This is a genomic window from Saccharopolyspora sp. NPDC003752, from assembly GCF_053605825.1.
The window spans coordinates 1-52,485 of sequence record NZ_JBSGJZ010000055.1 but is presented as its reverse complement, the minus strand read 5'-3'; the positions used below and the strand labels follow the sequence as shown (position 1 = coordinate 52,485).

The window sequence follows — 52,485 nt, the reverse complement described above, 5'->3', positions numbered from 1 at the left end:
GGCGGCGGTCTCGGACAGGCCGTAGCCCTCCAGCACCACGATGCCCGGCACCTTCCACTCGAACTCCCGCAGCACCTCCTCCGGCATCGCCGCGCCGCCGGAGATCCCGGCCCGCAGCGAGGAGAGGTCCCGGCCGGCGAGGTCCTCGCCGAGCAGCGCGAAGTACATCGTCGGCACGCCGGAGAAGATCGTGCAGCGGTGCCGCTCGATCGCGTCCAGGACGGCTCCGGTGTCGAACTTGGGGATGAGCACCGCCGAGCCGCCGAACCTGATCACCGGGCCGAGCACCGTGACCAGCCCGAACACGTGGAACAGCGGCAGCACCACGACGCTCACGTCGTCCTCGGAGACGCCGAACCGCTCGCCGCCGACGGTGCAGGCCATGAACAGCTCGAAGTGCGTCAGCTCGGCGCCCTTCGGCTGACCGGTCGTGCCGCTGGTGTAGAGCACGACCGCCGTGTCATCGGCTTCCACGGCGGTGATCTCGCCGGTGTCCTCGGCCGCGCACAGCTCCTCGAAGGGCTTCGTACCGCTGGGAGCCGCCGAGCCGACGACGTAGACCGGCACCTCGCCCGCGGCCTTGACGGCTTCGTCCGCGAAGGACTCGAAGGTGATCAGCAGCGTCGCTTCGCTGTCGGCGAGGTGGTAGGCGATCTCCGACGCCCGCAGCATCGGGTTCAGCGGCACCATCACGAGGCCGGCCTTGAGGATGCCGAGGTAGGCGAACAGGAACTCGGGCACGTTCGGCAGGTGCACGACGACCTTGTCGCCGCGGCGCAGCCCGGCCGCCTGCAGTCCGGCCGCGACGCGCCCGCTGAGCTCGTCGACCTCCCGGTACGTGATGGCCTGCGCGCCGAAGTGCAGGAGTGGCCGCTCGGGCCGCTCGGTCGCAGATTCGCGCAGCATCGTCGCCAGGTTGAATCCCATGCCCACTCCGTCGGTTCGGGGAACGGCGGTGTCGCCCGGACAAGTCGGTACCGACCAGTCGGTATGAGCGCAGCCTACGCAAGGGTGATCTGGCACACAAGATGCCGGTCAGGTGGCGCTGCGCTCCCGGGCATGGCGGACTCCGGTTTCCCCGCGGCGTGAGCGCGCCCGCGACGAGGGAGCTGAACGCGGCCGGCTACCCCGAACTGCGGCAGCTCGACGGCGTTCCGGCCGCCGAGCTGGAGAAGCTCCACGGCATGGGACCGAAGGCGCTGTCCCGGCCGCAGGAATCGCTCGAAGAGCTCGGCCTGTCGCTGTCCTGATCGTTTCCTGCACGCAACCGCGCTTCCGCAACGGTTTCCCGACATTCTGGTGTTCCCCGGGCGGCGGGCGGTCATCCTGACCGTGACGTGATCATGAGATGAGGGGACTGCCGTTGTCCACACGCGAGCTGCAGGACGAGTTGGTGCGGTTGCGGCGGCAGCTGCACGCCGAACCCGAGGTCGGGCTGGATCTGCCGCGCACCCGGGAAAAAGTGCTGGCCGCGCTGGACGGCCTGCCGCTGGAGATCACCACCGGTAACGGGCTGAGCTCCATCACCGCGGTGCTGCGCGGCGCGCACCCGGGCCCGACGGTGCTGCTGCGGGCCGACATGGACGCCCTGCCCGTGACCGAGCAGACCGGCGTGGACTACTCCTCCCGGATCGACGGCCGGATGCACGCCTGCGGGCACGACCTGCACACCGCGATGCTGGTCGGCGCCGCGCGGCTGCTGACCGAGCGGCGCGCGGAGCTGGCCGGCGACGTGGTGCTGATGTTCCAGCCCGGCGAGGAGGGCTGCGACGGCGCCGGGAAGATGATCGCCGAAGGCGTGCTGAAGGCCTCCGGATCGCACCCGGTCGCCGCGTACGGCATGCACGTCCAGGCCGCGCGCCACGACCTCGGGACCTTCACCACCCGGCGCGGCCCGCTCATGGCGGGCGGCGACCTGCTCCGGGTGACGGTGCGCGGAGCGGGCGGCCACGGCTCCACCCCGCACCGCGCCAAGGATCCGATCGCCCCGGCCTGCGAGATGGTCGGCGCGCTGCAGGCGCTGGTCGCGCGCACTGTGGATCCGTTCGAGACCGTGGTGCTGACGGTGGGCAGCTTCCACTCCGGGGACGCGGGCAACGTGATCCCCGGCGAAGCGGTCTTCGACGGCTCGCTGCGCTGGTTCTCCGCCCCTTCGCGGGACGCGGTCTGGGCGGGCATCGACGCCGTGTGCAACGGCATCGCGGCGGCCCACGGCGTCGAGGTCGACGTGGACCTCACCGAGTACGTGCGCGCCACGATCAACGACGACGCCGAGGCGGAGTTCGCCGCGCAGGTCGCGGCGGACGCCCACGGTGACCGGTTCTCCTGGCTGGACCGCCCGGTCACCGGCGGCGAGGACTTCTCCCGCGTGCTGGAACAGGTTCCGGGCGCGTTCATCTTCCTGGGCGCGTGCCCGCCGGACCGCGATCCCGCCACCGCGCCGGACAACCACTCCCCGTTCGCCGTCTTCGACGACAGCGTGCTCGCCGACGGCGCCGCGCTCTACGCCGAACTTGCGATCCGCCGCCTGGCCCGGAGCCAGCCGTGATCACCGAAACCGACCGCACAACGCCCCGGAAGTGGCGGACCATCGTCAGCACCGGCGCGGGCAACGCGCTGGAGTGGTTCGACTGGAACGCCTACGCCGTCTTCACCCCGTTCTTCGCCGCGCAGTTCTTCCCCGCCCACGACAGCACCAGCGCCGTGCTGTCCAGCCTGGCGATCTTCGCCGTCGGGTTCCTGATGCGGCCGCTGGGCGGGCTGCTGTTCGGCTGGTTCGGCGACCGGATCGGCCGCCGCTCCGCCATGGTCGGCTCCATCGCGCTGGCCTCCGGCGGCAGCCTGCTGATCGGCATCGCGCCGACGTACGAGACGATCGGCATCGGCGCGGCGCTGCTGCTGGTGGTCGCCCGGCTGTGCCAGGGGCTCGGGCACGGCGGCGAGATGCCCGCGGTGCAGACCTACATCGCGGAGATGGCGCCGCGCGGCCGGCGCGGGATCTGGTCCAGCCTCGTCTACACCTCGGGAACCTGCGGAATCCTGGCGAGCTCCGCGCTCGCCGCCGCATTGGCGGGCGCGCTGCCGCCGGGCGCGATGAGCGCTTGGGGCTGGCGGGTGCCTTTCCTGCTCGGCGGCGTCGTCGGGCTCTACACCCTCGTGATGCGGCTGCGGCTGGCCGAGACGCAGGTCTTCGACCGGCAGCGGACGACGAACCGGCCGCCGCTGTGGCGGAGCTTCTGGGAGCAGCGCACCGCGTGCCTGCGGGTGATCGGGCTGACCGTCGGCAGCACCGTGGTGTTCTACACCTGGGTGGTTTCCGCGCCCGCGCAGGCGATCAGCGTCCACCACCTGGACCCGTCCGCGGCGCTGTGGGTCGGCGCCCTGGCGAACGCGGTGTTCATCCTCGTCCTGCCGTGGTTCGGGGCGCTTTCGGACCGCATCGGCCGCAGGCCCGTGCTGCTGATGTCCTTCGTGGGCAGCGCCGTGGTCATCTACCCGCTGAGCTGGCTGATCCAGGACCAGATCTGGCAGTTCGCGGTCGCGATGATCGTCGCGCTGCTGGTCATCGCCCCGGGACCGGCGATCATGCCCACTGTGTACGCGGAGCTGTTCCCGACCCGGATGCGGACGGCGGGCGCCGGCTTCCCGTACGCCATCGCGACGGCGGCGTTCGGCGGCAGCGCGCCGTACCTGCAGACCTGGCTGGCCAGCAGCGGCCGCGGCGACGTGTTCCTCGGCTACGCGGTGATCCTGCTGCTGATCAGCACCGTGGTCGCGTACCGCATGCCGGAGACCAAGGACATCGCCCTCGACTGACGCCGTCGTTCCCGCGGCCGTGCGCCCGGGTGCTGCCGCGGAGGCCCGCACGGCCACCAAGCGGCATCGCCACGTCAAGGCACGAGCGAACGCCTATCCGTTCATGGCACGCGTCATATCTCTGAAAACTTCCTTATCGCTCCCTATCTGGACTACATTGGGGAACGATGAAGGAAGAAATGTACTCTGTGGAGCAGGTGGCCGATCGACTCGGGCTGCACGTGCGCACCGTTCGCGGCTACATCCGCTCGGGGCGGCTCAAGGCGGTGCGGATCGGCAAGCAGTACCGGATCGCTCGCGCCGACCTGGAGGCGCTGACCGGCCGCCCGCAGCCCCCATCGGGCCGGCCCGCCGGGGCGGTGGAGGTGTCGAGCATCGTGCAGATCGACGGCGTCGACCGCGCCGCGGCCGATCGCATCGGCACGCTCGTCCAGGCCGAGGCGAACGGCGCCCCGCACCCGCTGCGCATCCAGACCGTCCACGACGAGGAGCGCAGCCGCCTGAAGATCGTGATCCTCGGCGGCGCCGCCGCGACCGCCGAGCTGCTGAACCTGCTGCACGCCGTACTCGAAGGCGACAACGGGCTGCTCGCCGAGGAGTCCGACGATGCCTGAGCCACCAGCAGGTCTGGGCATGATCGCCGTCCCAGGCGGCGAAATCGTCCTGCGGGACGAGGGCACGAAGACGAACTGGCCGGTCGAGGTCGGCGACTTCCTGCTGGCGGCGCACCCGGTGACCCGCGAGCTGTACCGCGCCGTCACCGGCGACGCGCCGGCGAGCCCGGCGGGGCCGCGGACGCCGGTCACCGAGGTCTGCTGGCAGGATGCCGTCCGGTTCTGCAACCTGCTCTCGGCATCGGCGGGACTCCAGCCCTGCTACTCGATCGGCGACGACCCCGACGCGCGGGAGGTGACCTGCGACTGGTCCGCCGACGGCTTCCGGCTCCCGACCGAGGCCGAGTGGGAGCACGCCTGCCGGGCCGGGACCTCGGGGGTCCACTATGGAGAGTTGGACGAGATCGCCTGGTACCGCGGGAACTCCGGCGACGAGGTGCACGAGGTCGCGACCAGGGCGCCGAACGCGTGGGGCTTCCACGACATGATCGGCAACGTGTGGGAATGGTGCTGGGACGTCTACGATCCCGAGGTCTACGGCCCGTACCGGGTGTTCCGCGGCGGCGGCTGGTACGACCCGCCCCGGGGATGCCGCGCGTCGTGCCGCCGCAAGAGCCACCCGACCTTGCGCACCGACGACCTCGGGTTCCGGCTCGCCCGCTCGCGCTGACGCATCAGCGCTCCGCCATGCCCTCCAGGGCTTCCAGCACCGCCCCGGCGCGCTTGAGACCGCTCAGGAGGTGCTGTTCGACCTCGGCGACCTTCGGCGCCACCTCCCGGTGCAGCCCCTCGCCCCGGCGGCTCAGGTGCACCAGGACCTTGCGGCGGTCCGCCGGGTCCACCTCCCGGTACACCAGGGCCGTCGTGACCAGCCGGTCCACCAGCCGGGTCAGGGTCGGCCCGGTGATCATGGTGCGCTCACCGAGCTCGGCCATCGCCAGACTTCCCTCCGCCGCCAGGGTTTCCACCACCAGCCACTGGTCGAAGGTCAGTCCCTCCGGCCGGACGACCTGCTCGACGCTCGCGGTGACCGCGCGCGCGGCCCGGGCCAGCGTCCTGGTCAGCGGCGGGCTCGCCGCGACGTCACCTGCTGCCATGCTCCCCGATCCTCACTCTTGCGCTACCCCGCGGGAATCGTAAGACTTCCACCTGGAAGCGATCGAGACTCTCGCCATTTTCGGAGCCGCGAATGGCATTCGGCCCAGCGGTGCGCGAACGCGCCGCGAGGTGGCGCGTGGGCATGGTGATCCCGCTGCGCGGCCCGGCCGGCCTGTTCGGCCCGTCCTGCGAAGCGATCACCGAACTCGCGGTGCAGGAGCTCAACGACGCCGGCGGGATCCTCGGCCGCGAGGTGGCCGTGCACGTCGTGGACGGCGGCGCGCCGCCGCGCGAGGTCGCCGCGGAGGTCGGCAGGCTGGTCGCGGCCGGGGAGATCGACGCGGTCACCGGCTGGCACATCTCCTCGGTGCGGCACGCGATCGCGCCGGCCGTGGCCGACCGCGTGCCCTACGTCTACACCTCGCTCTACGAAGGCGGCGAGCGGCGCGCCGGCATCTTCTGCTCCGGCGAGACGCCGCGCTTCCAGATCGCTCCGGCGCTGCGGTGGCTGCGCGACAACGCCGGTGTGCGCCGCTGGTTCGTGGTCGGCGACGACTACGTCTGGCCGCGCGGCTCGACCGCCGCGGTCCGCGCCTTCGCGCGCGAACTGGACCTGCGGATCGTCGGCGAGACCTTCGTCGGCCTGGGCACCGGAGACATGCGGCAGGTGACCAGGCAACTGGCCGACTCCCCGTGCGACGGCGTGCTGATGCTGCTCGTCGGGCAGGACGCCGTGCGGTTCAACCGCGCCTTCGCCGCGCAGGGCCTGCACGAACGCCTGGTGCGGTTCAGCCCGCTGATGGAGGAGAGCATGCTGCTCGCCAGCGGCCTGGACGCGACCCGGAACCTGTTCGTCTCGGCGGGATACTTCCGGTCGCTGGCCACGGCGGACGCGATGGACCTGCTCGGCGCGTACACCCGGCTGCACGGCCCGTCGGCGCCGCCGCTGAACAACGCCGCCGAATCCTGCTACGAGGGCCTGCGCACGTTGGCGAAGCTGGCGCGACGAGCGGGCTCGGCACGCATGGCGGAGTTCAACGCGGCCATCGACGGCACCGCCTACCAGGGCCCGCGCGGCACGGTCGAGTTCCGCGGCCACCAGGCGGCCCAGCACGTCCACCTGGCGGTGGCCGACGGCTACGACTTCGACGTCATCACCCGCCTCTGACCACGAACCCGGATCTCGTTCGCGCGGCGGCGCGTCCGCGACGGCAACGAGCGAACGGACCGTTCACCTCGCCTATCGATGCGAACAGGCCGTTCACCTCACCCCCCATGGCACTGGTCCCGTGTGCGAACGGACCGTTCACCTCGATAGACGAGACCAACAGGCCGTTCACTCCAGCTGCTCGGCACTGGCGCTGGGGTCGCTCGGTTCCCTTGATCTCATAACGACTTTCGCGGCGGAGCCGCTCATCGCTTGACGCTCCACCCATGTCGTTTTATTTTCACATGGAAGTTTTCCAGTGGGAATCACCTCGCCGAGGAGGCAATCGATGCGACACGGGGACATCGCCGCCAGCCCGGACACCGTCGGCGTCGCGGTGGTCAACTACAAGATGCCGCGCCTGCACACCAAGGCGGAAGTGATCGCCAACGCGCGGAAGATCGCCGACATGGTCGCCGGCATGAAGACCGGCCTGCCGGGCATGGACCTGGTGGTGTTCCCGGAGTACTCGACGCAGGGCATCATGTACGACCCCGGCGAGATGTTCGCGACCGCGTCCACGGTCCCCGGCGAGGAGACCGAGATCTTCGCCGAAGCCTGCCGCCGCGCCGAGACCTGGGGCGTCTTCTCCATCACCGGCGAACGCCACGAGGACCACCCGGACAAGCCGCCGTACAACACGCTCGTGCTGATCAACGATCGCGGCGAGATCGTGCAGCGGTACCGCAAGATCCTGCCCTGGTGCCCGATCGAGGGCTGGTACCCGGGCGACACGACGCACGTCGTCGACGGCCCGAAGGGCATGAAGGTCTCCCTGATCATCTGCGACGACGGCAACTACCCCGAGATCTGGCGGGACTGCGCGATGAAGGGCGCCGAGCTCATCGTGCGCTGCCAGGGCTACATGTACCCGGCCAAGGACCAGCAGGTGCTGATGTCCAAGGCGATGGCGTGGGCGAACAACTGCTACGTCGCGGTCGCCAACGCCGCCGGCTTCGACGGCGTCTACTCCTACTTCGGGCACTCCGCGATCATCGGCTTCGACGGCCACACCCTCGGCGAGACCGGCGAGGAGGAGTACGGCATCCAGTACGCGCAGCTGTCGGTGTCGGCGATCCGCGACGCGCGCCGCCACGACCAGTCCCAGAACCACCTCTTCAAGCTGCTGCACCGCGGCTACACCGGCGTGCACGCCGCCGGCGACGGCGACAAGGGCGTGGCGGACTGCCCGTTCGACTTCTACCGGATGTGGGTCAACGACCCGGATCGGGCGCAGAAGAACGTCGAGACGTTCACCCGCGACGCCGTCGGCGTCAAGGACTGCCAGGTCGGCTCGCTGCCGACCGACCCGGCCTGATCGTTCACCGGGCGCCCGAGAGCGCCTCGCGGGGCACCGGCCGGTCCTGCCCGAGCGCGGCGAACAGCTCCGCCGACTTCTCCTTGTCCCAGAACAGGACCGCGCCGACACCCGGCATGTCCATCCCGCCGTTGGTCGGCACGGTCGCCGTGATCAGCCCCTCGCCCGCGGTGCTCGCCTGGAGACCGAGCTGCCCGAGGTCGTCCAGGTGGTCGCCGTCGGCGACGGTGACGGCATCGGCGAGCCCCCACGCCATGGGCACCGAGCGCAACGGGTTGAACAGCACCTCCCGGCTGGTCGCCTTGTGCACCAACGAAGTGAGGAACTCCCGCTGGTGCTCCGCGCGCTCCAGGTCGCCGCGCGCGAAGGCTCGGGTGCGGACGAATCCGAGCGCCTGCGCGCCGGTCAGCTGCTGGCAGCCGGCCGCCAGGGTCAGGTCGATCTTCGGGTCGTGGATCGGCTGCGGCAGGCACATCCGCACGCCGCCGACCGCGTCCACGACCCCGGCGAAACCGCCCAGGCCGATCTCCAGGTAGTGGTCGATGCGCAGCCCGGTGGCCTCCTCCACGGTCCGGGACAGCAGCGTCGGACCTCCGTAGGCGTAAGCCGCGTTGAGCTTGTTCGGGCCGTGGCCCTCGATCGGCACCAGGGAATCGCGCGGCAGGCTGACCAGCGTCGGCGCGCCCGCGCCGGCCGGGATGTGCAGCAGCATGACCGTGTCGGTGCGGGATCCGGCCGCGTCGGCCGTGCCGCCGGTGACCAGATCCTGTTCCTGCTGCTGGGAAAGACCGTCGCGGCTGTCCGAGCCGACCAGCAACCAGTTCGTACCCTGCGCCGACGCGGTGCGACCGGCGTAGTCGGTGAACGCGGGCACCCTGCCCAGCGAGAAGTCCAGGTACAGCGCAACGGCGACGACGAGCACGACCACGCCGGCCAGCGCCAGCGACACCAGTCGGGCGGTGCGCCGCAAGAAAAATCTCACGATCCGTGTTCACTCCGCGCGTTCAGATCACTCGCACGCGTCCCCGACAAACGACGTGCCTTGGTTCAGAGTGACCGTAACGTTATCGTACGGTGCCCCGACTTACCCATTCGAGTGATCGACGCTTCCGACAACCGGAGTAGTGATGTCCCAACGAGGCCGCCAGCGACCCCGTAGCGGCTCGGCTGAAGTCCACGCCAGGCACCGGCGCCGCGGCAGCCCCGGAACCGTCGTGGTCCACACCGGACACTCCGGACGGCGGAGACATAGCGGCGAAACCACTCTCGACGTGCGCCCGGACCGGAGCGTGCGCCGGGTGCACCATCCGGCGGAGCCGGTCTTCGTCGACAGCAGCGGTCGCCGTCGACGCACGTTCCGCCGGGTCGTCCTGGCGATCAGCCTCGTGCTCGTGTGCCTCGGGGTCTTCCTCGCCGCGGCGATGCTCGACTCGCGCGCCCCCGCCCCGCCGCTGCCGGCCACCGCAGGCGTCAACTCCTAGAGCTGGAACAACTTTTGCCGCGTCGCTCGCAAATCCCCCGAACTCCCCGGGCGCACTGGCTGCTGCTCGGCCTGGTGCTCCTCGTGCTGTGCGGTCTGCTCGGCCTCGACTCCGTGCTCAGCCGCGCGGGAGCGCCGAGCACGCCGAGCGGCAGCAGGGAGTTCGTGCCCGAATCCGCGTTCGCCGGCGGTTCCGTGATCGATCCGCGCGAACCGGTGGTTCAGCACCCGCCGGACCGACACCTGGCGCTGACCTTCGCCGACGGACCCGATCCACAGTGGACACCGGTGCTGCTGGACGTGCTGACCCGGCACCAGGTGCACGCCACCTTCTTCGTGACCGGCGCGCAGGCCGCCGAGAACCAGGGGCTGGTCCGCCGGATCGTCGACGCCGGGCACGAGATCGGCAACCGCACCCTCACCCGCACCGACCTCCGGCAGGCCGGCGACCTGCGGGTGCAGCTGGAACTGCAGGCCACCGACCTCGTGCTGGCGAGCGCCGCCGGCATCACGACGAACCTCGTCCAACCGCCGTACGCGACCACCGGATCGCTGGACTACGACGCGTGGAAGGCGTTCCTGCGCATCGGGAACCACGGGCGCCAGGTGGTGCTGGCCGACCTGGATTCGCAGGACTGGCGGCAACCCGACGCGGCGGCCGTGCTGGCGAACTCGACGCCCGGGAACGACCGCGGCTCGGTGCTGATGATGAGCGGCACCACCGGCCCGGCGACCGCCGAGGCGCTCGACCGCTTGCTGCCCGACTTGCAGCGCTCCGGCTGGCAGGTCGACTCGGTCGGCGGCACCTTCCGGATTCCCGGCACGATGAACGAAGCCGGGATCGTCGACCGCATCGCAGGCACCCTGCTCGCCACCACCATCTGGTCGTCCGCCTGGCTGTCGGACGCGCTGCGCGCGCTGCTGTTGGCGGCGACCGTGCTGGTCGCGCTGCGCGGCGTCTTCGTGCTGCTCATCGTGCCCATCCACGTGCGTCGTTCCCGCCGGTGGGAACCGCCGTGGCCGATCAGCCAGCGCGTCGGCGTGATCGTCCCGGCGTACAACGAAGAAGCCGGCATCGCGAACACGGTGCGATCGATCCTCGCCTCCGAGCATCCGGTGGAGGTGATCGTGGTCGACGACGGCTCCACCGACCGGACCGTCGAGGTGGTCGAGCGGCTGCAGGAGCGGTTCCCGCGCATCCGGTTGATCCGGCAGGAGAACTCGGGCAAGTCCGTGGCGCTCAACACCGGGCTGGCCGCGGCGAACTCCGAGCTGGTGGTCATGGTGGACGGCGACACGGTGCTCGAACCCGATGCGGTGGGAAAGCTGGTCGCGCACTTCACCGATCCGGCGATCGGCGCGGTGTCCGGCAACGTCAAGGTCGGCAACCGCCGCAGCCTGCTGGGCCGCTGGCAGCACATCGAGTACGTGATCGGCTTCAACCTCGACCGCCGCGTCTACGACGTGCTGCACTGCACGCCGACGGTGCCCGGCGCGCTCGGCGCCTTCCGCCGTTCGGCGATCCTCGACATCGGCGGCGTCAGCGACGACACCCTCGCCGAGGACACCGACCTGACCATGGCACTGGAGCGCGACGGGTGGCGAGTGGTCTACGAGGAGAACGCGATCTCGTGGACCGAGGCGCCGGCCACCTACGGCCAGTTGTGGAAGCAGCGCTACCGGTGGTGCTACGGGACGTTGCAGGCGATCTGGAAGCACCGGCGGGCGGTCATCGAGCGCGGCCCGGCCGGGCGGCTCGGGCGGCGCGGCCTGCCCTACCTGCTCGTCTTCCAGGTGTTGCTGCAGGTGATCTCCCCGGTGGTCGACGTGACCGCGTGCTTCGCCCTGTTCACCGAGGACGCCGGCACGGTAGCGCTGACCTGGCTGGGATTCCTGGTGCTGCAGGCGGTTCCCGGCGTCATCGCGTTCCGGCTGGACGGCGAGTCGCTGCGCCCGTTGCTGGTGCTGCCGCTGCAGCAGATCGTGTACCGGCAGCTGATGTACCTGGTGGTGGTGCAGTCGGTGATCACCGCCCTCGCCGGCGCCCGGCTGCCGTGGCAGAAGCTGGAGCGCCGCGGCCGGATCGTCCCGCTCACGCGGCGGTGATCCAAGCGCGCCCACCCGACGGGGACCGGCGGGTGGGGGTCCGCAATTTCCATTGAAATCGAACCTTCGATTTCAATGGAAATCGAAGACCAACGATATGGTATACCATAGACCAACGCTCCTTCTTCGACGGAGAGGTCCCGATGGTGCGCATCCTGACCCGGTCCGACGTTCGCTCGCTGATCTCGATGGACGAGGTGATCGATGCGGTGCAGAAGGCGCACGAGGACCTCGCCCTCGGCCGCGCCGACCAGCCCGAACGGCATCCCGCCCGCACGCCCGGCACCGACGCGCACCTGATCCCGATGACCGCGGCGCTCGCCGACGGCCAGGCCGGTGGCGTCAAGCTGCTCGCCGACGTGCCCGCGAACCCGGCCCGCGAGCTGCCCCGGCAGCAGTCGACGATCGTCCTGGTCAACCCCGAGAACGGGGTCTGCGAGGCATTCCTCGACGGCGGCGCGATCACCCAGTACCGGACCGCCGCCGCCTCCGCCGTCGCGACCCGCTGCCTGGCCCGCCCCGACGCGCGCGTGCTCGGCCTGATCGGGGCAGGCGCGCAGGCGCGCAGCCACCTCGCGGCGATCACGCGGGTCCGGCCGATCGACCGGGTGCTGGTGTGGAGCCGCACCGAGGCCAGCGCACGGGCCTTCCGGGATGCCGTGGCCGACAGCGGCGTGGGCATCGAGCTCGCCGGCAGCCCCGAGCAGGTCGTCCGCGGCTCGGACGTCCTCTGCACCCTCACCCCGGCGGCGACGCCCGTGGTCGCCGGTCGCTGGTTCGGCGAGGGCCTGCACGTCAACGCCGTCGGGGCGCCGCCGCGCCGGGACCACCGGGAGATCGACACCGACGGCATCGCGCGCGCCCGCGTCGTGGTGGACTCGCTGGACACTGCGCTCGCCGAATCGGGTGCCGTGTCGATCGCGCTCGACGAAGGCGCCATCACGGTCGACCACGTCCGCGACGAGCTCGGCGAGGTCCTCACCGGCGCGAAGCCCGGCCGCCGCGACGACGCTCAGATCACCCTGTTCAACTCGGTGGGCGTGCCGATCCAGGACCTCGCGACCGCCCGGATCCTCGTCGACCGGGCGCGCGACAAGGGCATCGGGATCGAGATCTCGCTGCCCGAGTAGGCGGAATACGATGGGCCGCGCGGGAGCCGGACCGCGGCCAGGAGGTGCCAGGTGTCGCTGGAAGCGCGACCTTCCGTCGGGTCGGCGCATCGTTCGTTGCGCGACTCGATCGCCGACGAGCTGCGGGAACGGATCATCTCCGGGGCCTACCCGCCCGACTTCCGGTTGGTGGAGCGCGATCTCGCGCAGCAGCTGGAGGTTTCGCGGATCCCGCTGCGCGAGGCGTTCCGGCAGCTGGAGTCGGAAGGACTGGTGCGCGCGCTGCCGCGGCGCGGCGTGGTGGTCGCCTCGATGACGGCGAAGGACGTCGAGAACCTGTTCGAGATCCGGGAGAGCCTGGAATCGCTGGCCGCTCGGCTCGCGGCGCAGCGCGCCGACCGGCAGGGCCTGCAGCGGCTGCGGGCGCACCTCGACGAGGCGCGGGCGACCACAGCCGCCGCGGACAAGGACGGCATCGCCCGCGCCAACGCGGCGTTCCACGCGACGATCATCGACCTCGCCGACAACGAGCTGCTGCACTCGATGATGGCGCCGCTGAACAGCAAGGTCCGCTGGCTGTTCCGGCTCACCAGCGCGACCGACCCGGAGATGCTCTGCCGGGAGCACACCGATCTGTTCGACGCGATCGCCGCGGGCAACGCCGAAGAAGCGGCCCGGATCGCCCTGGAGCACGTGGCGGCCAGCCGCCAGCCCACCTTCGACCAGCTGGCAAATCCACAGTAGAGGCTGTTTCCACACTCGTTTTGCGTGGCGGTGCGGGTGGCGGAACCTCAGACGCCGTCTGGACTGTGGGATCCCCGACTTACGTATGACCAATACGCGGCATCGGGGCTGTCCTCGCCAGACGACGTCTGAGAACCCGCAGCGGTGCAAGTTGCGAGGGTGGGCTAAGCGGCTGCGCCGCTTCAAAGACAAAGATCGAACCACCTTCCAGAACAGGCGCTATAACGACCAGAAGCACACACGAGGATGAGCGGCTCACAGCCAGGATCGGCCACGCTGCGGCTGCCGAACGGGTGCCGAACGGGTGCCGCTGCGCGATGATTGGGCGCGGGTGACTGCGATGACCGGAAAGGCCGAGGCGTGTGCCGGGGTGGACGTCGGTGGCACGTTCACCGACGTCGTCGTGCACTCCCCCGGCCACCGACCCCGGGCCGTCAAGGTGCCCACCACCCCGGCCGACCAGGCCGAAGGGGTGGAGCGCGGCATCGCCGAAGGCCTGCCCGGCGGGTCGCTCCGGCTGCTGCCGCACGGCAGCACCACCGCCACCAACGCCGTGCTGGAGCGCAAGGTCGCCCGCACCGCCTTCGTCACCACCGACGGCTTCACCGACGTCCTGCAGATCGGGCGGCAGAACCGGCCCGCCCTCTACGACCTGTCCGCGACCAAGCCGGAACCGCTGGTGCCGCACGAGCGGTCCGTCACCGTCGCCGAGCGGATGAGCCCGCGGGGCGAGGCGGTCGTCGAACTCACCGATGCCGAGATCGACCGGGTGGTGGCCGCAGTCCGCCGCCTCGAACCCGAGTCGATCGCCGTGTGCCTGCTGTTCTCCTACGCCTGCGACGACCACGAGCGCCGGCTGTGCGCGGCGCTGGCCGAGCTCGGCGTGCCGATCACCCGCTCCAGCTCGCTGCTGCCGGAGTTCCGCGAGTTCGAGCGGGCGTCGACCTGCGTGCTCAACGCCGCCGTCGAGCCGGTGATGCGCCGCTACCTGTCCAACCTGACCACCCGGCTGCCCGGCCCGACGATCACCGTGATGACCTCCAGCGGCGGCACGGCGGGCGTGGACTTCGCCGCGGCGGCACCCGTGCACACGCTGCTGTCCGGCCCGGCCGCGGGAGTGGTGGCCGCCGGAGCGGTCGCGCGCTCGGCCGGGTTCGAGGACGCGATCGCGTTCGACATGGGCGGCACCTCCACCGACGTGTGCCTGATCCGCGAGGGCCGCCCGGAGGTGTCGACGTCGTCGGAGATCGCCGGGCTGCCGTTCCGGACCCCGGCTGTCGGCATCCACACCGTCGGGGCCGGTGGCGGGTCGATCGCGTGGGTGGACACCGGCGGCGCGCTGCGGGTCGGCCCGCAGTCGGCCGGCGCCGACCCCGGCCCGGCCTGCTACCGCCTCGGTGGCGAGGAACCCACGGTGACGGACGCGCACTGCGCGCTCGGCCATCTCGACCCCGCGCGCCAGCTCGGCGGCGGCCTCCGGCTGGACGCCGACGCCGCACACCGAGCGCTGGAAACGCTGCCGGAACCGGCCGCCGGAGTGCTGGCCGTGGTGCGCGCGACGATGGCGCGGGCGCTGCGCAGGGTCAGCACCGAGCGCGGCATCGACCCGGCCGGGCTCGCCCTGGTCGCCTACGGCGGCGCTGGCCCGCTGCACGCGACCGCGCTGGCGCGGGAGCTCGGCTGCCCCGCCGTCGTGGTGCCGCCCGCGCCCGGCGTGCTCAGCGCGCTCGGCCTGCTGCTGGCTCCGCCGCGTTTCGAGGCGTCGCGAACGGTGCTGGTGGACGCAGGCGAAGACCTGTCGCAGGCGTGGGAGGAACTCGGCACCGAAGCTCATCGGGAACTCGAAAAGCAAGGAGTCGCAACAGGAATCGCACTGTCCAAAGTGGCCGACATGCGCTATGCGGGACAATCCCACGAGCTGCGGATCGACGTCACCGAGCGAGCCGATCTCACCGAACTGCTGCACGACGCGCACCGCGAGTCGTACGGGTACGCGATGCCCGACGAGCGGGTCGAGGTCGTCACGCTGCGGGTCATCGCCCACGGCGAGCCGATCCTCGCGGATTCGCCGCGGGACTGGGACCAGGGCGAACCGGAGCACAAACCGGATCGCGAGATCGGCATCGGCGACCGTTCGGTGCGCGCGCGGATCGTGTCCCGGGCCGCGCTGCAGACGGGCGACGAGGTCGCTGGGCCGGCGCTGATCGAGCAGCCGGACACCACGACGCTGCTCGCCGAGGACGAAGTGGCCGCAGTGGACGAATCGGGGAACCTGGTGGTGCGGTTGACATGACCGAGCTGACCGCCGTCGAGCTGGAGGTGTTCCGCCACGCCCTGGCCGGCATCGCCGACGAGATGGGCGTGGCGCTGCGCCGCGCCGCCTACTCCCCCAACATCAAGGAACGCGCCGACTGCTCCGCCGCGGTGTTCGACCCCGACGGCGAGATGGTCGCGCAGGCCGAGCACATCCCGGTGCACCTGGGCGCGATGCCCGCCAGCGTCCGCGCCGTGCTGGAGACCTGCGGGCGGCTCGAACCGGGCGAACAGGTCTGCGTGAACGACCCCTACCTCGGCGGCACCCACCTGCCGGACCTGACGATCGTCGCCGCCGTCGACGACGGCGAGCGGCTGCTGGGGTACGTGGCCAACCGCGCCCACCACGCGGACGTCGGCGGCGCCGCGCCGGGCTCGATGCCCGCTACCGCGACCGAGATCGCGATGGAGGGCGTCCGCATCCCGCCGGTCCGCATCGCCGACGCGACCGGCGAGCGCGAGGACGTGGTCCGGCTGATCGCGGCGAACTCGCGAACCCCCGAGGAACGCCGCGGCGACCTGCGCGCCCAGTTCGCGGCGAACCACGTCGGCGCGGTGCGGATGCGCGAACTGGCCGACCGGATGGGGTCACAGCGGCTGCGCACGGCGATGGCGGCGGTGTGCGACTACTCGGACCGCCGGGTGCGCGCGGCGATCCGCGACATCCCCGACGGCTGCTACCGCAGCGAGGACGTGCTGGAGATCGGCGACGGGATCCCGATCAAGGCGGCGGTGACGGTCTCCGGCGACGAGGTGCTGGTGGATTTCGACGGCACGGCGCGGCAGATCCCGGTGAACTGCAACGCGGTGTTCGCGGTGACGCTGTCGGCGTCGATGTTCGTGCTCCGGATGCTCACCGACCCCGACGCCCCGCCCAACGCCGGTTGCTACCGGGCGCTGCGCGTCGAAGCGCCGGAGGGCACGGTGGTGAACCCGACGTTCCCGGCCCCGACTGCGGCGGGCAACGTGGAGACCAGCCAGCGCATCGTGGACGTGCTGCTCGGCGCGTTCGCGCAGGCGATCCCCGACCGCGTGCCCGCGGGGAGCCAGGGCACCATGAACAACCTGCTGATCGGCGGCGGCGACCCGGCGTTCAGCTACTACGAGACGCTGGGCGGCGGCGAAGGCGGCACTCCCACCCGCCCGGGCATGTCGGGCGTGCACACGGGCATGACCAACACCCAGAACACGCCGGCGGAAGCGATGGAGCTGGACTACCCGCTGCGAGTCTGGCGCTACGAGCTCCGGCCGTCCTCCGGCGGCGCGGGACGGCACCCGGGCGGCGACGGCCTGGTGCGGGAGATCGAAGCGCTCGCCGACTGCACCCTGACGATCCAGTCCGAACGCCGCGAGCACGCCCCGCGGGGAGCCCGGGGCGGCGAGCCCGGCGCGGTGGGCCGCAACGTCCTGGTCCGGGCGGACGGCACCGAGGAAGGGCTCCCGGCCAAGGGCACCTGGCCGCTGCGCCGAGGCGACCGGATCCGCATCGAAACCCCAGGTGGAGGCGGCTGGGGTGGTCCCGGTGGAGGCGGCTGAGCGCTACCCTGGAGGTGCCGGTCGGGCGCCCCGCGCTGGCACGTGGAGCTTTCGAACTTCCCGGCCCGGCGGAGCCTCCGACCCCAGCGGCCGGAGGCTTCCGCATCCCGGCGCCCGTTGTCTGGTCGTGAGTGGTAATGGTCGTTCCAGCGACCATTACCACTCACGACCGGCGTCAGCAGGCCAGGCCGTGTCGTCGGCGGCCAGCCACGGCTCGTTCGCGGCGGCGGTGGGGGTCGTCCCGGTGAACGCGCGGACGTCGTGGTGGAGGTGGGACTGGTCGGCATAGCCGCCGTCCGCCGCCACCTGCGCCGGGGCATGCCCGCTGACCAGGCGGTGGATGGCGTGGTCGAAGCGGACCAGCATGCCGGCGCGTTTGGGGGTCAGGCCGATCTGCGAGCCGAAGCGCGACCACAGGCGCTGCCGGCTCCAGCCGGTCCGGGCGGCGAGGTCGCGCACCCGGGCGCGGCCGTGACCGGCGACGATCTGGCGCCATGCCCAGGCCACTTCGGGCTCGACCACCCGGCCCGCGTGGAGCCTGCCGGACAGCTCCGCGTCGATCAGCGCGAAGCGCTCCCGCCAGGTCCGCGCCTGGTGCAGCCGCTCCCGCAGGCGCGGTGTGTCGCGGCCCCACAGGTCATCGAGGGCGACGACGCTCCCGCGCAACTCCGCGAGCGGCAGCCCGAGCACGGAGTAAGCGGCCAGCGGGGAAAGGCGGATCTGGATGCACGCGACGCCCTCGGCCCGCACCTGGAACGCGCGGAAGGCCAGCCCGGCGGCCAGGCTCTCCAACCGCAGTCGGCCGGTCGCGCCGTGGATGTCGAACGGGCGGTCGCCGAACTCGACGGCCACGGTGACGGCCGGGTGGGGGATGGCGCGCAGTTCGGCGGGACCGCGAATGCGGAATCCCGCCATGTCGACTCCCGGCAGCGCGGTTTTCCGCGATGGTCGCGCGATCTCCCAGTCAGCGGTGGAATCTGCCGTCCGGCGAGCTGATCGCACGCGTCAACTGTACGAGCGGCTGGGGACCACGGCGATGACATTTCTCCAATACCCGTCGTGCCGGACGCCGGAAGGGTGGCCCCGGAACGACGGATGGAGGAGCCATGGACGAGACGACCATCCCGCACCACAGCCGCACGGACGCGACGCCGGGCGGCCGGCGGTCGTGGAGCCGACGGCGGCGGATCACGTTGCTGGCCGCCGGCGGACTGGCCGTCCTGCTGGCGTGGAACGCGGTGTCAGTGCGCACGGAGACAGCAGAAGCCTCCGGCGAGCAGATCGTGCGCGTTCCCGGCGGGGACATCCGCGTCGTGCAGGAAGGGCCGCCCGGCGCGCCCGCGGTGGTGCTCCTGCACGGCCTGGCCGGATCGGCGGCGTGGTGGGAGCCGGTGCTGCCGGCATTGCGGGACCTGCACGTGGTGCGGGTGGACCTGCTCGGGCACGGTGGATCGGCCAAGCCGACCGATGGCTACGGCATCGCGGAGCAAGCGGGCCGGGTGGGGGCGGTGCTCGATCGGCTCGGGGTGCGCCGTGCGACCGTCGTCGGGCATTCCACCGGCGGCGCCGTCGCCACCTCGCTGGCCGAGCAGCGCCGCGACCTGGTGGCGGCGGTCGCGCTGGTCGACACCGGTCCGCGGGCGGACGCGTTCCTCGGCGACAGCTTCGTCGCCGACCTGATGACCACGCCGGTGGTGGGGGAACTGATCTGGCGGCTGCGCACCGACGGCGCGCTCCGCGGCGCGATGAGCACCGCATTCACCCGCGAGGTGCGGATCCCCGAGCAGCTCGTCGCCGACGCCCGGGGCATGACCTACCGCGGCCTCACCGCGACCGACGAGGCGGTCGACGCGTTCCTGGCGGAACGGCCCGTCCCCGACCGGCTCGCCGGCCTCGGCCTGCCGACCCTGGTGATCTTCGGCGCCCAGGACCGGCGGTGGCAGCCGTCGTCCGCACAGGACTACCGCCGAATCCCCCACGCCCGGATCGAGATCCTCGACGGTGTCGGCCACACACCCATGTTCGAGGACCCGGACACCACCGGGGCCCTCCTGCACGGTTTCGCCGTCGAGGCCGGATCGCACTGACCGTCAGGTGCCGAGATGGGTGAAGTCCGGGAGCGGGGCCTCCGCCACCAGGCCCTGGATCGCTTCGCGGGCTTCCGTCGGGGTTGCGCCCTTCCGCCACCACAGGGCCACCTCCCTCCCCTGCGGCACGTCGCTGATCGGGATCAGGTCGACTCCCGAGGTGTTCGCCATCACCATCGCCAGCGCGTTCGTCACGCCCACCGCGATCCCCCGCCGCACCAGGGCGATCAGGGTCTGGGGCTGGTTCGTGCGGAAGACGACGTCCGGCACCAGGCCCGCCTGCTCGAACGCCAGGCTCGACTCGAAGTGGCCGTTCTCGCGGTCGGTGTTCTCGCCGATCGTGATCAGCGGCCTCGCCGCCAGGTCCGCCAGCCGCAGCGGCCCGGCGGGCCGGTCCTCGCCGGCGGCCACCACCGCCACCAGCGGCTCCCGCCACAGCGGCTGGAAGGTCAGCGCGTCGCCGGACGCCACCGGCAGCACCGGCCGGACCGCCAGGTCGATGTCGCCGGCGATCAGCGCGGCCTCCAGCTCCAGCGTCGCGCCCTCCCACGGCTCCAGCTCGATGCCCGGGAACTGCGCCGCGCTGCGTTCGAAGAGGAACGGGAACAGATGCGCCGCAGCGCTGGGATAGGCGCCGAGCCGGACGCGGCCGCGCACCCGGTGGGCGGCGCGCCCGGCCTCCTCGCTGGCGGCCCGAAGGTGCTGCAGGATGCCCCGCGCGTGCGGGAGCAACGCGCGGCCCTCGGCGGTCAGCGCCACGGGGTGGTGCGAGCGGTCGAAGAGCTGCACGCCCAACGCCCGCTCCAGCTCCGAGACGTGCGTGCTGATCCGGGACTGCGACCGGAACAACGCCTGCGCCGCGGCGGAGAACCCGCCGTGCTCCACCACGGACACGAAGCTGACGAACCAGTCGAGGCGGTAGCGGTAGGCTTCGCCGGGCTTCACCGCCACCACCTCGCGTCCCGTCGTGCGTTCATGCTGCTCAGCCGAACAACTTGTCCAGCTGCTGGTTCACGGTCAGCACCGCGAGCACGCCGAACAGCAGGATGGACCAGATCAGCGCGGCCAGCCGGTAGCCGCGGACGCGGATCGCGGCGGGCAGCATCTTGCGGTTGATGGCGATCAGCAGTCCTGAGTAGACGAACATCATGACCCCGCCGGTGCAGGCCGCGATGGTGGCGAGCAGCAGCGGCTGGCCCAGGCCCGCCGCCACGACAAGCGCGCCGATCAGCACCAGGCCCCACACCAGCCCGGCGTAGATCTTGCTCTCGGAGGCGTTCGGGAAGTACGTCGTCTTCAGCACGTCGGCGGCCAGCCTGCTGGTGTAGTCGACGATGCCCAGCGCCGCCGCGAACAGCGAGAAGGCACCCACGATCCAGAAGAAGTAGCCGAACCAGCCGCCGGCCGTGGCCATCATCTGCTCGCCCTCGGTGCGCAGGAACGACACGTCGTTGGACACGTCGCCGCCGAAGACGGTGGCGTAGGCCAGCAACGACATGAACATGATGGACAGGAAGGTGATGGCGACGAAGGTGAGCAGCTGCTCCTTGTTGGCGAACCGCCACCACACCCGCCAGCGGGCCAGGTTCTCCTCGGTGGCCGGGAAGATGAACCCGGCCTGGCCGCGCGCCTCCGCCTCGCCGGTCAGCGGCGAGACGATCTTCGGGACGTAGCGGCCCATCCCGAACCCCTTGTCCCGGATCCAGTTGCTCTGCACCAGGTTCTGGCCGCCGCCCGCGCCCGCGAAGGCGAGGGCGCCCATCAGCACGGCGAAACCCAGTTCCGCGGCGGGGAATCGCGGCTGCGTGACCACGCTGGGCAGCGCCGCCCAGGTGTTGGCGCCGATGACGAACAGCGAGCCGATCACGATGAGCAGCAGGATCGCGGCGACCTTGAGCATCTGCGCGCGTTCCAGTGCGGTGTAGACGGCCGGCGCCAGGGTCAGGATCAGCGCCACGATCACGAGGATCACCACGGAGATCACCGCGACGTTGCCGCCGACGACGTAGCTGACCAGGGTCGCCGAGCTCGTCGCCCACGCCGGCCAGAGGTTCGCGAAGTAGGCCATGATCGCGAACACCAGGCCCCAGTGCTTCCACAACCGGCTGAAGCCGGTGACCGCGGTCTCCCCGGTGGCCAGGGTGTAGCGCTCGATCTCCATGTTCAGGAAGTACTGCGTCACCAGGCCCAGCACGGCCGCCCAGACGAACGTCAGGCCGACCTGCGAGGTGATGTACGGGAAGAGGATGAACTCGCCGCTGGCCAGACCGACCCCGGCGGCGACGATGCCCGGTCCGATGAGGCGCCACTGCTTGCCGGGAGGTTCGGGGAGATCGCGGACCTGGGGGCGCGGGATGTGCTTGTCGGGAAAGGCTCCGGCTGGATCGGGGATGCTCGCGTCGGCCATCTGGACACCTTCGTTCGTGGCTCGCCGGTTCAGCACAGCTGCCGATCACCGAGGCGCCGGGCCGCCGCCACCGGTCGGCCCGGCGGCGGGTCAACGCACGAACTGGTCGACGAAATCGCCGCCGAGTCCGACCTTCTCGTAGTGCGCGCGGCACATTTCGATCTTGGTGAACACGTCTTCGTAGCCCACCTGGTGACCGGCCTCGTCAAGGTAGATCATCGCACCGGTGATGTTGAAGAACGTGACCATTTCGTCGCAATCGGCGGGGACCGCGAGGGTGTGGATCTCGCCGGGCGGTTCGTACACGTAGTGCCCGGTCTCGGCCGTCCACGGGTGTTCGTGGTAGTGCCACTTGCCCTTGATCACGTAGCCGTGCACCGCGCCGGGGTGGCGGTGCCGGGACACGATGCCGGACTTGGTCACCCACAACAGGTTGCACCACTGGCCGACGACGGTGTTGAACATCAGCGGCCGGAACCAGACGTCCGGCGCCTGCGGCACCCACACCCGGTCGTCCTCGGGCACCGCCGCGATCGCGACCTCGGGCGGGATCGCCGGCGACGGCAGCACCTGGAAGTCGGATGACATTTCGTTCACTCCCAACCGGTTTCGGATTCTTGTTCGAGCGACGCGCCGCACAAGACGAGTTCGATGAGGTCTTTCAGACGGCCAGGTAGCCGCCGTCGACCGGGAGGACCGTCCCGGTGATGAATTCCGCCTCGGCGGAGGCGAGGAAGAGCACCGCGCGCGCCACGTCCTGCGGGGTTCCCCAGCGACCCAGCGGGGTCCGGGCGAGGATGCGCGCATCGGCTTCGGCATCGGATTGCAGTTCTCCCGTCAGCGCGGTGCGGATCCAGCCCGGCGCCACCGCGTTGACCCGGATGCGGTCGGCCGCGTAGCCTGCCGCCAGCGATTTGGTCAGCTGCACCACGCCGCCCTTGCTGGCCGAGTAGCCGGGCACCTGCGCGCCGCCGAAGAAGCTGAGCATCGAAGCGGTGTTGACGATGCAGCCGCCGGAGCGGGCGAGCAGCGCGCGGGCCGCCGCGCATGCCCGCATGGTGCCGGTGAGGTTGACGTCGACGACCCGCGCGAACGCCTCCGGCTCCAATTCCGCGCCACGGCGGATGATTCCCGCGCAGTTCACCAGCACGTCCAGCCGAGCCAGACCGTCCACAATGGCCTTGATGCCGCCCGGGCTGGTCACGTCGGAGTCGAACGCGTCGATGGTCGTGTCCAGTTCCGGCGATGGCTCGCCCACTCCGGTGACGCGGACCTCGGCGTCGTGGCGGGCGAAGGCGTTGGCGACCGCCGCGCCGATGCCGCTGGTGCCGCCGACGACGAGCACCGACTTCCCGGCGAATGCATCGGCTCGCAGGGTGGACAACGGCGATCAGTCCCTTCCGGATTGCGTTGCCATGGCGGATTCCGGGATCCCGACGGGCTTGCGGACCAGGAACGCGTAGCTGAGCGCGGCGGCGATCGCGATGCCGCTGGCGGCCAGCAGGGCGAGCACGAACGAACCAGTCTCGTCCACGATGATGCCGGTGATCAGCGGCGCGAACGCCCCGCCGAAGTAGCCGCCGAAGTTCTGCAGGCTGCCCAGCGACGCGGTGATGCGCTCGCTGCCCACCGTGGTCGCCAGCGACCAGGCCCCTGCGCTCGCGGAGTTCATGAAGAACTGGGACGCGGAGATGGACACCAGCGCCAGCGCGGTGCTCGGGGTGAGCGCGACGGGGATGGTGCACAGTCCGCCGATCAGCAACCCGCCGCAGATCGGCACCTTCCGCGCGAGCATGGTGGGAACCCCGCGCCGCACCAGGAGATCGCCGACGCCGCCGCCCGCGAGCATGCCGAGCGTGCCGGCGAGGTAGGGCACGATCAGCGCGATCCCGGTGTCGGCCACGCTCAGGCCGCGCTCGCTCTCCAGGTAGGCGGGCAGCCAGGTCAGGTACAGGTAGATCGAGTAGATCACCCCGGAGAAGCCGAGGATCATGCCCCACGTGGTGCGATGCCGCAGCAGCCCGAGCCACTCCCGCACCGACACCGGCTCCGCGGCGGGCTGCGGCTCGCCGGAGAGCTGCTTGCGGTCCCGGTAGACGACGAACCACACCAGCGCGAGCACGACACCGGCCAGCCCGGCGACGACGAACATGGCGCGCCAGCCGTAGCTGAGCATCAGCCAGGTCAGCAGCGGCGGGGCGAGCGCCGGGGCGAGCGTGGAGGCCGTGTTGAACAGCCCGATCGGCGTGCCCCGCGATTCGCGCGGGAACCAGTCGGAAACCACCTTGGCGCCGCCGGGGAAGGCGGGCGCCTCGCCCAGCCCGAGGAACAACCGGCCGAACAGCATCTGCTTGAAGTTGGCGGCGATCCCGCAGAAGGCCTGGGCGACGGACCACAGCAGCAGCCCGCCGCCGAGCACCTTGCGCGGCCCGAACCGGTCGAGCAGGCCGCCTGCGGGCAGCTGGGCGAACGCGTAAGCCCACGAGAAGACCGAGAGCAGCAAGCCCATTTCGGTGGGGCCGATGCCGAACTCGTCCTGGACGCTGTGGTTGGCGATGGCGAGCGTGCTGCGGTCGACGTAGTTGACGATGCCGATGAGCAGCAGCATGACGAGCAGTACGAAGCGCATCCGGCGGATGCTCCGCGGTGGACTCATTCCGGTTCCCCCGAGACTCGACGACTTCGTCGGAGTTGGAGCCAACGTGCGCGAAAGACCGGAGCCGTTCCGGGATCGTCCGCCGGCTCCTGGGGCTAGACCCTAAGCAGGCGTCCCATCCGGGAGAAGCGCACTTTTCAAATACCCGCCATCCGCTACGCGGATATCGCGGGCTCAGCGCTCCCGCGACTCGGCGCGGCGCAGCCGCTCCGCTGCCGCGTCGCGGTCGTGCTGCGCTCGCTCGCGGCGCTGGCGCGCCGTCTTCGCGCTGCGGCGGAGCTCGCGGAGCTCGCTTTCCGCCTGCTGCAGCGCGTCGCGCAGCTCCTCGCAGCGCTGCTCGGCTTCGCGCTCCGCGCTCTCGGCGCGCTCCTCCGTGCCGGTGGCTTCGCCCAGTTGCTCGTCGGTGTACCGCAACTGCTCGCGGAGCTCGCGAAGTTCCTGCTGGAGTTTGGGGCGTTCGGCGATGCTCTGCCGGGGTTTGGGGCGCGCGGCGGTGCGGCGGATGGCGGCGACGGCGAGTTCGTCGAGGCCGAATCCGCTGTATTCCAGAGCTTTGGCGAGGGTTCCGGCTCGGACCGCGCGGCCTGCTTCGGGATCGGACAGCGCCGCGGTGAGGGTCTGCTCGACCTGTTGCCGGGTCGGCTCGGCGAGCCGGTGGCCGTGCTGTTCGGCGAGTTCCGCGGCCCTGCCGGTGGTCTCGCGCAGGAGGCGGGTGCGGTCGGCTGCGAGGGCTCGCAGGTCGTCGCCGCGCAGTTCGCGCTGCGCCGCCCGCAGCTTCTCGCCCAGTTCCAGGAGCTCGGTGACGCTGCGGGGGTCCCGGCTGGCGAGCAGGTTCACCGCCCAGGCCGCGGCGGTGGGCTTGCGCAGCTTCTTGAGCTGCGCGGCGAGATCCCGGTCGCCGCGTTCGGCGGCCGCTGCCGCGTGGCGGTCGCGGGCCGGGATGAACTCGGCCGGGTCCGCCGCGTACAGCTCGCGGGCGAGTTCCTCCAACTCCACGGGATCAACGTGCCACGTCGGCGCGGCGTGCGCGATGCGGCCGGGTCCGCAGGCTGGGCGCATGCCCCGGGCGTCGTGACGGTCTCCGCTGGTCAGGACCCGTGAGTGGTTTGAGGTGCTGGAGCGCCCCAAAACGCTCACGGCCCCATGCCTGCGGGAACGCCGCTCCACAAGCCGTGGGCGTGTCGCGGAGCTCCAGGCCGACGGGGTTTCGAATCGCGGAATCGCGGCGTGGGCTCCGCCTCATCCGGAGCCGGAATCTTGCGGCTCGCCGGGCGGTTTGCACGGGTGTGACTTTGCGCCTTTCCGTGCTGGACCGCTCGCACACCATGCAGGGGCGGAGTCCGCAGCACGCCCTGCAGGAGACGGTTCGCTTCGCCCAGCAGGCCGAGGCCCTCGGTTACCACCGGTTCTGGGTGGCCGAGCACCACAGCGTGCCCGGCGTCGCCGGCGCCGCGCCGACCGTGCTCGCCGCCGCCATCGCCGCCGCGACCACCCGCATCCGGGTCGGCACCGGCGGCGTCATGCTGCCCAACCACCAGCCGCTGGTGGTGGCCGAGCAGTTCGGCGTGCTCGGCTCGCTGTTCCCGGACCGCGTCGACGTCGGGTTGGGGCGCTCGGTGGGCTTCACCAGCGGCATCCGGCGCGCGCTGGGGCGCGACAAGGACGCGGCCGACCGGTTCGGCGAGCAGCTCGTCGAGCTGCTGGGCTACCTGTCCGGGCAGCCGGGCAGGTTCCCCGGGGTGCACGCGGTCGCGGCCGAGGAGCTGTCGATGCCGGTGTTCCTGCTGGCCACCGGGTCGGGGGCCGACACCGCCGCCGAGTTCGGGCTGCCGCTGGTGATCGCCGCGGTCCACGGCGACGACCGGATGACCGACACCATCGACGCCTACCGCGAGCGCTTCCGCCCGTCGGCCTGGGCGGCGCGGCCGTACGTGGTCCTCGCCCGGTCCGTCGCGGTCGCCGACACCGCGGAGCAGGCCCGGCAGCTGCTCGTGCCCGAGGCGTGGGCGACCGCCGAATCCCGCATTCGCGGCGAGTTCCCGCCGCTGGAACCGCCGGAGCAGGTGCTGGCGCGCGAGATGTCCGAGCGCGAGCGCACCCAGTTCGAGCGCGCGCTGCGGGGCCACGTCTTCGGCACCGCGGACGAGGTCGCGGTCGAGCTGAAGGAGCTGACCGCTCGCACGGGAGCCGACGAGCTCCTGGTGACCACCACGGCCTACGACCCCGCCGACCGCCTCGACTCCTACCGCCGCCTCGCCGCTCTGATCTGAGCCGCCGCGCCGGACCGGGCGCGGCGATTTCGCGCTCTTACTCACCAAGTTCACACAGACCGACGCCCGACCACCGGGCAACCCGCTACCAGCGGCGATACCCCCGACCCGACGTCACCAGGCCAGTCCGTCGCCCGTGAGGGTCGGCAGGCCATCACGCCCGATGGTTCGTGTGAGCTCCGAACGGTAGGTAAGGAGCGAAGGACCAGTGTCCGTCCGTGGTCGTGAGCCGCAGGGGTGTCGACCATTTCTCCCCGATGCATTTTTGCAGATCAGGCAACTATCGCTGGATAAAGTTGACCAATGCGACCACTCCACCAACCGCTGACAAGATGGCGAAGACGATCAAAGCGACCTGCCACTTGGTGACGAGATCATCGTCAAGACGCTTTTCTATTTTTTCAATTTGCCGCTGAATTGTCTCGATCTTAGTCGCCAGGACCGCGTCGTTGATGGATGCGATCTTGTCGATCTCAGTGGCATCAGGAAATCGCTCTTCGATCTTCTCCACGCGCATCTGGAAAGATGCTACCGCTCGCTCCACTTCGTCTTTGACTGTCAGCTCAATCTCGTCCTGACGCATCAGTCCGCTCGTAACTTCAGTTGTCGGCACTGCGCCCCGTACAGCCTCTTCCAGCGCGTTATCGATCCTTATGAGGTCGCCCCACCTTCTGCCAGTCGCTAGCCCCCTCGTGTCCCACCAGGTTTTAGCCAGCGAAACAAGAACGCCAAGGATGACAACAGCGAGCCAGATAAGAGCCGTCGCGAAAGAAGATTCCATCGGATGTGTACCTACCTGAACTGGGCGCATCAGGAACCAGCAGGAGGCTAGTACATCAATGACAGACCAGCGAATGGAACTAGTCCATTTCGTCGCATCAGGTGACCGCCTGTCCGCCCTTCAAAATGCCCGTGCCGTGATCGCGGGTCAGCCGGGCGGACTGGTCACCGATGTTGACGAGCTGATCCGGTCAGCACGCAACGAACTGCGGCGCACTGACACCGGATAAGATTTCAGCGAAAGCTGAATAGACGGAAACCGAGCCGGAGCGGACCACTTGGATTTGCGGATGAGCCTGAGCCGACTGCGCCCACTCAGCTCTCAAGCGTTTCGATTGACCGCGCCATCAATCCATTGAGGATTGAGGATCTAACGTGTCGCTCGTACGGGGTGTGGCGTGTTCGGATTCCAGCCGCAGCCAACTCCGCAATGCAGGCCCACTGAGCCGCGGAAACCTATCCCGAGTTGCGTGTAGAACCGGTAACCGTGTACGCGAAATCGCCATCACCCACGCCTACCCAACGGCGATTTCGCGCGAAATCGGCGCCCCGGCTCAGGTGGGTGGGGTGATGCCGCGGCGGGTGTGGCCGGGGACGTGGTGGATGCGGTCGACGTCCCGGCGGTGGCTGGAGTCGAGCTGCCACGGCACGCTGACCACCATCACTCCCGGCTCGAACCGCAGCCGCCAGCTCAGCCGCAGCGAGCTCTGGTTGTGCAGCAGGTTCTCCCACCAGCGGCCGACGACGTACTCCGGGATGTACACGCACACCAGGTCGCGCGGGCCCGCCCGGCGGATCCGCTTGATGTAATCGATGATCGGCCGGGTGATCTCGCGGTAGGGCGACTCCACCACCTTCAGCGGCACGCCGATGCCGTGCCGATCCCACTCGCTGCGCAGCAGCTGCGTGTCCGCTTCGTCGACGTTGACGGTGAGCGCGGTCAGCGTGTCCGGCCGGTTGGCGCGGGCGAACGCCAGCGCCCGCAGCGTCGGCTTGTGCACTGTGGACACCAGCACCACCGCGTGCACCCTGCTGGGCAAGGTCATGCCGTCGACCTCCGGTTCGAGTTCCCGCCGCACGTCGCGGTAGTGCCGGTGGATCGCCCGCATCAGGAGGTACAGCAGCGGGATCGCGATCACCACGAGGTAGGCGCCGTGGGTGAACTTCGTGACGAGCACGACGACCAGCACCGTCGCGGTCAGCACCGCGCCGACCGCGTTGACCAGGCGGGACCGGTGGTATCGCGCCCGGTGCGCGGCGTCGCCGGTGGCGAGCAGGTGGTTCCAGTGCTTCACCATGCCCACCTGGCTCAGCGTGAACGACGTGAACACCCCGATGATGTAGAGCTGGATCAGCCCGGTCACGGAGCCCTCGAACGCCGCGATGAGCGCGATGGCGACCAACCCGAGCACCACGATGCCGTTCGAGTGCGCCAGCCGGTCGCCGCGGGTGTGCAGCTGGCGCGGCAGGTACCGGCGCTGCGCGAGCAGCGAACCGAGCATCGGGAAGCCGTTGAAGGCGGTGTTCGCGGCGAGCAGCAGGATCAGCGTCGCGCCGGCCTGCACGACGAAGAACAGCACGCTGTTCACCCCGAACACGGCGCCCGCGATCTGCGCGATGACGGTGCGCTGCCCCGTGCTGTTGCAGTCCGCGGGGAAGCCGATGAGGTCGCACGGGTGGTTGGCGACCCGCACGCCGGAGATCATCGCCAACGCGGTCACGCCGCTGAACAGGCCGATCGCCAAGGTGCCCATGATGATCATGGTGCGGCCGGCGTTGACGTCCTTCGGCGGCCGGAACGCGGGCACCCCGTTGGAGATCGCCTCCACACCGGTCAGCGCCGTGCATCCCGAGGAGAAGGCCCGCAGCAGCAGGAAGATCAGCGCTAGTCCGGTGACGTCGACCTGCTCCGGCCGGATGCCCCAACCGGCGCTCTCCGCGACCGGCGGGTGCCCCGCCGCGGCCTGCCCGAGACCGACTGCGACGGTCAGGCCGATCGCCGCGACGAACAGGTAGGTGGGCATGGCGAACGCCCGGCCGGACTCGCGGATTCCGCGCAGGTTCACCGCCATCAGCAGCACCACGGCGACGACGGCGATCCACACCCGCTGCGGATACAGCCCGGGCACCGCCGACACCAGGTTGTCCACCCCGGCGGCGACCGACACCGCCACGGTCATCACGTAGTCGACCATCAGCGCGGCGGCCACCACCAGGCTCGGATCGCGGCCGAGGTTGCGGGCCACGACCTCGTAGGACCCGCCGCCGCTGGGATAGGCGTGCACGACCTGCCAGTACGAGGCGACGACGACGGCGAGCAGCACCACGACGGCCAGCGCCACCCACGGCGTCAGGTGCAGCAGCGCCAAGCCGCCGAGCGACAGGATCAGCAGGATCTCCTGCGTCGCATAGGTGACCGACGAGAGCGGGTCGCTGGCGAAGATCGGCAGCGCGAGCCGTTTCGGCAGCAGCGTCTCCCGCAGCCGGTCGCTGCGCACCGGACGCCCCAGCACCAGCCGCTTCAGCACCTGCAACGCCGAAGCCACCCCACCAGGCTAGGCGCGCCCACCGCCGACCGCGCTCCGCGCGACAGCTCGGGTTCGTCAGCAGCGGCGTGCCACGGTGATGATCTCCGGGCTGTCGTCGCGCAACGGGCTGCGGTCCCAGTCCCCGAACTGCTCGGCCACCGACAAGCCCGCGTCGGCGAGGAACGCCGACAACGCCTCCGGACCGAGGAATCGCAGCGTGCTCCGGCTCTGCAGCGGCTCGTCCCACCCTTGGCCGGTGTAGGTGTGCGTGGCGGTGACGAGATCGCCTTCCACCGGCAGCACCTCGCACTCGCAGTGCACCGCGACGCCTGCCGGATCCACCACGCCGCCCGAGTACCGCAGGTGCCAGTCCTCCCATTCCCGCGCGAGCGGGTTCCGGGTTTCGAACGCGAACTCGCCGTGGTCGGTGAGCGCCGCCGCGATCGTCGTGAGCGCGACGCGCAGCTCGTCGTCGCCGAGCAGCACCTGGAACGCGTGGCCGGTCATCACCACCAGGTCGAACTCCTGATCCCAGGCCGGTGCCGCGGCCAGGTCGGCGAGAACCCACTCGATGTCCGAGCGCGCCCGCGCCACCTCCAGCATCCCGGCGGCCGGGTCCAGGCCGCACAGCCGCCCCTGATGGCCGTCGTCCCGCGCGATGCCCAGCAGCGTGCCCGTCCCGCACCCCACGTCCAGCACGGATCGCGCGGACATCACCAGGGGCAGGTAGAACCCGAAGTCCGAACGTTCGTCCGTCGGGCAGTAGAGGTCGTAGAGCGCCGCGAGCCGATGATCGGAGAACTGCAGGTCGACCATGGTCGTCAGCCTGCCAGAGCCCAGCGGAGCACGGCGACCGATTTTGCCGCCGGCTACCCGTGAGCACTTTGTGCTGCTATGGCGACACAAAGTGCGCACGGGCCTGGCCGGACCCGCACTCGCCTAGCCAGCGAGGGGCAGTGCGGGGCGGCGGGCGAAGTCGACGACCTGGTGGGCCATCGTGCGCAGCTGATCGGCGTAGGGCGTCGTCGGGTTGCCGTCCTCCGCGAAGCAGGGCTGCGCGGAGTTGATCGCCACGCCCAGCGGCGTCGGCCAGCCACGGAGGGCGTGGGCGATCGCGCGGAGCTGGCCCAGGGTCGCCGCCGGGGCCTGCCAGCCCGCCGCCGTCGAGATGCAGCCGACCGCCCGGCCGTCGAGGTACGGGCGGTCGTCGCCCCGGAGGTCCTCGACGTAGTCCAGGGCGTTCTTCACCAGGCCGGACAGCGCGCCGTGGTAGCCGGGCGAGGCGATGATCACCCCGTCCGCGCGGCGCAACGCCGTCACCAGGTCGGCCGCCCGCGAGGTCCGATCGCCCGAATCCGGTTGGTACATGGGCAGGTTGATCTCGTCGGCCCCGAACAGGAGCGTCTCCGCGCCGTGCTCCCGCGCGGCGATCAGCGCGAACCGCAGCGCCCGCTCGCTGCTCGATCCGGCGCGAGTAGTGCCGCCCAGCCCGACGATCAGCGGAGCGGAGCCGTCGCGCATGAGCTTCTCGTTGTCCTGCATGGCGAACACCTCACTGGTAGTTGGCGAAGTCGAACCGGGCCACCTCGGCCAGCTGGTCGCCCAGCACGTCGACGAGGGCCGTGAAACCGCGCTTGCCCGCCTCCGGCGTCGCGCGCGTCGGGTCGCCGAGGTAGCCGTCCGGGCCGAAGTCGTCGGAGAGCCAGCCGAAGGCGACGCTGCCGCCGAACCGGACGTGCCGGTTGTCGTTCATGCTGCTCGGCACCCGCGTCCTCGCTGCGGACATGTCCACCAGCTCCGGCCGCAGGTGCAGCATCAGCGACGTCTCCATCGCGCCGCCGTGGATCCCGAGGCCCTGCTCGGTCCCGGCGAAGGACTCGTCCTTCTCGACCGGCACGAACGTGTTGACGGCGAAGGTGAGCAGCCCGTGCCGGTGCCGGATGTCGCGCAGCGCGGTCTGGATCTCCGAGATGTTGCCGCCGTGGCCGTTGACGAACACGATGCGCCGGAAGCCGGCCGCGGCCACCGACCGCCCGATGTCGTCGAGCACCGCGGCGAACGTGGTGGTGGATAAGGAAAGCGTGCCCGCCGCCCAGACGTGCTCGACGCTGCGGCCGTAGGACAGGGTCGGCAGCAACCACAGGTCGAGCTCCTCGCCCCGCTCGGCCACGGCCGCCCGCGCCGCCGCCTCGGCGACGAGCGCGTCGGTGACCAGCGGCAGGTGCGGCCCGTGCTGCTCGATCGCGCCGACCGGCACCACCGCGATCGACGACTCGCCGCACGCACCGGCGACGTCGGCGACGCTCAGTTCGGCGAACTCGCGGGATGTGATCACGACTTCTCCCCTGCGTGGGCAACGGCCCGGATCTCCACCCGCATCTGCGGCGTGGCCAGCGCCGGGTAGATCAACAGCGAGGCGTAAGAACGCTCGTCGAGCAGTGCGGGCGCGTGCTCCGCGAGCCACTCGTCACGGGCTTTCATGTACTCGGCCCGTTCGGCGGGATCGGCGACGAACTGGTCCAGCTGCACGATGTCCGCGAGCTCGGCGCCCGCGTCCGCCAGCAACTGCCGGACCCTGTCCAACGTGATCCGCGTCTGCTCGGCGATGCCGTCGACCGGCGCGCCGGTGTCGTCGGTCGCCCCGTCGATTCCGCTGAGGAACACGAAACCGCCTGCCGCGGCGCCCCTTCCCCACGGCTGCACGGCGTCCCCGTAGGACAGTGGGCCCAAACCACGTTTCACTTCGACTCCCGGACTCGTTTGATGAGGTAGTACGCGACGGCCGCGACGACCCCGCCGACCCAGTACGTGATGTCTCCCAGCTGCGGGAACGCGGCCGCCAGCGGGCCGGTGTAGAGGCTCTGGCTCATGAACGGCACGGACGCGACCACGCCGATGGCGAATGCCGCCAGCCCCGGCCCGAGCCGCCGCGACCGGTCGTAGAGCGTGGCCACGTCGACGCCGTCGCGCCGGTGCACCAGGAAGTCGACCAGCGTGACGCCGAGCCACGGGCCGATCCAGTAGCCGACCACGAACAGGAAGTTCTGGAAGTTGCCGAAGGCCTCGCCCTCGACGTGCCCGGCCCACCAGCCCAGCGCGGTGCCCAGCACTCCGGTGAGCAGCGCGGAAACCCAGCGGCGCAACGGGATGTCGGCCATCAGCAGGGCCAGCGAGCCGGAGTAGATGTCCAGCACGCTGCCCGCGATCGTCGACGCCAGCAGCGCGATCAGCGCGATGATCGCCAGGCCCGACGGGATCAGCTGCGTCACCAGGTCGGTCGGGCTGTTCGGGAAGATGACGGTGCCGATCGCCGCGCCGAGCAGGTGCATCCACAGGCCCGCGATCGCCGCGCCGAGGAACGCCGACCAGCCCAGCCGCGCCCGGCTGGTGTCGCGCGGCAGGTAGCGCGTGTAGTCGGATGCGCCGATCGCCCAGCCGAAGGTGCGCGAGGAGCTGACGGCCACGGTCATCAGCAGTGCCCCGGTCAGCGTCTTCTCGCCGGGATCGCCGACCGCGCCGACGTCGCCGCGCGCGATGCCGTACCAGGTGATGAGCACGAACAGCACCGCCATCACGCCGAGCAGCATCCGCTCGATGCGGTGCACGAAGTCGTGCCCGATGATGGCGATGACGATCTCCACCACCGCGACGGCGATCAGCGCCCACAGGAACGGGATCCCGAACAGCTGCCGGACGATGTAGGCGCCGAGCACGGTGTTCACCGCGAAGTAGCCGAATCCGGTCAGGAACAGCAGGAACACCGGCACGAAGTTGCCGAAGTAGCCGAACGGGCCGCGCGACTGGACCATCTGCGGGGCGCCGGCCTGCGGTCCCATGGTGGCCGCCACGCCCAGCAGCAGGCTGCCGATCAGCGTGCCGACGACCAGCGCGAGCGCGGCCTGCGCGAAGCTCAGGCCGAGGAACGCGGTCGGGATGGCGCCCACCACGAGCGCCGAGTACTGCAGGTTTCCCGCGAACCACAGGGTGAACGCGGACAGCGGCGAACCGTGCCGCTCGTCGTCGCGGACCGCTTCGATGCCCTTGTGCTCGACCCCGCCGCGAGGCGGCTGGCCGGTCACGGCGGGTGCGGCTTGGGCAGCGTCTTCGACCATGGGGTCCTCCCGGGGACGCACCGATGGGTTGGTGTTCGCCTGGCAGCGGATGAGACCGGATGTTGATGTGGCGAACATTCACCGGGGATCGTGGGCCGCGATGGCTCCGGAGTCAAGAGCCGGAACGGGACTTGACGAAGCGGAAATCCGGAGGAAACTGATCCGCAGGCAATGTTGATACTACTTACATTTGCTCGTCAGAGGCCCGGAGCAGCCGGGCAGGATGGAGGTACCCGTGCGGTACGGCGTGTTCTTCTTCGGCTCCGTGGAGATGCCCGACGTGCTGGCGGGGAACCCGCTGCCGGCCGGTCAGCGCCGCGCCACCCGGCAGCAGGTGTGGGAGGCCACCGAGCACCTGATCGACATGGGAGTGCGCGCGGAAGATCTCGGCTACGACAGCTACTGGCTGGCCGAACACCACTTCCAGCACGAGGGCTACGAGATCGTGCCCAACTCCCTGATACTGCAGTCGAACCTGGTCGCCCGCACCCAGCGCATCCAGGTCGGCGCGATGTTCAACATCGTCCCGCAGTGGCATCCGCTGCGGCTGGCGGAGGACTTCAGCACGCTGCTCAACCTCTCCGGCGGGCGGGCGGTGCTCGGCGTCGGACGCGGCACGGTGCCCCGGGAGCTGCGCAGCCTCGGACTGCACCAGGCGGACATGGGCTACCTGGAATCCGAGGAGAAGAGCAAGGCCATCGACGCGCACAACCGCGAGGTCTTCGCCGAGTACATGGAGGTCGTGCGCACCGCGCTGGCCAACGAGACCTTCTCCTACAAGGGCAAGTTCTTCGAGCTGCCGCCGCCGGACACCAACGGCCCGGACGGCGCGGTGGACACCCTCACGCTGCTGCCCGGCCCGCTGCACCCGGTGGAGATCTGGCAGGCCGTGACCAGCCCGCCCACCCTCGGCTACGCCGCCGAGGTCGGCCACGGCTGCGTCTGGTGGAACCAGTACCACGGCTTCGTGCGCGACCAGTGGGAGCGCTACGCGGAGCTCCACCGGCAGCACCACGACGTCGAACTCTCCAGCGGCGCCAAGCGAATCCTGGTGCTCCCGGTGCACATCGCCGACGACCACGAGACGGCGTGGCGGATCGGCGGCGCAGGCCACGACGAGTTCTGGAACCTGCTGGCCCCGTTCGGCTGGAGCCGCGGCTACCGGGGCGAGGACGGCAAGCCCGCCAAGCCCGGCCTGGTGCCGACGCTGGAGCAGTCGACGGACCAGAAGATGTGGGCGATCGGCACCCCCGAGGAGGTCGCGGAAACCGTCCAGTTCCACAAGGATTCGCTAGGCCTGGAACACCTGGTGATCTTCCCCCACTTCCCGGGCCACACCTACGCGATGGCGGCGGAGCAGATGCAACGCTTCCAGGACCAGGTAGTCCCACTCCTCCGCTGACCGTCGGTTTCAATTGAAACCGTCACCTCCCCGGAGCCTGGACCAACAGCTTCAACTGAGCCGTTTTCGTGCTGGCCGGTGCTGGTGACGGCATGAGTGCGCGGCACCGGGTCGTGAGTGCGCATGGTCGTGATAACGACCATCGCCACTCACGACTGAGGTGGCATGGCCTCGCCGAGGCGGGGTTGAAAAGGGCTCGTTGAAAACTCCGGCCCCCAGCGACCAGACGCAGTTTCAATTGAAACTGACACCTCCGAGGCCCTGGGCGGCAGTTTCAATTGAAACTGACACGCCGCAAGTCCGGGGTCACTTGCGTTCGAGGACCGCTTTGAGGAAGCGCTGGGTCCTCTCGTGCTGGGGGTCCTCGAAGATCTTCGAGGGCGGGCCGGACTCGATCACCGCTCCGGAGTCGAACATCAGGACCCGGTCCGAGATCTCCGCCGCGAAGCGCATCTCGTGGGTCACCAGCAGCATCGTCATCGCGGTGGTGTGGGCGAGGTCCCGGATGACCGCGAGGACCTCGCCGATGAGCTCCGGGTCCAGCGCGGAGGTGACCTCGTCGAAGAGCATCACCTTGGGGCGCATGGCCAAGGCCCGGGCGATCGCCACGCGCTGCTGCTGGCCGCCCGAGAGCTGCCCCGGCTTGTGCCGCAGGTGCTTCTGCAGCCCGACCATCCGCAACAGGTCGACCGCGCGGTGCTCGGCGTCGTCCCGCGACATCCCCAGCACCTGGACCGGCGCAAGCGCGACGTTGTTCAGCACAGTCATGTGCGGGAACAGGTTGAAGTGCTGGAAGACCATGCCGATCTTGCGCCGCACCGCCGCCTGGCCGCGGGTGTCCGCCGCCGCGCCGCCGCGGCGGTCCCACAGCGGCTCGCCATCGACCTCGACGAGGCCGCTGTCCGGCTCCTCCAAGGTCATGAGCAGCCGCAGGATGGTGGTCTTCCCGGAGCCGCTGGGCCCGATGATGGAGACCTTCTCCCCCGCCGCCACGTCGAGGTCGAGCTCGCGGAGCACGTGGTTGTCGCCGAACGACTTCCCCACGCCCGAGAACGAGATCATCGGCTGGACGTCCTCATCGCGGATGCGCAAGGCGCAGCTCCAATCGTTTGATCAGCTTCGCGGCCGGCAGGCTCACCGCCAGGAACAGCAGGCCCGCGATGGTCAGCGGCTCCAGGTAGCGGTAGCTGCCGGAGCCGATCGACGTCGCGTGGCTGAGCAGCTCGAAGACCGTGATGGCGGACAGGATCGCCGAGTCCTTGAACATCTGCACCACGTAGTTGCCCAGCGCCGGCACCACGTCGCGCACCGCCTGCGGCAGCACCACGAACCGCCAGCGCTGCACGGCGGACAGGCTCAGCGCCGTGGACGCCTCCCACTGCCCGGCGGGCACGCTCTGGATCCCGGCCCGGTAGACCTCGGCGGTGTAGGCGCTGTAGTTGATGCCGATGACGATGATCCCGGTGACCAGCGGCGAGAACTGCACCCCGACGTTGGGCAGCACGTAGAACGCGAAGTACGCCTGCACCAGCAGCGGCGTGCCCCGCACGAACAGGACGAAGAAGTCGAACAGCTTGCCCAGCAGCGGAATCCGCGAGTAGCGGACGACGGCCACCCCGAGCCCGAGCAGCAGCGCGATCACCGTGCCGACGAGCGTGACCTGAACGGTCACCCACAGTCCGTCCAAAAGGGACGGAACGATGCTCGCGGCGAAGGCCCAGTCCCAGATCATGAGCCGACCACCCCACCCCGCCGGAACAAGCGCTGCAGCAGCGTGGGCCGCAGCTCGGGCCGCCCCGGATCCATCCGGCGTTCGAGCCGGCCCATCCCGACCGACAGCACGTACGCCGCGACGAAGTACAGCACCAGGATGGTGCCGAAGACCGCGGTGGTGGCGCCGGTGGTCGCGCGCACCATCTGCGCCCGGAAGGTCAGGTCCGCGACGGTCACCAGGGACACCAGCGAGGTGTTCTTCAGCAGGTCGACGAAGACGTTGCCGAACGGTGGGATCATCGCCGGGATCGCCTGCGGCAGGATCACGTACCGCATCCGCTGGTACGGCGTCAGGCTCAACGCGATCGCCCCTTCGCGCTGCCCGCGCGGCAGCGCCGTGATGGCACCGCGCACGATCTCCGCGCCGTAGGCGCCCTCGTTGAGGCCGAGCGCCAGCACCGCCGCGGCGAACGGCACCAGCTGGACCCCGAAGAACGGTAGGGCGAAGAACAGCCAGAACAGCTGGACCAGCATCGACGTGCCGCGGAAGATCTCGATGAACACCCCGGCCGGCCAGCTCAGCCAACGCCGCCGCGACATGCGGCACAGGCCGGCCGCGAACGCGACCAGCACGGTGATCACCACGCCCACCGCGGTCAGCGCGAGCGTGATCAGCAACCCGTTGAGCAGCAGCGGCAAGAACGGCAGGATCTGCGACATGCGCCCAGCGCTCCCGGGTCAGCCGGCGACGGCGCAGAGCTGGTCGCGGGTGACACCCCGGGCCGCGTCCGCCGAAAAGCCCCACCGCGAGAGGATCTCGTCGAACTCGGGGCTGGCCTTCAACGCGCGCAGCTGTTCGTCGTAGGCGTTGACCAGGTCCTGGTCGGTCTTGCGGAAACCGGCGCCCGAACCGGTCTGCTGCACGTCCTGGACGGCCGGTGTGATGTCGATGCCGTCGGCCTTCAGCGAGTTCAGCGACAGCGTCGGCAGGAAGAACGCATCGGCGCGCCCGGCAAGCACCGCCTCGATCCCGCTGCGCCCGTCGGGAATGTTGACGATCTGGGCGGCCGGGACGTTCTGCGTCTTCAGCGCGCCGTCCTCGAAACCGCCCGGCAGCACGGCGACCTTCACCGCGGGGTCGGCCTTGACGGAGGCCACGCTGGTGAGGTTCTTCGGGTTCCCCGCGGGTACCGCGAACGACTCCGTCGACACGATTTCCGGCTCGGAGTAGAGGATCTGGCCGCACCTGGACTGCTTCATGAACAGCCCGGCGGCGATGATGTCCCACCGGTTGGCGTTGAGCCCGGGGATCATCGACTCGTACGGCGTGACGACGCCCTCGATGCTCGGGATGCCCATCCGCTTGAGCACGGCGGCGACCACGTCCGGCTCCGCGCCGGTGACCGTGCCGTCCGGCTTGATCTGCGTGTACGGGGGCTCGTTCGCGATGGCGATGCGGGCGGAGCCCCGCGCCTTGATCTGGTCCAACGTGGACCCCGGCTGTCCGGTGCCGGGCTGGGTGAAGCTGCATCCGGTGAGGAGACCCGCCGCCGGCAAGGCCAGGGCCGCCGCCGCACTACCGCGGAACAACTGTCGTCGGGAGATTTCGGATCTGCGCATCGGCTCACGCCTCCCTCGCGAGCATCACCCAATCGAGTGATGCGTTGGGCAGAGACGCTAGGTCGCCCGATTGACCCTGTCAATGAACGGATTGTTGACAATGAGTAACCTCCGGATTCGGCCGCTCGGCGGTACGAAAGCTCGCAAGATGCCGAACCGCCAGCGCAAACGCACCAAAGAACGCGAGCCGGGCAGGGCGCCGACCGCCCCGGCGCGGCATTTCCGCTGCGCCGATCCGGCGAACTTCCGCTCGCCGTCCGGAGTTGGACGGCCGTCCACAATGTCCTCGCTTCGCAAGGCGAAGCAGTCCGAAAGGTCCGGGTACCCTGTGATCGTCCCGGACGACCAGGAGCGCACCATGACCACCGAGCCCTGCTCCCCGGCCGTGCTGCTCGGGCGGCTGCGGGAGTGTGACCGGCTGCTCCCGAGGCCGGGCACGATCCGCTCCCCCACCCTGCCGACGGTCCCCTGGGCGGAATTCTGCGATCCGGCCGGGCCGTGGCTGGCGCGCTGCGTCGAGGAATGGCAGGAACGCGGCGAATTCCGGCACCGCAGGGCGGGAATCGTGCTGGTGGCGTTCCGCTTCGGCTGGCTCGCCTGCTGCGCCACGGTGCCGGAGCACCACCTCGGGGCGCCGCTGCCCGCGCTGGACGACCTGCGCGTCGCGATCACGACCGAAGGACGCCTCTCCGGGCTCCGCCCGGCCGGCGAACTCGGCGAGAGCAGCCCGCAGCTGTGGTGGGACCAGCTCCGCCGGGCGTTCGAGCCGCTGACCGAGGCGCTGCACGCGCTCGGCGGCCCGGCCCCGGAAAGCCACGAGTACTGGGGAAATCCGGTCGGCTCCATCGGCACGGTGCTCTGGCGCCTGCAACGCTCCGGACTGCCCGGCGACGCGATCGGCACGGCCCGCGAGCTCCGCGCGGCCACCGGCCGCGAGCGCCTGCTGGAGATCGACGAGCGGCGGGACACCTGGCCGCGCCGGACCACCTGCTGCCAGTGGTGGCGAAAGCCGGGCAACGGCTACTGCGAGGAATGCGTTCTCTGGAACTCCGCCGCCCGCAAGCCGCCCCGCAGCAGCGTCACCAGGTGACCGTTGCCGCCGCGCGGGTTTCGCGGGCGATCTCCAGGTCCTCGCGGGCCTGCACCACCACAGTGCGCACCGCTGCGCCGGGCGCGGTGATGTCGGCGTCGTCCGACGCCGCCGCGTTCAACGCCGGATCCGCCGCCGCGCCGGCGAATCCCAGCGCCTCGCAGACCGCCGCCCGCACCGGCGGCTGGTGCTCGCCGATGCCACCGGTGAACACCAGCAGGTCCAAACCACCGAGCACCGCGACCATCGCCCCGGCGAACCGGACCAGGCTGTGCCGGTACACGTCGAAGGCGACCGCCGCGTCCGCGTCGCCGCGCTCGCGGGCCGCCAGCACTTCGCGCAGGTCGCCGGAGCCGCCGGTCAGCCCGGCCAGACCCGACTGCGTCGCCAGCACGTCGAACAACTCCTGCGGCGCAACGCTTTTCGTGGTCATCAGCCAGCCGAGCAGCCCCGGGTCGACCGTGCCGCTGCGGGTGTTCATGACCAGCCCCTCTTCCGGGGTGAAGCCCATCGTCGTGTCCACGCACCGCCCGTCTCGCACCGCCGCCATCGAGGCCCCGGCGCCGAGGTGGCAGCACAGCACCCGCCCCTCCCGCGGCGGCAACCCCGCCACCTCCGCGCCGCGGACCACGGCGTAGGAGTGCGACAGGCCGTGAAACCCGTAGCGGCGCAACGACCACCGCCGATTCCACTCCCGGGGCAGTGCGTAAGTGGCTGCTGCCACCGGAAGCCCGGCGTGGAACGCGGTGTCCACGCACGCCACCGACGGCGTGCGCGGCGCGGCGGTCAGGGCTGCGCGCAGCCCGGCGATCGCGCGCGGCTGGTGCAGCGGGGCGAGCTCGGTCAGCGAATCCAGGTAGGCCAGCACCTCGTCGTCGACCACGGTCGCCGCGACGATCCGGGTGCCACCGTGCACCACGCGGTGCCCGACGGCGTCCGCGCCGTGCTCGTCGAGGAACCGGCGGATCGGGTCCGCCCCGCCCTCCCAGCGCTCCAGGGTCTCCTCGGCGATCGCCTCGTCGCCGTCCAGCAGACCGAGCTTCAGGCTGCTGGAACCCGCGTTCACCGTCAGCACCCTCATCTCGACGACCACACCCAGTCCCGGATCTCCGGCATGTCCTCGCCGTACGTCGACACGTAGTTCCGGTGCTCGATCAGCTTGTCCTGCAACTCTTCTCGCTCGTAGGCCGCGCTCGGACCCAGCCGCGGCACCCGGTCGATCACGTCGATGGCGAGGTTGAATCGGTCGATCTGGTTGAGCACGCACATGTCGAACGGCGTGGTGGTGGTGCCCTCCTCCTTGTAGCCGCGGGCGTGGATGTTGTCGTGGTTGTGCCGGCGGTAGGTCAGCCGGTGGATCAGCCAGGGATAGCCGTGGAAGTTGAAGATCACCGGCCGGTCGCGGGTGAACAGGCTGTCGAAGTCGGCGTCGGACAACCCGTGCGGGTGCTCGCGCTCGTCCTGCAGCCGCATCAGGTCCACCACGTTGATCACCCGGATGCGCAGGTCCGGGAAGCGCTCGCGGAGCAGGTCGACGGCGGCCAGCGTCTCCATCGTCGGAACGTCCCCGGCGCACGCCATCACCACGTCCGGCTCGCCGGCCTGATCGCTGCTGGCCCAGTCCCAGATACCGATCCCCTTGGTGCAGTGCACGATCGCCGCGTCCATGTCCAGGTACTGCGGCGCGGGCTGCTTGCCCGCGACCACGACGTTGATGTAGTTCCGGCTGCGCAGGCAGTGATCGGCCACCGACAGCAGCGTGTTCGCGTCCGGCGGCAGGTAGACCCGCACCACCTCGGCCTTCTTGTTCATCACGTGGTCGATGAACCCCGGGTCCTGGTGGGAGAAGCCGTTGTGGTCCTGCCGCCAGACGTGCGAGGTCAGCAGGTAGTTCAGCGATGCGATCGGCGCGCGCCAGGCGAGCCCGCGGGTGACCTTCAGCCACTTGGCGTGCTGGTTGACCATCGAGTCCACGATGTGCGCGAAGGCCTCGTAGCAGGAGAAGAACCCGTGCCTGCCGGTGAGCAGATAGCCCTCCAGCCAGCCCTGGCAGGTGTGCTCGGAGAGGATCTCCATCACCCGGCCGTCGGGGGCCAGCGCGTCGTCGCCCGGTTCGGTCTCCGCGTCCCAGGCGCGCGACGTGGCGTCGAGGATCGCGTTGAGGCGGTTGGAGTTGTTCTCGTCGGGCGAGAAGACCCGGAAGTTGCGCTCGCCCTCGTTCAGGCGCATCACGTCGCGCAGGAAGCCGCCCAGCACCCGGGTGGCCTCACCGGTGGTGGCACCGGGCTCGTCGACCCGCACGGCGTAGGCCCGGAAGTCGGGCATCCGCAGCGCGCGCAACAGGATCCCGCCGTTGGCGTGCGGGTTGTCGCTCATCCGCCGGGTGCCCACCGGGTTGTGGTCCTTGATCCGCTGCACCGGCGCACCGCTCGCCTCGAACAGCGCGGCGGGTTCGTAGCTGCGCAGCCAGGATTCGAGCTGGCGCAGGTGCTCCTCGTTCTGGCGCGGATCGCTGATCGGCACCTGGTGCGATCGCCAGGTGCCCTCCACCCGATTTCCGTCCACAGTGGCCGGACCGGTCCAGCCCTTCGGGGTGCGCAGCACGATCATCGGCCAACGCGGCCGCTGCACCCGGCCGTCCCGGCGGACCCGGCGCTGGATCGCGGCGATCTCGTCGAGGCACCGGTCCAGCGTCGCGGCGAACAGGTGGTGCATCGGCTCCGGCGCCGAGCCGGACACCAGGTACGGCTCGTAGCCGAAGCCGCGCAGCATGCTGAACAGCTCCTCGTCCGGGATGCGCGCCGGCACCGTCGGATTGGCGATCTTGTAGCCGTTGAGGTGCAGGATCGGCAGCACCGCGCCGTCGCTCACCGGGTCCAGGAACTTGTTGGAATGCCAGCCGGCGGCCAGCGGCCCGGTCTCGGCCTCCCCGTCACCGATCACGCACGCCACGATCAGGTCGGGGTTGTCGAAGGCGGCGCCGAAGGCGTGCGAGAGCGAGTACCCGAGCTCGCCGCCCTCGTGGATCGAGCCGGGCGTCTCCGGCGCGACGTGGCTGGGGATGCCGCCGGGGAAGGAGAACTGGGTGACCAGGCGGCGCAGGCCGTCGTAGTCCTGTGCGACGTCCGGGTAGACCTCGCTGTAGGTGCCCTCCAGCCACGCGGCCGCGACCAGCCCCGGCCCGCCGTGCCCCGGCCCGATCACGTACATCATGTCCAGGTCGCGGGCCCGGATCGCCCGGTTGAGGTGGGAGTAGACGAAGTTCAGGCCCGGCGTGGTGCCCCAGTGCCCGAGCAACCGCGGTTTGACGTGCTCGGGCCGCAGCGGCTCCCGCAGGAGGGGGTTGTCCATCAGGTAGATCTGCCCGACGGACAGGTAGTTGGCCGCCCGCCACCAGAGCTGCAGGCCGTCGAGTTCCGCGGCGTCCAGGTGTTCGGACACGGCGGGCGTGGTCGTCCAGGTGGCCCCGGTCGCGGTGCTGATCTCGCTGCTCATCCCGGCTCCTCAAGCTCGACACCCGCCAACCAGCGTGGGCGGCACCGGCCGGTTCGCAACTCGGCGGCGCAGGACCAGCACTGATCCGGTATCTGCGGAAAACCGCAGTCGATGAGTGCTGTGCACCGCATTCCGCGGCGCGCCGCGGCGCCATAGCTTTGCGCCTCGTGACCGGAAAGTTGATCAACAAGCGTTTCCCGCCCGCGGCCGGGGTCGCGAGCGCGCTCGCCGTGCTGGTGGTACTCGCGTTGTCCGCACTGGGCGGTGCGAGCACCCAGCAGCCCGCTCCGGCCTCGGCACCCGCCGGCGAGTTCAGCGCCGAGCGCGCCGTTTCCGAGCTCGGCGGATTCGCCACCGAGCCCCGTCCGATGGGCAGCCCGGCGAGCGACCGGGCCAAGGATCACCTCGTCGAGCGGCTGCGCGCGCAAGGACTGCAGGTGCAGGTCCAGCACTCGGTGGGCGCGCGCTCGGCCACCGGGCTGGCGACGTTCGGCCGGGTCGACAACGTGGTGGCGACGCTGCCCGGCAACGCATCCACGGGATCGGTCCTGCTCACCGCCCACTACGACTCGGCGGCCGTCGGCGCCGGCGCATCGGACGACGGTGCTTCCGTCGCGGCGATGCTGGAGACCGTCCGGGCGCTGCGGGCCGGCGGGCCGCAGCGCAACGACCTCGTGCTGGTGATCACCGACGGAGAGGAGGACGGCTTGCTCGGCGCGAACGCGTTCGTCCGGGAGCACCCGCTCGCCCTTCGCCGCGGAGTGGTCCTCAACTGGGAAGCACGGGGCGTCGACGGCCCGTCGCTGATGTTCGAGACGTCCGAGGACAACGCGCGTCTGGTCGAAACGTTCACCACCGCGGTCGCGCACCCGCGAGGCGACTCCTCGATGGTCGCGATGTATCGGATGCTGCCGAACAACACCGATTTCACCGCCTTCACCCGGGCCGGTTTCACCGGCCTCAACTCGGCGTACATCGAGGGCTCGTCGCGCTACCACACCGCGGGCGACTCGATCGCGAACCTGGCGCCGGGCAGCCTCCAGCACCAGGGCGAGAACATGCTCGCCCTGGCCCGCGCCTTCGGCGGCGCCGATCTCGCCGGGCTGCGTTCGGACCACGACCTGATCTACTTCCGCGCGCTCGGCACGACGATCACCTACCCCGACGCGCTGGTCTGGCCGCTGGCCGGGCTCGCCGCGTCGTTGCTGGTGAGCGCCGTGGCGCTGGCGCGGTACCGACGGCTGGTCTCGCTGCCGAAGGTGCTGGTGAGCGCGCTGTCCGCGCTGCTCCCGATCGGCGCTTCGGCCGTGCTCGCGCAGGCGATGTGGTCGCTGATGGTGGCGGTGCGCCCCGGCTACGACCTGATGGGCGGTCTGGTGCACCGCCCGCTGATCTTCCAGGTCGCCATCGTCGCGCTCACCGGATTCGCGCTGCTCTGCTGGTACCTGCCGCTGCGCAACCGGCTCGGCCAGGCGGCACTCGCGCTCGGCGGCCTGGCCTGGCCGACGGCCTTGGGCATCGCGTGCGCTGCGCTCGCGCCGGGGGCGTCGTTCGTGTTCGCCGTTCCGGCGCTGGCGGGAGCTCTCGGCGCGCTCATCGCGTTGGTGTTCCCGAGGTGGGCTCTCGTTCCGGTCTCCGCCGGTGCCTTGGTGTCCGCGATGGTGCTGCCTGCCGTCGCGCGCAATGTCTTCCACGGCGTGGGCTTGGCCCTCGGCGGTGCCGGCGCGCTGCTGGCCGTTCTGCTCGGACTGGTGCTGCTGCCGATCGGCGAGCTGTTCTTCCCCGACCGCGCACTACGCCGTCGAAGCGTCGCAGTCGTCCTGATGTCGGCATTCGCAGTCGCCTGCGCCTTGGTAGGTGGCGGTCTTGCCGCGGACGGATTCGATGCGCAGCACCCCCGCCGCTCGCATCTCGCCTACGTCCTGGACGCGGACTCGAACACCGCGAGCTGGGTCAGCGCCGAGGACGAGCCGACCGACTGGACCAAGCAGTTCGTCGGCACCCGCGACACCGACCGGCTCCCGGCCGGGTACGCGCGTGGTGACCTGTGGACCGGCCCGGCACAACCGCTCGACGTCGACGGGCCGCGCGTGACCGGATCCCGCGCCGGAGACACCGTGACTCTGCACGTGTCCTCCGGTCGCGGTGCGGCGGACCTGGTGCTGCGCGTGGACCGGCCGATCACCGACGTCACGGCTCGTGCCCCCGGCAGCGCCCCGGTGTCGGTCCAGGTGTCCGGCACTCGCGCCGGAACGTGGCCCGGTGAGATCCGCTTCCGCGACCTGCCACCGGAAGGCGCGGACATCACCTTCCGCGCTCGCGGGAACGAGGTCCGGGTGACGGCGATCGACGAAACCCACGGCCTCGCCGCGGCCCCCGGCTTCCACCCGCGGCCGCCGGACGTCGAGGCGGGCACCCGCGAAGACGGCGACCGCATCGCGGTCACCCGCACCTACCGGTTCTGACCAACGTGGACGATCGTTTCGCCTGGTGACCACCCGTGCGTACTTTGTGCTGCCATAGCGGCACAAAGCACGCACGGGATCTGATCCGTTCTACAGCAGGCGATCGACGGTGATCTCGGCCGCAGAGCGGCTGGCCGCCGAGATGATGTCCAGCGCGGCCACCGCGTCGGCCGGGTCCACCGGCGGCGGCGCGCCGTCGCGCAGCGCCGCGACGACTCCGTCGTAGAACGCCGGGTAGTCGCCCGCTTCGCTGGGCACCCGACGGACCTCGTCGCCGACGCCCAGGACACCCCACATCTCCTCGGGCTCCCGGCCCCACGTGTCGTCGACGGGCAGTCGGCCGGCGCGCAGCGCGGCCTCCTGCGGGTCCACGCCGTACTTGGTGAAGGTGGCGGCGTCGCCGAGCACCCGGAAGCGCGGGCCCTGCTGCGCCGCGACCTTGCTCATCCACAGGTGCGAACGCACCCCGTTGGCGTGGGTCAGCGCGAGGAACGAATCGTCGTCCGCCCGCACCCCGTCGCGCCGGCAGTCGATCTCGGCGTAGACCGCCGCGACCGGGCCGAACAGCTGGAGGGCCTGGTCGATCAGGTGGCTGCCCAGGTCGTAGAGGACGCCCGCGACTTCCTCCGCCCCGCCGGAGTCGCGCCAGGTCGGCTTCGGCGTCGGCGACCAGCGCTCGAACCGCGACTCGAAGCGGTGCACCCGGCCCAGCTCGCCGTCGTCGAGCAGCCTGCGCACGGTGCGCATGTCGTTGTCCCAGCGGCGGTTCTGGAAGACCGTCAGCAACTGCCCCTTCGCCGCGGCGTGCTCGATCAGCTGCCGCCCCTCGACCGAGGTCGGCGTGAACGGCTTGTCCACCACCACGGGCAGCCCGACGTCCAGCGCGGCGGTGGCCAGCTCGACGTGGGTGCGGTTGGGGCTGGCGATCACCACCAGGTCCGGCTCGCGCGCCAGCAGCGCGTCCATGTCGCCGACCACCGCGGTGCCGGGGTGGTCGGCGCGCACTTGCTGCTGCCGCTGCGGGTTGGCGGTGACGACCGCGTCCAGCCGCAGCGACGGGTGGGCGGCGATCAGCGGCGCGTGGAAGATCGCGCCGCCAACGCCATATCCGACAAGTCCGACTCGCAGTGCAGAACCCATGTCCCCATTAGACCGCCGCCAGACCCAACCCCGCCCCACCGGGCCCGCACCCCACCCGGTGAGCCGCAATTTCAATGAGCCTTTTTCATCCTGGCCGGCCCGCAACCGCGGGCCGCAAAGCCGCACGTCGATGAGGTGTCGCATGCGCCGCAGGCGCATAACCCACCTACGACACTCGCACCTCCGCGGGTTCTCAGAGGCTCCCTGGCGAGGACGGCCCCTCCGCCGTGTATCGGACATACATCAGGAGGGGCCCCACAGACCAGGGAGCCTCTGAGGTTCCGCTACCCGCACCGTCACGCAGAACGAGGTTGGAAAAACCTCAAATGAAATCGAAGGTTCGATTTCAATGGAAATTGCGGCGCTGGGGTCAGGCCGAGGCTTGGCGCGGGCGCACCTCGGCCTGGCCGGGGCAGACCAGACCGGTCTCGTAGGCCGTGATCACCAGCTGGGTGCGCGAACTGAGGTGCAGCTTCTGCATCACGTGGTAGAGGTGCGACTTGACCGTCAGCTCCGCTAAACCGAGGTTGCGGGCGATCTCGGCGTTCGACCCACCGCGGGCGACCTCCAGCAGCACGTCCAACTCCCGCTCCGTCAGCACGCTCAGCTCGCTGCGCGCGTCGCGGACGCCCAGCGCCGCGAAGCGCTGCAGGAGCCGCTTGGTGACCCGAGGCGACAGCAGCGCGTCTCCGGCCGCGACCGTGTGCACGGCCTTGACCAACTCCTCCGGCGTGGCGTCCTTGAGCAGGAAACCGCTGGCCCCGGCGCGCAGCGCGGCGTAGACGTACTCGTCGAGATCGTGCACCGTGAGCATGATCACCGAGGTCTCGCCGCCGGTCTCCGCGATGATGTCTCCGGCCGCCGCGATGCCGTCCTTGCCGGGCATCCGCACGTCCATGAGCACCACGTCGGGCCGTCGGCGGCGCACCGCCGCCAACGCCGCATCGCCGTCGGCGGCTTCGGCCAGGACCCGCAGGCCCGGCTCGTTGGACAACAGGGCAACCAGTCCCGCGCGGATCATCGCTTGGTCATCGGCTACCAGGACAGTCGTGTCCGCAGTTTCCACGCCGGGCCTCCTCGGTCCGGACGGCCTGAATTCCGACTCAGGCCAGGTCCGAATTTTCCGGGCACGGTAGCACGGCTTCAAGGTGAAATCCGTTCAAAATCGGATGTGCGGTCAAGGTTCCGCCCAGCAGCGCAACGCGTTCCCGCAGCCCGATCAGCCCATGTCCCGACTGTTGGGAGACGGGCCTGCCATCCACCGCGTCGAGCCCGCTGATGCGGTTGGTCACCTCGATCCGCAGCGCATCGGGCCCGTAGTCCAGCAACACCCGCGCCCGGCCGGCCCCGGCGTGCTTGAGCACGTTCGTCATCGCTTCCTGCACGATCCGGTACGCGGTCATCTCCACGCCGGAGCCGAGCTCGCGGACCTTGCCGCGCCGGTCCAGCGTCCACACCACGTTCCCGCCGCGGACCGACTCGACCAGCGCGTCCACCCCGTCCAGGCTGGGCGTCGGCTGCCAGTCCATCGGGTCCTGACCGGCCGGGTTGCGATCGCGCAGCACGTTGAGCAGGTTGCGCATCTCCCCCAGCGCGCCGCGCGAAGTCTGTTCGAGCTCCTGCAGGGTCTGCCGGGCGTGATCCGGATCGCGGTCGATCAGCGCGCGAGCGACGCCCGCGCGCAGCGCGACCACGGACAGGTTGTGCGACACGATGTCGTGGAACTCGCGGGCGATGCGGGCCCGTTCGACGACCGCGGCGTCGGCGGCGAGCTGATCGCGTGCCTCGTCCAGCAGCGCCATGGTCTGCTCCAGCTGCGCCGCCCGCCGACGGCCGATCCGCACCGCCCGGGCCCAGCCGACCACCATCACGAGGTTCACCACCGCGCCGGAGATCCGCAGCAGCCCCTCCACCGGCGTCAGCTCGTAGACGACGAGCTCGCTGACCGGGTAGACCATCGCGATCGTCGCGGCGCCCACCTCGCCGATCACCGAGTTGCGCACGCAGACGGAGTAGACCGCGACCAGGATCACCAGGTTCAGCCCGCCGATGTTCAGCCGCAGCAAGGTGAGCCCGACGGCGACCGCCAGCAGCGCGAACAGCACCAGCCACGGCGCCCGCCGGCGCAGCAGCAGCAGGCTGGTGGCGGGCACGCTCACCAGCAGCGGCCACCACCAGTCCATCCACGGTGGATGGTCGCCGATGGTCAGGTCGAAGCCGTGCAGCACCGAGAGCACCAGCACGAAGGCGAGATCGCCGAGCGCGGCGCGATGCGCGGTGGCCCACGCCAGCACGCCGGTCCGCCGCTCGACGACCGCGGCGCGGTCAATTGCGTGATCGACCAATCGAACCTGCCTCGCAGACCGTTCCTGAAGCCGTCAGCGCGTCGGCGCAGATCGGCTCGTGAGCGGGAATTCCGGTTCTCACCGGAACGAACGCTCACGAGAACCAAGATCGTGTACCACCGCGCCGACGCGCTTCATCCGGCGAAAGTCGTAGCGGCGAACCTACCGTTCGCCGCCGCCGACCTACCTCGAACGGTCAGTACCCGCGCGCGACCCATTCGTCGAACTGCGGCCGGACCGCGCCGATCGTGCTGCTCTCCCCGTGTCCGGTCCGGACCTCGGTGTCCTCGGGCAGCGGCAGCAGCCGGTCCCGGATCGACGCCACGACGACGTCGAAGTCCGAATAGGACCGCCCGGTCGCGCCGGGCCCGCCGGCGAACAGCGTGTCGCCGGTGAACACCACGCCGAGTTCGGGCGAGTACAGGCAGACCGCGCCCGGCGCGTGGCCGGGCGTGTGCAGCACCCGCAGGCTCGCGCCGCCGACCTCGATCACCTGGCCGTCGGCGAGTTCCCGGTCCGGCGCGCGGTCCGGGTGCACCAGGTTCCACAGCACCATGTCGTCGGGGTGCAGGAAGATCGGCGCGCCGACCGCGTCGGCCAGCTCCGGAGCCCTGCGCACGTGGTCGTCGTGGGCGTGCGTGCACACCACGCCCAGCACGCGGCGGTCGCCGACGAGCCGGCGGATCGCCTCGACGTCGTGCGGCGCGTCGATGATCACGCACTCGCGGTCGTCGCCGACCACCCACGCGTTGTTCTCGACGTCGAAGGTCTGGCCGTCCAGCGAGAACGTGCCCGACGTGGTCGTGTGGTCGATGCGCGGCGTCATCCGAAGGTCACCACCGAACGCAGCACCTCGCCGCGGTGCATCTTCTCGAACGCCTGCTCCACCTGGTCCAGCTCGATCTCCTCGCTGACGAACTTCTCCAGCGGCAACCGGCCCTGCAGGTAGAGCTCGATCAGCATCGGGAAGTCGCGTTCCGGCAGGCAGTCGCCGTACCAGCTGGACTTCACCGCGCCGCCGCGCCCGAACACGTCCAGCAGCGGCAGCTCCAGCTTCATCTCCGGCGTCGGCACGCCGACCAGCACCACGGTGCCGGCCAGGTCGCGCGCGTAGAAGGCCTGCTCGAAGGTCTCCGGGCGGCCGACCGCGTCGATCACCAGGTCGGCGCCGAAGCCGCCGGTGAGCTCCCGGATCGCCTCGACGGCATCGGTCTCGGCGGCGTTGATCGTGTGCGTGGCGCCGAACTGCCGCGCCCACTCCAGCTTCTTCGGATCCCGGTCCACCGCGATGATCCGCCGCGCCCCGACCATGCTCGCCCCGGCGATCGCGCCGTCGCCGACGCCACCGCAGCCCAGCACCGCGACGGTGTCCCCCGGCCCGGCGCCGCCGGTGTTGACCGCGGCCCCGATCCCGGCCATCACGCCGCAGCCCAGCAGCCCGGCCACCGCCGGGCGCGCCGCGGGATCGACCTTGGTGCACTGCCCGGCGTGCACCAGCGTCTTCTCCGCGAAGGCCCCGATGCCCAGCGCCGGCGACAGCGGCGTGCCGTCGGTCAGCGTCATCGGCTGCGCGGCGTTGTGGGTGGCGAAGCAGTACTGCGGCCGGCCCCGCTTGCAGGCCCGGCACACCCCGCACACCGCGCGCCAGTTGAGGATCACGAAGTCGCCGGGCTGCACGTCGCGCACGCCCTCGCCGACCGCTTCGACGATGCCCGCGGCCTCGTGCCCGAGCAGGAACGGATATTCATCGCTGATACCGCCCTCGCGGTAGTGCAGGTCCGTGTGGCACACCCCGCACGCCTGCACCCGCACCACGGCCTCGCCGGGTCCCGGATCCGGAACGCGGATGGTCACCACCTCGACCGGTGCGCCTTTCCCGGTCGCCACCACCGCGCGGACGTCGTCGGCCACGAGCACCTCCACCAAATCGTCGTTTCGGCCACCATCGTCGTACGCGCGCTCGACCGTCAGCAAGAGCGACACCGGATCGATCGTGAACACCCTGCGTCACTGATTGACTACTGTACGATTCCAGTGAGCGGGGGAGGACGATCATGACCGACATGCGCATTCCGCCGGTCCGGGAAATGGACATCGCTCGGCCTTGCGCAGCCCGGATCTACGACGCCTTCCTCGGCGGCAGCCACAACCTCGGCTGCGAGCGAGCCTTCATGGAAGACCTGGAACGGGAGCTGCCGCACATCGGCGAGTCGTACCGGGAGAACCGGGCGTTCGTCCGGCGCTCCGTGGAGTACCTGCTCGCGCACGGCGTCCGCCAGTTCATCGACCTGGGCTCGGGCATCCCCACCATCGGCCACGTGCACGAGGTGGCCCGGCGCCGGACCCGCGACTTCCGGGTGCTGTACGTGGACAACGAGCCGCTCACCGTGGCGCACAGCAAGCCGCTGCTGGCCGGCGAGCCTCGCGCCGAGATCATCCGGGTGGACTGCCGGAACCCGCAGGCGGTTCTGGCTTCCCCGGAGGCCGCCGAGCTGCTCGACCTGGACCGGCCGGTGGCGCTGCTGATGGCGGCGGTGCTGCACTTCGTCCCCGACGCCGACGACCCGGTCGCGCTGGTCGAGGCCTACCGCGACGCGCTGGTTCCCGGCAGCCACCTGGTGATCTCGCACCTGACCGGCAGCCACGACCCGGACGAGATGCGCATCCTGGCGGGCCGCTACGAGGAGACGACCGACCCGCTGCACCCGCGCGAAGTGGAGTGGATCGAGAAGCAGTTCGGCGACTTCGAGGTCGTCCCGCCGGGAACGACGTACCTGTCGGACTGGCGCCCGGAACCCGGCCGGACCGCGGCGAACCGCCCCTACCGCCTGCTCTACGGCGGAGTCGCCCGCAAGCACTGACCCCCTGACGCAATTTCAATGGAAATTGCGGAAGTTGTCCACAGGCTTCGGCGTGTCGTAGCGCGACCCGCCGTCCTTGGTCCGCAATTTCCATTGACCTTTTTTCATCCTCTGCGCGGATGGCCTGTGTCCTGGGTCGTGAGTGGTCATGGCTGCTGTGGCGACCATAGCCA

Annotated in this window: 47 protein-coding genes; 19 read left to right on the top strand and 28 right to left on the bottom strand. The window is 70.6% G+C overall.

Annotated elements, in window-relative coordinates; translation table 11 throughout:
- The coding region (locus ACWEV3_RS39465; protein ID WP_452618799.1) for an AMP-binding protein at nt 1-927 on the bottom strand (927 nt) is incomplete at its 3' end.
- 158 nt (nt 928-1,085) lie between these two features.
- Here ACWEV3_RS39465 and ACWEV3_RS39460 point away from each other — a divergent pair.
- The 5 genes from ACWEV3_RS39460 to ACWEV3_RS39440 all read left to right on the top strand — a co-directional run bounded on the left by ACWEV3_RS39460 (nt 1,086) and on the right by ACWEV3_RS39440 (nt 5,100).
- A complete protein-coding gene (locus ACWEV3_RS39460) occupies nt 1,086-1,250 on the top strand; it encodes a hypothetical protein (RefSeq protein ID WP_452618798.1) in 165 nt (54 codons plus the stop codon).
- A gap of 98 nt (nt 1,251-1,348) precedes the next feature.
- Nucleotides 1,349-2,548 (top strand): M20 metallopeptidase family protein, encoded by a 1,200-nt coding sequence (locus ACWEV3_RS39455; protein ID WP_452618797.1) that lies wholly within the window; start codon nt 1,349-1,351, stop codon nt 2,546-2,548.
- Entirely contained in the window at nt 2,545-3,816 is a 1,272-nt protein-coding gene (locus tag ACWEV3_RS39450) for an MFS transporter (RefSeq protein ID WP_452618796.1), read from the top strand. The genes ACWEV3_RS39455 and ACWEV3_RS39450 overlap by 4 nt, the downstream gene beginning before the upstream one ends.
- A 167-nt stretch (nt 3,817-3,983) precedes the next feature.
- The gene (locus ACWEV3_RS39445; protein ID WP_452618795.1) at nt 3,984-4,430 is read left to right on the top strand and encodes a helix-turn-helix domain-containing protein; all 447 of its coding nucleotides are present in this window, start codon (nt 3,984-3,986) and stop codon (nt 4,428-4,430) included.
- Complete coding sequence (locus tag ACWEV3_RS39440) at nt 4,423-5,100, top strand: formylglycine-generating enzyme family protein (protein ID WP_452618794.1); 678 nt, start codon at nt 4,423-4,425, stop codon at nt 5,098-5,100. Before ACWEV3_RS39445 ends, ACWEV3_RS39440 begins: the two co-directional genes overlap by 8 nt.
- A 4-nt stretch (nt 5,101-5,104) precedes the next feature.
- On the opposite strand, the gene ACWEV3_RS39435 is transcribed toward ACWEV3_RS39440, so the two are convergent.
- Nucleotides 5,105-5,527 (bottom strand): MarR family winged helix-turn-helix transcriptional regulator, encoded by a 423-nt coding sequence (locus ACWEV3_RS39435; RefSeq protein WP_452618793.1) that lies wholly within the window; start codon nt 5,525-5,527, stop codon nt 5,105-5,107.
- Between the two features lie 92 nt (nt 5,528-5,619).
- Between ACWEV3_RS39435 and ACWEV3_RS39430 the strand changes: the two genes are divergently transcribed.
- Both ACWEV3_RS39430 and ACWEV3_RS39425 read left to right on the top strand, forming a co-directional pair.
- On the top strand, nt 5,620-6,696 hold the full coding sequence (locus ACWEV3_RS39430) for a substrate-binding domain-containing protein (protein WP_452618792.1): 1,077 nt from the start codon (nt 5,620-5,622) through the stop codon (nt 6,694-6,696).
- 328 nt (nt 6,697-7,024) lie between these two features.
- A complete protein-coding gene (locus tag ACWEV3_RS39425; RefSeq protein WP_452618791.1) occupies nt 7,025-8,053 on the top strand; it encodes an aliphatic amidase in 1,029 nt (342 codons plus the stop codon).
- Between the two features lie 4 nt (nt 8,054-8,057).
- Here ACWEV3_RS39425 and ACWEV3_RS39420 read toward each other — a convergent pair whose 3' ends face one another.
- Nucleotides 8,058-9,035, bottom strand: coding sequence for an LCP family protein (locus ACWEV3_RS39420; protein ID WP_452618790.1), 978 nt, complete (start codon nt 9,033-9,035; stop codon nt 8,058-8,060).
- A 289-nt stretch (nt 9,036-9,324) separates the two neighbouring features.
- On the opposite strand from ACWEV3_RS39420, the gene ACWEV3_RS39415 reads away from it, so the two are divergent.
- The 6 genes from ACWEV3_RS39415 (at nt 9,325) to ACWEV3_RS39390 (ending at nt 17,341) form a co-directional block, all read left to right on the top strand.
- Complete coding sequence (locus ACWEV3_RS39415; protein WP_452618789.1) at nt 9,325-9,534, top strand: hypothetical protein; 210 nt, start codon at nt 9,325-9,327, stop codon at nt 9,532-9,534.
- A gap of 14 nt (nt 9,535-9,548) precedes the next feature.
- A complete protein-coding gene (locus ACWEV3_RS39410) occupies nt 9,549-11,639 on the top strand; it encodes a bifunctional polysaccharide deacetylase/glycosyltransferase family 2 protein (protein ID WP_452618788.1) in 2,091 nt (696 codons plus the stop codon).
- A 143-nt stretch (nt 11,640-11,782) separates the two neighbouring features.
- A complete protein-coding gene (locus tag ACWEV3_RS39405; protein ID WP_452618787.1) occupies nt 11,783-12,769 on the top strand; it encodes an ornithine cyclodeaminase family protein in 987 nt (328 codons plus the stop codon).
- 51 nt (nt 12,770-12,820) lie between these two features.
- Nucleotides 12,821-13,492 carry a GntR family transcriptional regulator gene (locus ACWEV3_RS39400; protein ID WP_452618786.1) on the top strand — a complete coding sequence of 224 codons (672 nt, stop codon included), beginning with the start codon at nt 12,821-12,823 and terminating at the stop codon, nt 13,490-13,492.
- A gap of 340 nt (nt 13,493-13,832) precedes the next feature.
- Complete coding sequence (locus tag ACWEV3_RS39395; RefSeq protein ID WP_452618785.1) at nt 13,833-15,785, top strand: hydantoinase/oxoprolinase family protein; 1,953 nt, start codon at nt 13,833-13,835, stop codon at nt 15,783-15,785.
- Nucleotides 15,782-17,341, top strand: coding sequence for a hydantoinase B/oxoprolinase family protein (locus ACWEV3_RS39390; RefSeq protein ID WP_452618784.1), 1,560 nt, complete (start codon nt 15,782-15,784; stop codon nt 17,339-17,341). The genes ACWEV3_RS39395 and ACWEV3_RS39390 overlap by 4 nt, the downstream gene beginning before the upstream one ends.
- 156 nt (nt 17,342-17,497) lie before the next feature.
- On the opposite strand, the gene ACWEV3_RS39385 is transcribed toward ACWEV3_RS39390, so the two are convergent.
- Complete coding sequence (locus tag ACWEV3_RS39385; RefSeq protein WP_452618783.1) at nt 17,498-18,256, bottom strand: helix-turn-helix domain-containing protein; 759 nt, start codon at nt 18,254-18,256, stop codon at nt 17,498-17,500.
- A 191-nt stretch (nt 18,257-18,447) separates the two neighbouring features.
- Between ACWEV3_RS39385 and ACWEV3_RS39380 the strand changes: the two genes are divergently transcribed.
- Nucleotides 18,448-19,428 carry an alpha/beta fold hydrolase gene (locus tag ACWEV3_RS39380; protein WP_452618782.1) on the top strand — a complete coding sequence of 327 codons (981 nt, stop codon included), beginning with the start codon at nt 18,448-18,450 and terminating at the stop codon, nt 19,426-19,428.
- A gap of 3 nt (nt 19,429-19,431) precedes the next feature.
- Here the strand turns inward: ACWEV3_RS39380 and ACWEV3_RS39375 are convergent, their stop codons facing one another.
- The 6 genes from ACWEV3_RS39375 to ACWEV3_RS39350 form a co-directional block, all read right to left on the bottom strand.
- Nucleotides 19,432-20,373, bottom strand: coding sequence for a LysR family transcriptional regulator (locus ACWEV3_RS39375; RefSeq protein ID WP_452618781.1), 942 nt, complete (start codon nt 20,371-20,373; stop codon nt 19,432-19,434).
- A 37-nt stretch (nt 20,374-20,410) separates the two neighbouring features.
- The gene (locus ACWEV3_RS39370) at nt 20,411-21,835 is read right to left on the bottom strand and encodes an Nramp family divalent metal transporter (RefSeq protein WP_452618780.1); all 1,425 of its coding nucleotides are present in this window, start codon (nt 21,833-21,835) and stop codon (nt 20,411-20,413) included.
- A gap of 90 nt (nt 21,836-21,925) precedes the next feature.
- Nucleotides 21,926-22,423 (bottom strand): 2,4'-dihydroxyacetophenone dioxygenase family protein, encoded by a 498-nt coding sequence (locus tag ACWEV3_RS39365; protein WP_452618779.1) that lies wholly within the window; start codon nt 22,421-22,423, stop codon nt 21,926-21,928.
- A 73-nt stretch (nt 22,424-22,496) separates the two neighbouring features.
- On the bottom strand, nt 22,497-23,219 hold the full coding sequence (locus ACWEV3_RS39360; protein ID WP_452618778.1) for an SDR family NAD(P)-dependent oxidoreductase: 723 nt from the start codon (nt 23,217-23,219) through the stop codon (nt 22,497-22,499).
- 6 nt (nt 23,220-23,225) lie between these two features.
- Entirely contained in the window at nt 23,226-24,464 is a 1,239-nt protein-coding gene (locus ACWEV3_RS39355; protein ID WP_452618777.1) for an MFS transporter, read from the bottom strand.
- A 201-nt stretch (nt 24,465-24,665) separates the two neighbouring features.
- Entirely contained in the window at nt 24,666-25,487 is an 822-nt protein-coding gene (locus tag ACWEV3_RS39350; RefSeq protein WP_452618776.1) for a hypothetical protein, read from the bottom strand.
- Nucleotides 25,488-25,783: 296 nt separating this feature from the next.
- Between ACWEV3_RS39350 and ACWEV3_RS39345 the strand changes: the two genes are divergently transcribed.
- Nucleotides 25,784-26,761, top strand: a complete 978-nt coding sequence (locus tag ACWEV3_RS39345) for an LLM class flavin-dependent oxidoreductase (protein WP_452618802.1) — start codon at nt 25,784-25,786, stop codon at nt 26,759-26,761.
- Nucleotides 26,762-27,041: 280 nt separating this feature from the next.
- Here the strand turns inward: ACWEV3_RS39345 and ACWEV3_RS39340 are convergent, their stop codons facing one another.
- From ACWEV3_RS39340 to ACWEV3_RS39310, 7 genes are all read right to left on the bottom strand, one after another.
- A complete protein-coding gene (locus ACWEV3_RS39340; protein WP_452618775.1) occupies nt 27,042-27,542 on the bottom strand; it encodes a hypothetical protein in 501 nt (166 codons plus the stop codon).
- 553 nt (nt 27,543-28,095) lie between these two features.
- On the bottom strand, nt 28,096-30,087 hold the full coding sequence (locus tag ACWEV3_RS39335) for an APC family permease (protein WP_452618774.1): 1,992 nt from the start codon (nt 30,085-30,087) through the stop codon (nt 28,096-28,098).
- Between the two features lie 57 nt (nt 30,088-30,144).
- A complete protein-coding gene (locus ACWEV3_RS39330; RefSeq protein ID WP_452618773.1) occupies nt 30,145-30,885 on the bottom strand; it encodes a class I SAM-dependent DNA methyltransferase in 741 nt (246 codons plus the stop codon).
- A gap of 123 nt (nt 30,886-31,008) precedes the next feature.
- Nucleotides 31,009-31,611: an NADPH-dependent FMN reductase gene (locus ACWEV3_RS39325; RefSeq protein ID WP_452618772.1), complete on the bottom strand. Its 603-nt coding sequence runs from the start codon at nt 31,609-31,611 to the stop codon at nt 31,009-31,011.
- A gap of 10 nt (nt 31,612-31,621) precedes the next feature.
- Nucleotides 31,622-32,404, bottom strand: a complete 783-nt coding sequence (locus tag ACWEV3_RS39320; RefSeq protein ID WP_452618771.1) for a creatininase family protein — start codon at nt 32,402-32,404, stop codon at nt 31,622-31,624.
- Nucleotides 32,401-32,811, bottom strand: a complete 411-nt coding sequence (locus tag ACWEV3_RS39315) for a RidA family protein (RefSeq protein ID WP_452618770.1) — start codon at nt 32,809-32,811, stop codon at nt 32,401-32,403. The genes ACWEV3_RS39320 and ACWEV3_RS39315 overlap by 4 nt, the downstream gene beginning before the upstream one ends.
- Nucleotides 32,808-34,181, bottom strand: a complete 1,374-nt coding sequence (locus ACWEV3_RS39310) for a purine-cytosine permease family protein (RefSeq protein ID WP_452618769.1) — start codon at nt 34,179-34,181, stop codon at nt 32,808-32,810. Before ACWEV3_RS39310 ends, ACWEV3_RS39315 begins: the two co-directional genes overlap by 4 nt.
- 235 nt (nt 34,182-34,416) lie before the next feature.
- Here ACWEV3_RS39310 and ACWEV3_RS39305 point away from each other — a divergent pair, with 235 nt between their 5' ends.
- Nucleotides 34,417-35,583, top strand: coding sequence for an LLM class flavin-dependent oxidoreductase (locus ACWEV3_RS39305; protein ID WP_452618768.1), 1,167 nt, complete (start codon nt 34,417-34,419; stop codon nt 35,581-35,583).
- Between the two features lie 306 nt (nt 35,584-35,889).
- On the opposite strand, the gene ehuA is transcribed toward ACWEV3_RS39305, so the two are convergent.
- Genes ehuA through ehuB form a run of 4 tightly spaced genes read right to left on the bottom strand, consistent with a single transcriptional unit; the run spans nt 35,890 to nt 38,916 of the window.
- Nucleotides 35,890-36,645 (bottom strand): ectoine/hydroxyectoine ABC transporter ATP-binding protein EhuA, encoded by a 756-nt coding sequence (gene ehuA / locus ACWEV3_RS39300; RefSeq protein ID WP_452618801.1) that lies wholly within the window; start codon nt 36,643-36,645, stop codon nt 35,890-35,892.
- Between the two features lie 13 nt (nt 36,646-36,658).
- Entirely contained in the window at nt 36,659-37,315 is a 657-nt protein-coding gene (ehuD, locus tag ACWEV3_RS39295; RefSeq protein ID WP_452618767.1) for an ectoine/hydroxyectoine ABC transporter permease subunit EhuD, read from the bottom strand.
- Entirely contained in the window at nt 37,312-38,016 is a 705-nt protein-coding gene (gene ehuC / locus ACWEV3_RS39290) for an ectoine/hydroxyectoine ABC transporter permease subunit EhuC (protein ID WP_132494510.1), read from the bottom strand. The genes ehuD and ehuC overlap by 4 nt, the downstream gene beginning before the upstream one ends.
- 18 nt (nt 38,017-38,034) lie before the next feature.
- Entirely contained in the window at nt 38,035-38,916 is an 882-nt protein-coding gene (ehuB, locus tag ACWEV3_RS39285; protein ID WP_452618766.1) for an ectoine/hydroxyectoine ABC transporter substrate-binding protein EhuB, read from the bottom strand.
- A 358-nt stretch (nt 38,917-39,274) separates the two neighbouring features.
- Between ehuB and ACWEV3_RS39280 the strand changes: the two genes are divergently transcribed.
- On the top strand, nt 39,275-40,006 hold the full coding sequence (locus tag ACWEV3_RS39280) for a hypothetical protein (RefSeq protein ID WP_452618765.1): 732 nt from the start codon (nt 39,275-39,277) through the stop codon (nt 40,004-40,006).
- Here the strand turns inward: ACWEV3_RS39280 and ACWEV3_RS39275 are convergent.
- Entirely contained in the window at nt 39,996-41,087 is a 1,092-nt protein-coding gene (locus ACWEV3_RS39275; RefSeq protein WP_452618764.1) for an acetate/propionate family kinase, read from the bottom strand. The genes ACWEV3_RS39280 and ACWEV3_RS39275 overlap by 11 nt on opposite strands.
- Nucleotides 41,084-43,501, bottom strand: coding sequence for a phosphoketolase family protein (locus tag ACWEV3_RS39270; protein ID WP_452618763.1), 2,418 nt, complete (start codon nt 43,499-43,501; stop codon nt 41,084-41,086). Before ACWEV3_RS39270 ends, ACWEV3_RS39275 begins: the two co-directional genes overlap by 4 nt.
- A gap of 167 nt (nt 43,502-43,668) precedes the next feature.
- Between ACWEV3_RS39270 and ACWEV3_RS39265 the strand changes: the two genes are divergently transcribed.
- Nucleotides 43,669-45,966: a M20/M25/M40 family metallo-hydrolase gene (locus tag ACWEV3_RS39265; protein ID WP_452618762.1), complete on the top strand. Its 2,298-nt coding sequence runs from the start codon at nt 43,669-43,671 to the stop codon at nt 45,964-45,966.
- A 90-nt stretch (nt 45,967-46,056) separates the two neighbouring features.
- Here ACWEV3_RS39265 and ACWEV3_RS39260 read toward each other — a convergent pair whose 3' ends face one another.
- From ACWEV3_RS39260 to ACWEV3_RS39240, 5 genes are all read right to left on the bottom strand, one after another.
- Entirely contained in the window at nt 46,057-47,106 is a 1,050-nt protein-coding gene (locus tag ACWEV3_RS39260; protein ID WP_452618761.1) for a Gfo/Idh/MocA family protein, read from the bottom strand.
- A gap of 370 nt (nt 47,107-47,476) precedes the next feature.
- Complete coding sequence (locus ACWEV3_RS39255; protein WP_132494405.1) at nt 47,477-48,172, bottom strand: response regulator; 696 nt, start codon at nt 48,170-48,172, stop codon at nt 47,477-47,479.
- Nucleotides 48,173-48,209: 37 nt separating this feature from the next.
- Nucleotides 48,210-49,451, bottom strand: coding sequence for a sensor histidine kinase (locus ACWEV3_RS39250; protein ID WP_452618760.1), 1,242 nt, complete (start codon nt 49,449-49,451; stop codon nt 48,210-48,212).
- Between the two features lie 196 nt (nt 49,452-49,647).
- Nucleotides 49,648-50,277, bottom strand: a complete 630-nt coding sequence (locus ACWEV3_RS39245; RefSeq protein ID WP_452618759.1) for an MBL fold metallo-hydrolase — start codon at nt 50,275-50,277, stop codon at nt 49,648-49,650.
- On the bottom strand, nt 50,274-51,362 hold the full coding sequence (locus ACWEV3_RS39240) for an S-(hydroxymethyl)mycothiol dehydrogenase (RefSeq protein WP_452618800.1): 1,089 nt from the start codon (nt 51,360-51,362) through the stop codon (nt 50,274-50,276). The genes ACWEV3_RS39245 and ACWEV3_RS39240 overlap by 4 nt, the downstream gene beginning before the upstream one ends.
- A 143-nt stretch (nt 51,363-51,505) precedes the next feature.
- On the opposite strand from ACWEV3_RS39240, the gene ACWEV3_RS39235 reads away from it, so the two are divergent.
- Complete coding sequence (locus ACWEV3_RS39235) at nt 51,506-52,312, top strand: SAM-dependent methyltransferase (RefSeq protein ID WP_452618758.1); 807 nt, start codon at nt 51,506-51,508, stop codon at nt 52,310-52,312.
- The last annotated feature ends 173 nt before the right edge of the window (nt 52,313-52,485 follow it).

Coding starts and splice junctions, on each gene's coding strand:
- ACWEV3_RS39280 (WP_452618765.1), top strand. CDS start 39,275: ATGACCACCGAGCCCTGCTCCCCGGCCGTGCTGCTCGGGCGGCTGCGG.
- ACWEV3_RS39245 (WP_452618759.1), bottom strand. CDS start 50,277: ATGACGCCGCGCATCGACCACACGACCACGTCGGGCACGTTCTCGCTG.
- ACWEV3_RS39425 (WP_452618791.1), top strand. CDS start 7,025: ATGCGACACGGGGACATCGCCGCCAGCCCGGACACCGTCGGCGTCGCG.
- ACWEV3_RS39385 (WP_452618783.1), bottom strand. CDS start 18,256: ATGGCGGGATTCCGCATTCGCGGTCCCGCCGAACTGCGCGCCATCCCC.
- ACWEV3_RS39355 (WP_452618777.1), bottom strand. CDS start 24,464: ATGCGCTTCGTACTGCTCGTCATGCTGCTGCTCATCGGCATCGTCAAC.
- ACWEV3_RS39395 (WP_452618785.1), top strand. CDS start 13,833: ATGACCGGAAAGGCCGAGGCGTGTGCCGGGGTGGACGTCGGTGGCACG.
- ACWEV3_RS39430 (WP_452618792.1), top strand. CDS start 5,620: ATGGCATTCGGCCCAGCGGTGCGCGAACGCGCCGCGAGGTGGCGCGTG.
- ACWEV3_RS39340 (WP_452618775.1), bottom strand. CDS start 27,542: ATGGAATCTTCTTTCGCGACGGCTCTTATCTGGCTCGCTGTTGTCATC.
- ACWEV3_RS39455 (WP_452618797.1), top strand. CDS start 1,349: ATGAGGGGACTGCCGTTGTCCACACGCGAGCTGCAGGACGAGTTGGTG.
- ACWEV3_RS39260 (WP_452618761.1), bottom strand. CDS start 47,106: ATGGGTTCTGCACTGCGAGTCGGACTTGTCGGATATGGCGTTGGCGGC.
- ACWEV3_RS39390 (WP_452618784.1), top strand. CDS start 15,782: ATGACCGAGCTGACCGCCGTCGAGCTGGAGGTGTTCCGCCACGCCCTG.
- ehuA (WP_452618801.1), bottom strand. CDS start 36,645: ATGATCTCGTTCTCGGGCGTGGGGAAGTCGTTCGGCGACAACCACGTG.
- ehuC (WP_132494510.1), bottom strand. CDS start 38,016: ATGTCGCAGATCCTGCCGTTCTTGCCGCTGCTGCTCAACGGGTTGCTG.
- ACWEV3_RS39325 (WP_452618772.1), bottom strand. CDS start 31,611: ATGCAGGACAACGAGAAGCTCATGCGCGACGGCTCCGCTCCGCTGATC.
- ACWEV3_RS39435 (WP_452618793.1), bottom strand. CDS start 5,527: ATGGCAGCAGGTGACGTCGCGGCGAGCCCGCCGCTGACCAGGACGCTG.
- ACWEV3_RS39445 (WP_452618795.1), top strand. CDS start 3,984: ATGAAGGAAGAAATGTACTCTGTGGAGCAGGTGGCCGATCGACTCGGG.
- ACWEV3_RS39275 (WP_452618764.1), bottom strand. CDS start 41,087: ATGAGGGTGCTGACGGTGAACGCGGGTTCCAGCAGCCTGAAGCTCGGT.
- ACWEV3_RS39380 (WP_452618782.1), top strand. CDS start 18,448: ATGGACGAGACGACCATCCCGCACCACAGCCGCACGGACGCGACGCCG.
- ACWEV3_RS39270 (WP_452618763.1), bottom strand. CDS start 43,501: ATGAGCAGCGAGATCAGCACCGCGACCGGGGCCACCTGGACGACCACG.
- ACWEV3_RS39370 (WP_452618780.1), bottom strand. CDS start 21,835: ATGGCCGACGCGAGCATCCCCGATCCAGCCGGAGCCTTTCCCGACAAG.
- ACWEV3_RS39235 (WP_452618758.1), top strand. CDS start 51,506: ATGACCGACATGCGCATTCCGCCGGTCCGGGAAATGGACATCGCTCGG.
- ACWEV3_RS39330 (WP_452618773.1), bottom strand. CDS start 30,885: ATGGTCGACCTGCAGTTCTCCGATCATCGGCTCGCGGCGCTCTACGAC.
- ehuD (WP_452618767.1), bottom strand. CDS start 37,315: ATGATCTGGGACTGGGCCTTCGCCGCGAGCATCGTTCCGTCCCTTTTG.
- ACWEV3_RS39365 (WP_452618779.1), bottom strand. CDS start 22,423: ATGTCATCCGACTTCCAGGTGCTGCCGTCGCCGGCGATCCCGCCCGAG.
- ACWEV3_RS39440 (WP_452618794.1), top strand. CDS start 4,423: ATGCCTGAGCCACCAGCAGGTCTGGGCATGATCGCCGTCCCAGGCGGC.
- ACWEV3_RS39405 (WP_452618787.1), top strand. CDS start 11,783: ATGGTGCGCATCCTGACCCGGTCCGACGTTCGCTCGCTGATCTCGATG.
- ACWEV3_RS39310 (WP_452618769.1), bottom strand. CDS start 34,181: ATGGTCGAAGACGCTGCCCAAGCCGCACCCGCCGTGACCGGCCAGCCG.
- ehuB (WP_452618766.1), bottom strand. CDS start 38,916: ATGCGCAGATCCGAAATCTCCCGACGACAGTTGTTCCGCGGTAGTGCG.